At 42.1% G+C, this 57671-nt stretch carries 46 protein-coding genes (1 of these 46 running past the window's edge); 10 read left to right on the top strand and 36 right to left on the bottom strand.

The window, feature by feature from the left end; genetic code table 11:
- The 20 genes from C4S61_RS10525 to C4S61_RS10620 all read right to left on the bottom strand — a co-directional run.
- On the bottom strand, positions 1-175 hold a 175-nt coding region (locus C4S61_RS10525; protein ID WP_146064379.1), incomplete at its 3' end, for a DUF4372 domain-containing protein.
- Between the two features lie 71 nt (positions 176-246).
- Positions 247-492 (bottom strand): hypothetical protein, encoded by a 246-nt coding sequence (locus C4S61_RS10530; protein ID WP_103924766.1) that lies wholly within the window; start codon positions 490-492, stop codon positions 247-249.
- A 162-nt stretch (positions 493-654) separates the two neighbouring features.
- Complete coding sequence (locus C4S61_RS10535; protein WP_103924767.1) at positions 655-2499, bottom strand: hypothetical protein; 1845 nt, start codon at positions 2497-2499, stop codon at positions 655-657.
- Between the two features lie 667 nt (positions 2500-3166).
- Entirely contained in the window at positions 3167-3634 is a 468-nt protein-coding gene (locus tag C4S61_RS10540) for a hypothetical protein (protein WP_103924768.1), read from the bottom strand.
- A 333-nt stretch (positions 3635-3967) separates the two neighbouring features.
- Positions 3968-5398: a SusD/RagB family nutrient-binding outer membrane lipoprotein gene (locus tag C4S61_RS10545; protein ID WP_200820565.1), complete on the bottom strand. Its 1431-nt coding sequence runs from the start codon at positions 5396-5398 to the stop codon at positions 3968-3970.
- Positions 5399-5422: 24 nt separating this feature from the next.
- Positions 5423-8596, bottom strand: coding sequence for a SusC/RagA family TonB-linked outer membrane protein (locus C4S61_RS10550; protein WP_103924770.1), 3174 nt, complete (start codon positions 8594-8596; stop codon positions 5423-5425).
- 563 nt (positions 8597-9159) lie between these two features.
- Positions 9160-10203 carry a glycoside hydrolase family 113 gene (locus C4S61_RS10555; RefSeq protein ID WP_235009927.1) on the bottom strand — a complete coding sequence of 348 codons (1044 nt, stop codon included), beginning with the start codon at positions 10201-10203 and terminating at the stop codon, positions 9160-9162.
- 23 nt (positions 10204-10226) lie between these two features.
- Positions 10227-10979: a DUF6503 family protein gene (locus tag C4S61_RS10560; protein WP_103924771.1), complete on the bottom strand. Its 753-nt coding sequence runs from the start codon at positions 10977-10979 to the stop codon at positions 10227-10229.
- Positions 10980-11135: 156 nt separating this feature from the next.
- Entirely contained in the window at positions 11136-11864 is a 729-nt protein-coding gene (locus C4S61_RS10565) for a hypothetical protein (protein ID WP_103924772.1), read from the bottom strand.
- Complete coding sequence (locus tag C4S61_RS10570; protein WP_103924773.1) at positions 11861-13195, bottom strand: glycosyltransferase family 87 protein; 1335 nt, start codon at positions 13193-13195, stop codon at positions 11861-11863. The genes C4S61_RS10565 and C4S61_RS10570 overlap by 4 nt, the downstream gene beginning before the upstream one ends.
- Entirely contained in the window at positions 13192-14100 is a 909-nt protein-coding gene (locus C4S61_RS10575) for a hypothetical protein (protein ID WP_235009929.1), read from the bottom strand. Before C4S61_RS10575 ends, C4S61_RS10570 begins: the two co-directional genes overlap by 4 nt.
- An 83-nt stretch (positions 14101-14183) precedes the next feature.
- Positions 14184-14876, bottom strand: a complete 693-nt coding sequence (locus tag C4S61_RS10580) for a glycosyltransferase family 2 protein (RefSeq protein WP_103924774.1) — start codon at positions 14874-14876, stop codon at positions 14184-14186.
- Between the two features lie 9 nt (positions 14877-14885).
- The gene (locus tag C4S61_RS10585) at positions 14886-16355 is read right to left on the bottom strand and encodes a cellulose synthase family protein (protein ID WP_103924775.1); all 1470 of its coding nucleotides are present in this window, start codon (positions 16353-16355) and stop codon (positions 14886-14888) included.
- Complete coding sequence (locus C4S61_RS10590; protein WP_103924776.1) at positions 16356-17900, bottom strand: 4Fe-4S binding protein; 1545 nt, start codon at positions 17898-17900, stop codon at positions 16356-16358.
- Entirely contained in the window at positions 17897-19255 is a 1359-nt protein-coding gene (locus C4S61_RS10595; protein WP_103924777.1) for an NAD(P)/FAD-dependent oxidoreductase, read from the bottom strand. Before C4S61_RS10595 ends, C4S61_RS10590 begins: the two co-directional genes overlap by 4 nt.
- 42 nt (positions 19256-19297) lie before the next feature.
- Positions 19298-20062 (bottom strand): DUF547 domain-containing protein, encoded by a 765-nt coding sequence (locus C4S61_RS10600; protein WP_103924778.1) that lies wholly within the window; start codon positions 20060-20062, stop codon positions 19298-19300.
- A gap of 87 nt (positions 20063-20149) precedes the next feature.
- Complete coding sequence (locus C4S61_RS10605) at positions 20150-20668, bottom strand: rhodanese-like domain-containing protein (protein WP_103924779.1); 519 nt, start codon at positions 20666-20668, stop codon at positions 20150-20152.
- A gap of 35 nt (positions 20669-20703) precedes the next feature.
- Positions 20704-21417 (bottom strand): Crp/Fnr family transcriptional regulator, encoded by a 714-nt coding sequence (locus C4S61_RS10610; protein WP_103924780.1) that lies wholly within the window; start codon positions 21415-21417, stop codon positions 20704-20706.
- Between the two features lie 70 nt (positions 21418-21487).
- Positions 21488-21964 (bottom strand): type I restriction enzyme HsdR N-terminal domain-containing protein, encoded by a 477-nt coding sequence (locus tag C4S61_RS10615; protein WP_103924878.1) that lies wholly within the window; start codon positions 21962-21964, stop codon positions 21488-21490.
- Positions 21965-21994: 30 nt separating this feature from the next.
- A complete protein-coding gene (locus C4S61_RS10620; protein WP_103924781.1) occupies positions 21995-22678 on the bottom strand; it encodes a ComEA family DNA-binding protein in 684 nt (227 codons plus the stop codon).
- A gap of 188 nt (positions 22679-22866) precedes the next feature.
- Here C4S61_RS10620 and hemA point away from each other — a divergent pair, with 188 nt between their 5' ends.
- Positions 22867-24135 carry a glutamyl-tRNA reductase gene (gene hemA / locus C4S61_RS10625; protein ID WP_103924782.1) on the top strand — a complete coding sequence of 423 codons (1269 nt, stop codon included), beginning with the start codon at positions 22867-22869 and terminating at the stop codon, positions 24133-24135.
- Positions 24136-24226: 91 nt separating this feature from the next.
- Positions 24227-25795, top strand: coding sequence for a WG repeat-containing protein (locus C4S61_RS10630; protein WP_103924783.1), 1569 nt, complete (start codon positions 24227-24229; stop codon positions 25793-25795).
- Between the two features lie 24 nt (positions 25796-25819).
- Here the strand turns inward: C4S61_RS10630 and floA are convergent, their stop codons facing one another.
- From floA to proS, 3 genes are all read right to left on the bottom strand, one after another.
- Positions 25820-26830, bottom strand: a complete 1011-nt coding sequence (gene floA / locus C4S61_RS10635) for a flotillin-like protein FloA (RefSeq protein WP_103924784.1) — start codon at positions 26828-26830, stop codon at positions 25820-25822.
- Positions 26831-26836: 6 nt separating this feature from the next.
- Positions 26837-27295, bottom strand: coding sequence for an NfeD family protein (locus C4S61_RS10640; RefSeq protein ID WP_103924785.1), 459 nt, complete (start codon positions 27293-27295; stop codon positions 26837-26839).
- Between the two features lie 109 nt (positions 27296-27404).
- On the bottom strand, positions 27405-28886 hold the full coding sequence (gene proS / locus C4S61_RS10645) for a proline--tRNA ligase (RefSeq protein ID WP_103924786.1): 1482 nt from the start codon (positions 28884-28886) through the stop codon (positions 27405-27407).
- Between the two features lie 120 nt (positions 28887-29006).
- Between proS and C4S61_RS21815 the strand changes: the two genes are divergently transcribed.
- Positions 29007-30407 carry a DUF5320 domain-containing protein gene (locus C4S61_RS21815; protein ID WP_160111226.1) on the top strand — a complete coding sequence of 467 codons (1401 nt, stop codon included), beginning with the start codon at positions 29007-29009 and terminating at the stop codon, positions 30405-30407.
- A gap of 77 nt (positions 30408-30484) precedes the next feature.
- On the top strand, positions 30485-32014 hold the full coding sequence (locus C4S61_RS10665) for an OmpP1/FadL family transporter (RefSeq protein ID WP_103924789.1): 1530 nt from the start codon (positions 30485-30487) through the stop codon (positions 32012-32014).
- 107 nt (positions 32015-32121) lie between these two features.
- On the opposite strand, the gene C4S61_RS10670 is transcribed toward C4S61_RS10665, so the two are convergent.
- The 4 genes from C4S61_RS10670 to C4S61_RS10685 form a co-directional block, all read right to left on the bottom strand.
- Positions 32122-33225 (bottom strand): ATP-binding protein, encoded by a 1104-nt coding sequence (locus C4S61_RS10670; protein ID WP_317046050.1) that lies wholly within the window; start codon positions 33223-33225, stop codon positions 32122-32124.
- A gap of 185 nt (positions 33226-33410) precedes the next feature.
- On the bottom strand, positions 33411-33944 hold the full coding sequence (locus C4S61_RS10675) for a shikimate kinase (protein ID WP_103924791.1): 534 nt from the start codon (positions 33942-33944) through the stop codon (positions 33411-33413).
- Positions 33941-35038 (bottom strand): BT_3928 family protein, encoded by a 1098-nt coding sequence (locus tag C4S61_RS10680; protein ID WP_103924792.1) that lies wholly within the window; start codon positions 35036-35038, stop codon positions 33941-33943. Before C4S61_RS10680 ends, C4S61_RS10675 begins: the two co-directional genes overlap by 4 nt.
- A gap of 169 nt (positions 35039-35207) precedes the next feature.
- Complete coding sequence (locus C4S61_RS10685; protein WP_103924793.1) at positions 35208-35783, bottom strand: DUF1599 domain-containing protein; 576 nt, start codon at positions 35781-35783, stop codon at positions 35208-35210.
- 14 nt (positions 35784-35797) lie between these two features.
- Here C4S61_RS10685 and folP point away from each other — a divergent pair, with 14 nt between their 5' ends.
- Both folP and cdaA read left to right on the top strand, forming a co-directional pair.
- Entirely contained in the window at positions 35798-36682 is an 885-nt protein-coding gene (gene folP / locus C4S61_RS10690) for a dihydropteroate synthase (RefSeq protein ID WP_103924794.1), read from the top strand.
- Positions 36679-37554 (top strand): diadenylate cyclase CdaA, encoded by an 876-nt coding sequence (cdaA, locus tag C4S61_RS10695; protein WP_103924795.1) that lies wholly within the window; start codon positions 36679-36681, stop codon positions 37552-37554. Before folP ends, cdaA begins: the two co-directional genes overlap by 4 nt.
- 214 nt (positions 37555-37768) lie before the next feature.
- Here the strand turns inward: cdaA and kbl are convergent, their stop codons facing one another.
- Positions 37769-38965 (bottom strand): glycine C-acetyltransferase, encoded by a 1197-nt coding sequence (gene kbl / locus C4S61_RS10700; protein WP_103924796.1) that lies wholly within the window; start codon positions 38963-38965, stop codon positions 37769-37771.
- A 153-nt stretch (positions 38966-39118) separates the two neighbouring features.
- On the opposite strand from kbl, the gene C4S61_RS10705 reads away from it, so the two are divergent.
- Entirely contained in the window at positions 39119-40069 is a 951-nt protein-coding gene (locus C4S61_RS10705; RefSeq protein ID WP_103924797.1) for an NAD-dependent epimerase/dehydratase family protein, read from the top strand.
- A 139-nt stretch (positions 40070-40208) separates the two neighbouring features.
- Here C4S61_RS10705 and C4S61_RS10710 read toward each other — a convergent pair whose 3' ends face one another.
- Positions 40209-40541 carry a hypothetical protein gene (locus C4S61_RS10710; protein WP_103924798.1) on the bottom strand — a complete coding sequence of 111 codons (333 nt, stop codon included), beginning with the start codon at positions 40539-40541 and terminating at the stop codon, positions 40209-40211.
- 76 nt (positions 40542-40617) lie between these two features.
- On the bottom strand, positions 40618-41784 hold the full coding sequence (locus C4S61_RS10715) for a DUF4221 family protein (RefSeq protein ID WP_103924799.1): 1167 nt from the start codon (positions 41782-41784) through the stop codon (positions 40618-40620).
- A gap of 759 nt (positions 41785-42543) precedes the next feature.
- On the opposite strand from C4S61_RS10715, the gene C4S61_RS10720 reads away from it, so the two are divergent.
- From C4S61_RS10720 to C4S61_RS10730, 3 genes are read left to right on the top strand one after another with little or no spacing between them, the layout of a single operon-like run.
- On the top strand, positions 42544-45273 hold the full coding sequence (locus tag C4S61_RS10720) for a DUF1553 domain-containing protein (protein WP_103924800.1): 2730 nt from the start codon (positions 42544-42546) through the stop codon (positions 45271-45273).
- Positions 45273-46781 (top strand): DUF1501 domain-containing protein, encoded by a 1509-nt coding sequence (locus C4S61_RS10725; RefSeq protein ID WP_103924801.1) that lies wholly within the window; start codon positions 45273-45275, stop codon positions 46779-46781. The genes C4S61_RS10720 and C4S61_RS10725 overlap by 1 nt, the downstream gene beginning before the upstream one ends.
- Before the next feature lie 44 nt (positions 46782-46825).
- Positions 46826-48217 carry a c-type cytochrome domain-containing protein gene (locus tag C4S61_RS10730; RefSeq protein WP_103924802.1) on the top strand — a complete coding sequence of 464 codons (1392 nt, stop codon included), beginning with the start codon at positions 46826-46828 and terminating at the stop codon, positions 48215-48217.
- A gap of 149 nt (positions 48218-48366) precedes the next feature.
- Here the strand turns inward: C4S61_RS10730 and C4S61_RS10735 are convergent, their stop codons facing one another.
- The 6 genes from C4S61_RS10735 to C4S61_RS10760 form a co-directional block, all read right to left on the bottom strand.
- The gene (locus C4S61_RS10735) at positions 48367-48717 is read right to left on the bottom strand and encodes a Spx/MgsR family RNA polymerase-binding regulatory protein (RefSeq protein WP_103924803.1); all 351 of its coding nucleotides are present in this window, start codon (positions 48715-48717) and stop codon (positions 48367-48369) included.
- A 55-nt stretch (positions 48718-48772) separates the two neighbouring features.
- On the bottom strand, positions 48773-51535 hold the full coding sequence (locus C4S61_RS10740) for a M14 family metallopeptidase (RefSeq protein ID WP_103924804.1): 2763 nt from the start codon (positions 51533-51535) through the stop codon (positions 48773-48775).
- A 259-nt stretch (positions 51536-51794) separates the two neighbouring features.
- On the bottom strand, positions 51795-53087 hold the full coding sequence (hemL, locus tag C4S61_RS10745; RefSeq protein WP_103924805.1) for a glutamate-1-semialdehyde 2,1-aminomutase: 1293 nt from the start codon (positions 53085-53087) through the stop codon (positions 51795-51797).
- Between the two features lie 3 nt (positions 53088-53090).
- Positions 53091-54731: an ABC transporter substrate-binding protein gene (locus C4S61_RS10750; RefSeq protein ID WP_103924806.1), complete on the bottom strand. Its 1641-nt coding sequence runs from the start codon at positions 54729-54731 to the stop codon at positions 53091-53093.
- A gap of 191 nt (positions 54732-54922) precedes the next feature.
- On the bottom strand, positions 54923-56599 hold the full coding sequence (locus C4S61_RS10755) for an MBG domain-containing protein (protein WP_160111227.1): 1677 nt from the start codon (positions 56597-56599) through the stop codon (positions 54923-54925).
- Positions 56600-57098: 499 nt separating this feature from the next.
- Positions 57099-57671, bottom strand: partial view of a helix-turn-helix domain-containing protein gene (locus tag C4S61_RS10760; protein WP_103924808.1) — the 3' portion only. 3 nt of this gene lie beyond the right edge of the window; 573 of the gene's 576 nt are visible here — the last part of the coding sequence; its start codon lies off the right edge, out of view; its stop codon occupies positions 57099-57101.

Here is a 57671-nt window from a genome sequence, read left to right on the forward strand (position 1 = left end):
AAATATCCCTTACCGAGGTACTCTTGGCAAAATGGCAGAAAAGCATGGAGACCAAATGTGTCCAACTGTCGAATCCCTTACAGCCTTTATCTGTTTGTTTTTCTTTGACCAGCTTCTTGAAAATCGGGCGGTCAATCTTTTTAATAATCTGAGAAAACAGCGTAATATTACCCATGAGAGGTCTGAGGTTTTGGTGCAAACCAAAGTAACTATTTTGGTCAAAAAATAGGACCTCTCATTTTTTATTTAGGACGCTATTGCACGGAGATCATTTAATTCGATGGATTGGCCACCTGCAATTTCTTCCAATCCCACTTCAAAAGGAGATGAAAATTCTTCGGAGGGAACAACTTCAAGGGTTAGGCCCGACAAAACCTCCTCGGATAAATTGGAAACTTTTATTTTTCGAATTACTGGAATGTGGGCATGAAACAATAAATAACTCAGGCCTGGAAGAAAATCTAATTCAAGGGAAACCTTGGGGTTGTGCATTTTATTAAAAACAAAAATTTTAAGAAGGATACGGCTCTACTCAATTTAGGCCTTTAACCACCTAAATTTATATTATACGAATTTTCAAATGTCTTTATCTTCTAAATCCATTCCATCAACACATACAGGAATTCATTAAATAAACTTAGGATTTTGTCAACTTCACTTACTCAACGCCTTTACAATCCTTTCCTGATTGATCACTACGTCCCGGAATAGCACATGAGGGAATGTCATGTACTTGGAATTTTTGAATGCTTCATAAATGGAAAGCAAGGTGGATGCGGTCAGGAGGGAGAGATTCATATCCACGTCCATCTCGCAGTCGGTTACGAAGTCGTCGCTGAATTCCGGTGCTACGAGTAGGATCTTGACGATCCGGAGATTGTTTTTGAGTGCTATATTCTGATAGGATTTCAGTTGCCGTGATACGGTGCTGAACTTATTGTACCCGCTTTCCTTGCTGGTCTTGCACTCCACGATGATGACTTCATTGTTGCCCAGATTGATCAGGATATCCATCAGATCCTTTTGGGTATTCAATTCCTGACGGAATTTGTCATCTACATTAAATCCCAGTCCCTTGAAGATAATTTTGGTCAGTTCCTCGAATTTCACTCCCAGTTCGCTCTCCCGGATCTGAATCCCGTTTTCCTTGAGCTGGTTGTAATTTCGGTAGCCGACGTTCTCGTAGTTTTCCAGGTAGAGATTTTCCACATCCTTGTAATGCTCCAGGATATTGAGGATATCATCACCGCGGAGCTTGACGCCATGGTCTTTCTTGAATTTGTCGAGGTCAGGCTTCTCGATCAGGTCGAGGATGTCCCGAGGCTTGATGTTATAATCCAGCAGGAACTCTGCATCGAGCACAAATTCGTCCTGCAGCTCAAAGTGTTCTTTGATGGCCTTGTTTAGTGTAGGAATGGACTGATGGAGGTCAGTCAGGAGTTTGTCATACCCATCCACTGATATGCCCACTTTTTCATCTTTCTCCACTGCTTCGAAATACTGGATCAGGCTCTCGATTTTTTCGTTTAGGGTGCTTCCCCGCAGGTTGGGGATCTCCAATCCTTTTTCGCAGAGTTCATTCAGCGCTTTTTTCTTATCTGTCAGGGTGGTGCCTTCTTTGTAGATGTCATCCAGCAGTAGGTCGGTAAAGGATATTCCTGCATGGATGATGCTTTCGATTTTTTGGGAGTAGGGAAGTTTCCGGTCCAGGTTGTGGTTTTTGGAAATGGTATTGATGATGGGTTCACGAAGGAGCTTCAGCGTTCTTCTGTAAAACTTATCGGCCACTTCCTTTTTCCGGACTTTGCGAAGGAGGCGGACCATTTCATCGGCGACGAAAATGGTATTTTCCTTTTTGGAATAGAAAATGACCCCGATGTTTTTCAGGTGGGTGATGACTTCCTGTACATCCAGCTTTTTGACTCCTAGGATAGAGTAATTGATGAGTTTGATTTCTTCCTGAGAAAGGCCAAGTTCTCGGGAAAGTGTGATAATAATGCTGAGTTCGTCGGAGGTAATTTTGGCTTCCCGGTTATTGGCCACGTCGTTGAAAAATGCTGTGGAGAGACAGGCCTGATAGATTCTGTAGTCCCGCTTCCGCTCGGCACTTAGTTCGGACTTTTCATCTTTGAATTCGGCTGAGAGGGCTTTGATTTTAGCATTCAGAACTTTGATCTCAGCTTCATAGAGTCTGGAAAACCAATCCTGGCGCATGATGCAGTTGCCATCCCGGATGATGATGTCGATGAGGATGTCGAGTTGGGAGTTGACCTCTTGAAATTCACATTTGAGGTATTCTGTAAACTCATCGGCGGTCAGGTCAAAAATCTTGGAGATGTTTAGGTTGTCGACGGTTTTGAGCCCTTTATTATCCGGGGCGAGGATTTTCTCAATTTCCTTACTCTTGGCCTTACTCTTGGAGATGATGTTGTCGATGATTTTGATAAAGGAGTTTTTCTCAATGGAACTGAGTTTATCCAGGATTCTTTCGAGCTTCATAGAAGTGTGATCTTGGGTTTAAAAAAGTGCTTTCTAAGATCAGGAATCCGAGACACTTTTGGGTTAATATTGAATAAAGACTTTTTCCTCAGCCCATTTCTACCTCATCCCGGCTCCGGTCTCTACCTCACCCCCGGCTCCCGATTCTCGGGACAGGCTCTCTCCTTGAGGAGAGGGAGCTTACGCAGTGGTCAAATTGGGCCCATGGGTCCAATTCAATTATTAGAAGTTCTTGCTTGGGATAATAAGGAGTTTTTAGGAATAGGAAATCAGTTAATTTGTTCTTTGGAAATGATTTGACTAAGAAAGTGATTTTTAGATACAATAAAATACCCAGTACTGGGTATTTTTCAAAAACCTCACCCATCCCTCTCCTTAAGGAGAGGGAGCATGCGAAGTGGTCAAATCGAGCATTGGGATCCGATTGAACGGAGCTAGCGAATTGTATAACCTTTAGTTTTGCTCCATTTACGCTGACTGAACTGGGTATTTTTAGGTTGAAAGCGAAAAAATTGAGGGGGAAGGGAGGGTTTTCAGACGCTTCTCCAAACTAATTTTATTCTTTTTCAGAAGGTTTTTCCTTTTCGAATCGGATTGTTTTTAAACTATCGTCCTTCTCAATTTCCTCCTTGACCCTATCTGTACAAAAAATCCTTACTTGCACCTTTCATTTGAGGGTTGAAAACTTTTCACAAAGAGATTTGAATTCGGCATTGTTTGGAAGTCTGAAGTAAATGGCTTCAACATCATCGATGGTTTCTCCCAATGAGTCAATAGTGTCAAAAAGATCCTGAGTCGACTCAGGACAAATCTTGAATATTCCTGTTTTTTCAAGATCAGCTTTTCGCTTCTCGAGGCTTATATGCACACCACGGCTGATGTCCAAAATCGCATTGATTTCTTTTAATATTTGCTCATTGGGCTGATCTACAATCCAAGTGATGTTTTGAAGAGATTCTACGATTGAGTTTATACTTAGTGTCATTTCAGCAAATCGATTTGTCCTTTCGCTGATCTTATCTAGAAGTTCATTTATCAAATCCTCAAAGCTGATTGTTCGCTGAATCGTGTAAGAATCCTTAATGATGCCATCTTTGGCTTTATCAAGGTTCTTCTTAATTGTAGCCGCTGTCATATTTTTGGATCTATAAGGGAGTTTGTGTCAAAAAGTAGAGGAAATTAATTTCAATGCAATGATTTACAATCAAATTCTCTGGATTTTTTGATAAATGCTAGTCGATTTGTTTCCTTTTGTAATGCAATTCTTTCAATTATCTGTTAAAATGAAGCTGATTTTATCTTTAAAGTTTAAAGCAGTGGGTCTGATGATAGTTTTGATTTGCGCCTGAACTGCTTCCTAATAGGATTTACTAAAATTATAAATTGAATTGGAAGAAATTTTTCCAATCCCTCAATCAGTAAGAATTCATCTATTTTTAATAGTTTCGTAGGACTTCCTAACTTGCTTTCATTTCTCCCACCAGACTTTAGTGTTGATATCATCCCCTCCCATCCGGGCAACAGCTTCCTGGTAATTTACCGGATTGTTCAGCTGCGAATTTACCGGGTAACGAAACCGGACAGGGACCCGCTGGTCATTGAGCATCCCATCCTGCTTTGGCAAAACCGGAAAACCCGTTCTTCGGTACTCAAACCATTGCTGGTAATCATTGAAATACAATCCAATGTATTTTTGCAGTATAATCCGCTCCAAAGTTTCATCATAGGCTGCATTGGGGTTTTCAAAGTAGTCCTCAGGTATAACTACATCCCACTGTTCCATGGCCGCTCTCACTCCATTTTCATAGTGTGCTTGAGCGTCTGAATTGATTACACCCCGCTGTGCAAGTTCTGCCTGGATAAACTCCAATTCGGCATAAGTCAGGATTAAAGAGATCATCGGTGCCTGAACCAAGGCAATATTATGGTTGGACGGAATGAACTGAAACTGGGATTCTGTTCCGCCATAGCCTGAAGGAATTCCCCTATAACCCAGTGTAGTGGTGCCATCCAATGCTCTTGCCTGAGTCATAAACCGCATTCTTCTTGGATCTTCCAATTCATTTAGCCGATCAACAAAAAACTCGGAGATAGCCCGAAAAGTAGTAAAATCAATGGCTCTGCCCCAGGGTGAAATATTGGGCACCACGCCGGTAATGTTTAGAATGGCAGACTCATCTGTATTGGTGAAGATCGGATATTGCGCAGGATTGCCAAGCATTGCTGCCATTTTCTGAAAAGAACTTTCCTGCACACGGGATACCCGTAAAAGCAGCCTAAGGTGCAGGGAATTGGTAAACTTCTTCCATCTGCTTACCTGATTACCAAAAAGAATATCCTCTCCGAAGACCATTGGACGCGTTGGGTCATAGATGGAGTTTGCCCTTTCCAAATTTTCGAAAATCTGAGCATAAATCTGTTCTTGGGTGTCAAATTTAGCCTGAAAGATCCCCTGTTCGCCCTTGCTGGCCTCAGCAAATGGCACATCCCCAAATGAATCGGTCAACTGGCTCCCTACCCAAGCCTCAAGCGTGAGCGCAATTGCTTCATAGTTGGGATCTTGGGCATCGATAGCTGCCTGCTTCATTTCACGGATGTTGACCAGCCATCTGTAGTAGGTATTCCAGGTAGAATTTCCTGAATTTTCAGTCAAATCATATCGGTGTAAGCCCCCGTTTGCACTTGGAAAAGGCAAAGCGACCTGCATGATCTGAAAAGTAAATCCATCCGCACGGTCGGTATTGAAACTGCTAATACCGTAAAGAATCGGATTCAGCAGCGTACCTGGGCTGATTTTATCAATCCGGTTGGGATCAGTATTGATTTCTTCAAAATCTCCCGTGCAGGAATAGGCAATAGAAAAAACCAAAGCCATTTTTATATATCTGAATAGTTTCATGCTCATTTTCATTTTAATAAGTAATTAGAACTTGAGAGTAAGGTTAGCACCGAAAGTCCGTGGTGTTGGCAATTGACCCATTTCCACACCGGGGAGAAGCGTAGAGCCGTTGAGTGCAGCAGTTTCCGGATCAAAAACAGGGAACTTGCTCCACAGGGCTAAGTCTCTCCCATAAAATGCAATGGAGGCACCACGGATGGAAGTTCGGCTTAAAATCCTGGCCGGCACTGCATATTCCACTCTCATTTCCCGGAGTTTGACAAAGGAAGCATCAAAGGAATTGGACTCCACATTGGCACGTCGGTAATAGTCACCGTAATAAGTGGCAAGATTAACCTGCGTAGTATTGGGTGAATAGGTGCCATCCGTATTCTGCACCACACCCTCTCCTACGATGAATCCATCCTCTCTTCCCCTGAGGGTATGACGGAGTTTACCCTGCTCGGACATTTTGTGATGTGTCTGGGAATAGACAATTCCACCGTATTGCCCGTCAAAAAGCACGGAAAGTCGGATGCTTTTGTATGCAAATTCATTTCTTAATCCACCTTTCCAATCAGCGTAAGCATTTCCGATGTATTGAATTTCCTGAGGTCGAAGCGGAAGTCCATTTTTGTTGTAAACGATCTCCCCTTCCGGAGAGCGGACAAATCCAAACCCATAAATATCTCCGGTGGTACCCCCGACTCTGGCGATAATTGAAGCGTTACCTCCATTTCCAATGACCTGACTTCCGTCTACTTCATCGGGTAAAGAAAGTACCTTGTTTCGGTTCCTTGCCCAAGTGAGGGTTGAATTCCATTCGAAGGCTCCCTTGCTTATCGGAGTAGCATTAAAAACCACCTCCCACCCTTTGTTCTGAACCGTACCTGCATTGAGAATTGCACTGGAAAAGCCGGTAACAATATCCACAGGTACTTGAATGATTTGATTTTCGGTCTCTGAGATGTAATAATTCACATCCAAACTCAGTCTTCTGTCCAGAAAGATCAATTCCATTCCTGTCTCAAAGGAAGAAGTGATTTCCGGTTTAAAGTCCACATTGTAAAGTGTCGTAGGAACTGAAGCTGAACCCGGAAACTCACTTTGTCCATAATATTTTGAAGTTCGGTAAGGTTCTGTATCATTCCCCACCTGTGCACCGGATATCCTCAGCTTTGCAAAAGAGACCGGTTTTGGTAATTTGATCAAATCAGACAAAATAAAACTGGTACTCACCGATGGGTAAAAAAAGCTGTTGTTTTCAACTGGCAGCGTGCTGGACCAATCATTTCTACCAGTCAGGTCTACAAAAATCTTTTCATCCCAATCCATCGAGACCAGTCCATAGACTGAGTTGATCACCCGGTTGTTATCACTGGTGGTAACAGTGGGATTACTGACCCCGTTGGCAAGTTTAAATACACCCGGAATAACCAGACCAATTACTTCGGCACTGGTCAAACGGAAATTTCGTTGCATTTGATTGGCACCCACACTGGAGCTCAAGGAAAACTTACTCCCGATTTTGTCTCGGTAGGTAAACAAGAAATCCGAATTGATCTCGTAATTGGTAATGTCCTGTTCTTTGTAAAATCCGCGCTGATAATTCGCAGAGGAATAAGGTCTTCGCTGGGACCTTTCCTCCTGACTCATGGTAATTCCTGACCTCAGCAGTAGCTCAAACTTTTCATTGAAAGTGTAATTCGCGGAGATATTTCCCAGAAAAGCATTGTTGTTTACTGCATTAGTCATTTCATAAGCAATCAGGTAGGGATTGTCAATGAAAGAGCTAAAAGGATGCACCTGACTGATATTAGTCTGGCCTTGCTCCCAAATAGGTCGATACCAATTCAGATCCACATTCGGATTCTGAAAAATCATAAAGTAAGCGATAGACTGGTTATTATACCCAGTTGCTGGCAGGTTATCACTTCTTTTATTGGTATAACTCGCTTTGGCATTTAGCCTAAGCTTATCTGAAATTTGCTGTGAAAGTGACAGGGCCGCTACAAAGCGTTCAAATCCGGTGTTGGGCATAATCCACTCATTTTTGTTGTGTGTGAATGAAGCTCTCGCCGAACCTCCCTCATGGCTGCCTTCGATCGCCACATTGTTTACTACATTATAGCCAGTTCGCCAGAATCCTTTGATATTATCCAAGTAAGGTCTCCAAGGTTGACGTTCCAGAGACTGACCTTCTACAGTGGGATCGTATTGGAAATAAGACTGCCCGTCGAATTTTGGACCAAATGCAGAACTCGTTCCTCCGGTACCCGCACCATCCTCGGAAGCACCATAAGAATAATACAATTCTCCATCCGAATTAAAAGCTCTCCCTGTTCCCTGTCCATATTCATATTGATAATCCGGCCAACGAAGGACATCATTGAATCCGATGTTTGTATTTATAGTTACTCCAATTCCTTTGGTATTTCGGGAACCACCTTTAGTAGTAATGATCAGGGCTCCGTTGGCTGCCCGGCTTCCATAGAGTGCAGTTGCACTGGCACCTTTCAAGACGGTAATATTTTCGATGTCATCCGGATTGATGTCTGCGATACCGTTTCCAAAATCTACCGGAACATCATTGCCAGATCCCGCCGAATAGGCATTACCGACTCCAGAAGATGTCAAACCCGAATTCATAGGAACCCCATCTACTACAATCAGCGCAAAGTTTCCGTTTGGATTGAGTGAGTTATTTCCTCTAAGACTGACTTGGGAGGAATTCATCGGACCTGAGCCTGCACTCAGCACATTCAGTCCGGCTACTTTTCCCCGAAGTGCATCCGACCAGTTATTTGATCTGGCATCCAATAATTCTTGGGAATCAATGTTTTGAGTTGCATAACCCAGAGCTTTTTCATCTCTTTTAATCCCAAGGGCAGTGATTACTACCTCACTTAAAGCAAGTCCTTCACTTAGACTCACAGAAATAGTATTGGAATTCCCTACGGTGCGTTCAAGGGTTTCGAAACCCACAAAGGAAAAAACCAACGTATCTCCCGGAAAAGCGGAGATTAAGTACATCCCATCAACATCGGTAACCGTTCCCCGGCTAGTCCCCTTTACTAAGATTGTGGCTCCGGGCAAAGGATCGTTGTTGAGATCACTTACTTTTCCCGAGACCTGCGTCTCCTGGGCAAAGGAAAAGTTAAAGACCAAGGTCAGGAATACTGACAAGGTCCATTTCCAATTAATTTTTTGGGCAATCATCAGAAAGTAGAAGTTTGAAATATTTAATTTTTTTTTAAAACCTTCTCAAAATTAGTCCCCTACTGTTCCGCTTTCATTACTCAGATTTTACCAAAAAATTAATAAACACCTATTTTTGGAAACAAAAAATTAAAAAACACCGCAATAAATAACATTCATTAAAAATAATTCAAAAACTGAATTCACCTTTAATTCTAAAAAAATGAATTATAAATCAGTAAATAAGCCAATCGTCATTCAATCACCGAGAGTTTTCTTTCCAGAACTCCTGTTATCTAAAAACTAAGTGCAGAATAGAGGAATATTAATTAATGGTCAAAAACGCTAAAGCTGGTTTATTTTCCGGTCACCCCACAGAACCAAAGTATCAAAATTCATCCTGGCTAAAAACTTGCCCTGAAAAACCTGGTAGGCGATATGCCCATCCAAGTTAACCCAGATCCGATTGATTTTCATCTTTTGCAAATCGAGATTCAAACCATTTAATGGAAAAATCAAAATTCTTTACCGATGAGCATCTGACATCAATTTCTTCAACTTGAAGGATTTCAAACAAAAAAAATTCACCGGAGATCGCCCAAAAAATAAGCCTTCATCACCTCCTCGGCCTGTTTTCCCTGTGGGGTGAAATCAGGTTCGCGCTCATGGCGCTCAGGATACCATTTCCAAAAAAATACACCTGCCATCCAGGTTTTTTTCCAGGCAGTTTCAAAAAATGCTTCATAACACAGCGCCTGAACTTCCTCTGAAAACTGAATTTCCTTTCGCTCATTTGGCCAAACCCAAGGCTCGATCGCCGCATCCACGGTATTACAATAACCGATTTCGGTGAACAAAACCGGTTTTTTATACTTTCTGACTACTTTCTCCACCCGCGGAAGGTGACTTTCCCAAGACTCCTTCAGCTCCTCCAAAAGGGGATTGTGATCTTTGGCCAAAGGAAAATAGGCCTGAACTCCGATATAGTCCAATGCATCCCAAAACTTCACTTTTTCAAATTCTGTGAAATTGGCAGCATAAGTGAGCTTACCGGAATAGACTTTCCGCACTTCGGCGATGATCGCCCGCCATTCTTTTTCCCGTTGCGAAGTCTTCTCCAGTTCTGTGCCTATACACAGCATCGGCATGTTTAATTCCTCTGCCAGCCTTGCATAGTCCAAAATGAAAGCCGTATAATTTGCAAACCAAGTCGTCCAGTCCGCTTCAGTTTGCATTTCTATCTCGCCCACCCACCCTTCTCTTACCCACAGATGGGGCTTCAGCATGTTCATGATTCCACGGGAAGCGGAGGAGTCCAAGGTAGTTTGAATTCCGGCCGGAGTTTCTCCCCACCATCGCCTTTCATTACTCAGGTCCCAGCGGATTTCGGGGGAGTTTTTGGCGCTTTGCCAGCCAAATGGGGTTTGAGAAATTGCATTGGCACCTGTCGCTTGCAGTGCCTGTATTTCGCCCCCCCGAAGTGGTTGCCGACTTCCTACCCAACAGACGCCTTTCCACTTTTCGGTGGCGACGATTAAATTTTCGGCAGGAATGAAAAACCAAATGAAAAAGCTTAAACTGATGAGACCCACTGAGCTGAAAAGGTATTTACTGAATAGCGGCTTCATAGGGATCAGTGGATAAGTTTAGACTACTTTGAAAGCGACTCCACTTGAATGTTTTCAAGGACAATTTCCGATAGCAACTCCAAGTTATCGGAAATGTAGAGATCCTGCATCTTTTCGACGGGAGTATTTTTATCCTCAGGCTTGAGGTTCAGGTAGTTTTGAAATCGTATCCCCCCGACTTCTATCACCTCGCTGACTTCCCGCATTCTCACGCCCCCACCATCGGTATGATAGCTGTAGGCCATGTAGTCGAGGAAGTAATCGGCTACTCCGAACCAATACAAAAACTCATCCTCATAATGCTCTCCTCCCCCTTCCGGGACGAAGGTAACTTTGATCAGATGGTACTTCTCTCCCCTGATTTCGGTTTCTCCAAGGTAGGTTTTGACTGCTGCTGCATCATTCAGTCCATACGGCAAGAAGGCAAAATAGGCCACGGAATTGATGGATCGGGAAAATGCCCCAACCCGCTCCTCGGGAAGTGTGTCGATTTTGACACCGTTGACAGTACGGACAAACCCGGCATTGTTCAGCACATCCTTGACCGTGCCGGTGGAATCCGTGAATTCCCGGATGTACTCGTAGGCTGTTGGCGTTTTGAAGATCGTGTAGTGAATGTTTCGGAAGTCAAAGTCAATCTTGGATGATTCAAAGGCCTTACCACCATGGGCTTCGATGGAAGCATCGACAATTTTCTCGGCCTCAGTTCGCTGATCACAGGAAAAACACAGAATAGCAACTAATAGTAGGGATAGTATAGGGATTAACTTTTTCATCAATTTTGAAATAATTAGAAATACCATGGAAATAAACTCTCATTCGGAGAGTGAAATACAATAGAAATTTTTTGCGGAGCATATTTCTTCGGGCGCAGTGAGAATTATTTCAATTGTATTTCTTGTCTGTATGTACTGGAACGTTATTTATTATGGTTACTTGTGAATTTGATATTCCGAATATCTGTATTCTGCCCTCAAAAACAGTTTTTCTCCCTTTTCGTTCACTCGCCAGCTTTCACGTTTTCCGTGAAGTTTGAAGCCATTCACTTCCTCAAAACTCAAATTGTAAACCAAGCTACGATGATCTTTGAGCTGAACCTCATTCCCGATCATTCCAAAAGTCTCAGGATCAAAATAATACCACCAAATATCGGCCTCCTGACCATAATCCACCCGAATCACCTCAGCCAGATTTCCATTTTCCAAGGTTCTCTGTCCTTCATAGGTAAGCGTTGTTCCCTCATCGAGCAACTTCCATGGCTGAGCAACCGCATAGAATGCTGCATCAAAATCTTTCTTTTTGGCAGCTAAAAAGCTTTCATTTTTAATTTCATTCTCCCCCATGAAATAGCTCATTTTGGCCCCATCCCAAATCGAACGATGCGTGATACTGTCCTTGGTCCAGGTGATTTTCCCTTCGAAATAGGGCTGAAACCGAAACTCATGCCATTGATCCAATTCGCTTTCCACCGAACCATCCTCATTCAGCAAGCGTGCCCATTTCCGGAATTTCAGACTGCTCATATCATTCCAAGATTCTGCGCCACCATGCGCGACGATTGACTTGGCGATGAGTGCTTTGGCTTGCTTTTCAGGACTTGGGGTACAGGAAAAACCAAGGACAATTGAAGCGGTCAGAACTAGTGCGGTCAGTATTCTCATGATTGGATTAGGTGTTTTGATTTAGGAAGAAAATAATCCAAGAATATCACCGCAAAAACCAGCGCATATTCAATAAACAGGAAAAGCGGGTTTTCTTTGAAATCAGGATTCCCATAGGCCTGATAGGAAAAAATCGATGCAAATGTCCAAATCAGGAATGTGTTTTTATTGGTCAATAAGCTGAGACCCAATGCCGGAATCAGGTACCAAGGATGAACCACGGGCTGTAGGATCAAATAAATCAAGTAGATCAATACCCATAAATCAACGAGTTCCGGAAGAGTGCTTGCCTTCTTTTTCCAAGAAAAAAAGACGATGGCCACAAGAGTCCCAAGCGAAAGAATTTTGGTCAAAACCCCGATGATATTGTATCCCTGAACCCAAAATCCAACCTCCCGAAACAGGTAATAAACCGAAGCATTGAACTCGAATTTTCCCTGATAAAGCCGAAGACTTTGAAGGAAATTCAGATAGGATTGATCCAGCCAAAGCCATGCAAAACTCAGGATCAAGGCGAGTCCCCCTCCCGCCCAGAATGCAATGCGTCTACGGGTGTTTGTAAAAAAAAGAAAGGTCGGAGCAAGCATTAATGGCAGAAGTTTCATGCCAATGGCAAGTCCCCAAAATCCACCAGAAAGTGCCATTTTCTTTCTTTTTAAAGCAGCTATACAAAAAAGGAGAAAAAGTAAAACCAGTCCTTCAAAGTGGAAATTTCCGGTGATTTCCAATATCACCAAGGGATTAAACCAATAGAGAATTAAAAGATTTTCAGGCTTTTGGAATGTGTGCAAAAGCCTCAACAGCAAAAAAAATACACCAATCTCACCCAAAAGCAAAATCAACCTTAAACCCATAAAACCATTCCAGGCAATTCCCATCGAGGCTTTTGCTCCAAACCAAAATACAGCCTGATTCAGAGGCGGATAGACAGAATAGTAGTCTGGAGAATTGAGGTTTTGAAAAAGCAGTTTTAGCTCAGCATCAACCGCATTTTGGTTTCCCCTCTGCCATTCATTTGGAGTTTTGAGATAAGGATTTTCACCCATTTCCAGCAATTCACCATCCCAAAGAAACCGGTACACATCATCGGACCACTGGGGAGCAAATCCAAAAACGGCGAGCCGGAGTAAAATTCCGGCCCAAAAGATTTTCGTCGGATTAACTTTTTCCTCTGATAGAAAAAAAAGGAAAACCATTCCGGCGAAAAGCAAGGCAAAAATGCTCAACGTCCACCAAAACTCAGTTCTCGGAACTTGGGCTAAAACAAAAAACAGTACCGTCATCAGCAGAACTGTCAGGTATTTCAGCACTTGATTTCTCTTCGAATTCAAAGTCCTAAGTCCTTTCTCAAGGGTTCGAAAATCGACTCATTCTTATTCCAGTAATCCATCAGTTGCATGGAGGATCTTATTGCTGTCGTGATCTCCTGATCGCCATTTGCTTTGGTCCAGGTTTCGGTGAAACTCAGGATTTCGTATGGGAAAAACTCCTGGTAGCGAACGGCTAGTTTCCTGCCAATTTCATCGTAAACAACTTCAAGTTCAGCTTGATTTGAGCCAATTGATTTTTTGGAAATGGTAGCCTGCTCGACTTTCAAAGGAATGTGTGCAAATCGCTGGAAAATCAAACTTGGGATTATTCTCTGATTTCCCATCGGTACCAATTCGGGATTTAGTCGAAGCAGATTAAAGAGTTCATCCTCTGCCAAGGCATTGATTTTTGCCTCGGTATCACCCTCAGATTCAAAATAAGAAAAGAGCTGCGCATGGTAGTTCCCATTTTTGTAATTAAGCTGGGTGAAGGCTTGTCCGCACCATTCCGTGACTGACGCTGTGAGTTTCGGTGAGCGAACCTCATCATAAACAGGCGTAAAAACAGAAAGCATCGTGTTGTAGGGATAAACACCCGTCACAAACTCCCGAGTCATGTTCAACTTCATCACTTTTTGAGCATCTGAAGGTCGATCTTCGGGATTGTCAAGTTTCACTTGTTTGGATTTGGAAAAATCCTCCGTCACAAAGATCATGACTGCTTTACCGGGTCGCACTTCTCCGTAGCGGCTTTGCCTGAGTTCAAATACGTTAATTTCAGCCTTTCCCTGATACCAATAGTTGGAGAATTGCTCTTCATTTATTCCTTCGCGGGTAGAAGAATTGCAAGCTGAAAGGAATATAAAAATTGGGAGAATAGTTAGAAGAGATTGGAGATTACGGATTTTGTAAAATGAAAATTCCATGTGGCTGATTTTACTATTAAACTAATTGAAAATCACCTTAAGAGTGCTCCTCTGAACACTGAATACTGTGACTGCGAACTATTTTACCAATACTTAAATATCGTAAAAATAATCTTATACCCCGCTCCGATCACTCCCTTGACCGTGCCGCTGACCTTGGAAACTCCGATTCGTTTTCGATAAGTGACAGGCACTTCGGTGTAGCGTAAACCCGCTTTATGGGCTTTGATCTGCATCTCAATAGTCCAGCCAAAATTCTGGTCAATCATATTCAATTCGAGAAGTCTACGCCAAACGATGGCCCGAAATGGACCCAAATCCGAGAATTTAGCACCTTGGATGTAACGCATCATCGTTGTGGCCAACCAATTGCCAAAGACCTGTGGAAAAGTCATCGAACCACTTTCCCTATGCCCCAGAGCTCTTGATCCAATGACCATTTCGGCTTTTCCATCCAAAATCGGCTGAATCAAATCCAACAATTCCTCCGGATAATCACTATAGTCTCCGTCCAAAAACACCACGATGTCCGGCTGGAGTTCTTGATTTTTGATCCAGTCCATCGCTGTCAGGCAAGCCTTTCCATAGCCTTTTTGAGGTTCAAATACGACAATTGCTCCTGCAGACTTAGCGACTTCCCCCGTTTGATCCGTTGAGTTGTTATTTGCTACGACTACGTGTCGGACGATCTTAGGAATCGCTGCAATGACTTTTGGTATCGACTTTTCTTCATTGTAAGCAGGAATGATTACATCGATGACAGGTGATTTTTGCATGGATTGGATTTAACGACCCAGGCCGTAGGATTTGAATGAAGTGATGAAAACCAGACTGTAGCCAAAGGCCAACATCACGTGAAAGGGTAAGAACAAGTAATTATGCTCCCGAAAAGCCAAACCTACCATTGCCCAGAAAACCAAAGCTAATACACCCTCAAACCAGGTGGTGACAGGCATTCGGTGTAATAAGTATCGATTATCCGAAAGTTTTTCTTTACCTGATTCGAGATTGAATTTTGGTGTACGGATAAAGGGTGATTTCCTTCCTGAGAGGCCTTCCCAGACTGCTTGGGCATTATGCAGCGCCAAGCCCATCGAGACCGACAGAAAAAGGGGTAATTGCCATATCACGCCTAAAGCGGACTGAACAAAGGACTTTTTTCCATAGAAATAAGAAACCAGGTAAACCCCCGCTATGACCACAAATCCGATGAGAAAAATACCGGATAATTTGACCAGAAAGTCAGGAACTAATCCCAGTTCCCCAGCCCACCAGACACCTATGCTACTTAGGCTGGTCAATAGAACTGCAATGAATATCGTGGAATTAAATAAATGGGCGAAGGAATGAAGTTTAATTCGAAAAGATAAGTTTTCCTGGCTTACCGCTCCAGCATGCTTTACCGCACATTCTGCTCCTCCTTTGGTCCATCGGAACTGTTGGGACTTGATTGCCGACATGATCGGAGGGAGTTCGGCTGGAGATTCAATTTCGGGGCGATAGACAAACTTCCAGCCTTTTCGCTGGGCCCGGTAGCTCAAATCCAGATCTTCGGTCAAGGTGTCGTCATGCCAATTGCCCGCATCGAGGATACAGCTTTTACGCCAGATTCCACCCGTCCCATTGAAGTTGATAAAAGCTCCCTGGTGATTTCTGCCTACCTGCTCGATGAAGAAGTGTGCATCCAAGGCGAACGCCTGCAATTTTGTAAGTAAGGAAAAATCCCGATTGAGGTGTGTCCATCTGGTCTGGACCATTCCGACTTTCTCTGAAGAAAAATAGGGAATCGTCTGAAGCAAAAAGTCAGGGCTAGGTACAAAATCAGCATCGAAAATCGCTATAAATTCTCCAGAAGCCACCTTTAATCCTTCCCGCAAAGCTCCGGCCTTGAAGCCAGTTCGATCCCTCCGATGAATGTATTGAAAGTTGATTTCAGGATAGTTTTTTAGCTTTTCCCGAATCAAATCCACTGTCTGATCCGTGCTGTCATCCAAAAGCTGAATTTCAAGGAGCTCTCTGGGATAATTCAGCTTTGCGACAGCTTCTATAAGTCGCTCGACGACGTAAAGTTCATTATAGACCGGTAGCTGAACGGTGACGCTTGGCCAATCCTTCGGAATTTTTTTCGCGATTTTGCCCCAAGACCTTTGAGCTTTAAGAAAATGGAACAGCAAATGACCTTGTGCCAAACTGTAAATCAGGATAAATAGCATGCCTAGAAAATACAGCCCGCAGAGGAAATAAAGGAAAATCATTTAAACGTTGATCTTAATGGAATCATTGCCAATGATGATCGGCAAATCATGGATGCGGTTTTCCTCAGGCCCATTTTCCAACTTCAACACTCCTCTGGGACAGACCGCAGAACAAACTCCACATCCAACACAAGAGGAGCGGACAATGTTCTGTCCACGCTGTGCATACCAGCGGACATCGATTCCCATTTCACAATAGGTAGAGCAGTTGCCACAGGAAATACACTGACCGCCATTGGTGGTGATGCGAAATCGGGACTTGAATCGCTGAACCAAACCCAGGTAAGCAGCCAAAGGACATCCAAACCGACACCAAACCCGATTTCCCATGAATGGGTAGAATCCTGTGCCTACTACACCGGCGAAAGCTGAACCGATGGCAAAACCATAAAACGAATGTAGCTGGTTAGTCACATTTCCCAAAAAGCTAAAACCCGAAAAGTAATTGGCAATCGTGACCGCGGTCATTACTACAGCCAAGACTAAGACCCCATGAATGATCACCCGCTCGTATTTCCAAGCTTTGACTGATTTATCAGATAGCTGACGAAAAGGATCACCGACAGTTTCCGCCAAGCCTCCACAGCCACATACCCAAGAGCAGTACCATCTTTTACCAAAGAAATAAGTAAAAACCGGTACACCAACGATGATCAAAAGAATCCCCCAAATCAACATAAACATCCCTACTCCTCCACTGGAGAGGAAGGTGGAAATCTGATAATCATAGAAAAAGTCGTAATCCAGCGGCCAAATATTCTTGAAATCGTAATAGGGTTGATTGAGCAAAACGAGGATTTCCGGGATCAAAAAGGCAAAAGCGGTCTGAAAAAACATCACAGAGGCTGTCCGAAGCTGCTGGTATTTATTACCCCGATATTTTCGAAACATCCGGACACCCATGACTAAAATCGCCAACGTGTAAATCAATCCATATAAAAACCATTGACTGGCAGGATTGCCGGAAAGCAACTCCGAAATCGGACTGACCATCCAAACGAGTGTTACCAAATAGGCCGGAAACCAATATAATCCGATGTAAAAGACAATGAGAAAAGTGCCAGTCAGCATTCCCAAGATTCCTCTGTTTTTCAGCGAAGAGTGGAAAATTCCATTGTTTTTGATGCCGGCAGGCTCATTATGATGCTGACGGAAATTGTACAAAAATCCCCCAACAACAGCCAGGCCGATGGAAAGCATGAAAAATATCCAGGGATTTTCCCGAACGGGACTTTTCAGACCAGCCAAAGCAAGGGCAAAACTGTAATCATCCCAAATGACCTGATCCCAAAGCTGTTGGTCCTTCAAGCTCTCATTGTATGAATCGAAATTTTCTCCGAAAGCTGAAAGAAATGCAAAATTGGAGCTGTAATTCTGTCCGTACATTGGAGCAAGAATTTCAGTCATTTTCTGCTGATGGATTTCTTTGGTATTGGCTAAAACCAATTCCTCAGAAATGGAATATGTTCCGATAAATGGAATGATTATGAAAGCAGCCAAACCGATCAAAAACAATCCCAAACCGAATTTTTCAACGACTCTCATACCTTAGCTCCGAAAATTTTTTGGATGAACGATTTCTTGGACGGATGAAAATGGCCTCCAAATTCAGCCTTGAAAGCCTCCTGAATCTCAATATAATAAGGTGCAAAAAACTCAGGGTCAAAATTAGCATGCTCTAGCCGCGCCATCACTTTTCCTCCTGACCAACTCTCACGAATCGCCTGATCCAAAACTTCATGTCGAAGTCGAAAGCCAAAATTATTCACCCCGAGGATTTTTCCTTCCAAATCCATCAACATGCGGAAAGCTACTTTACCCCCTCGATGTTCCCAATAGAAATTTTTAAACTGATTTTCATCCCAATCTGCCGGAACAGTTCCATAGGTTTGGTATTCGATATCAAGAAATTTAGCCGAATTAAACCAAACTCCCGGTCGATAAGGCACGGGTTTATTGCAAAGACTGTAGGCTAAAGTCTCCCCATGCATTCGACCGGTGTACCAGACTTGCTCGATTGTTCGTCTGTCGGCAGCAGGAGCCTTTTCAAATTCAGCACAATCCCCGATTGCATAGACATCCGGCAGGTTTGTACTGAAATACTCGTCCACTATCACTCCGCGATTCACTTTTAGGTCTGTATTTCTCAGAAAATCAATATTGGGACTGACCCCTGCTGTCAAGCCTACAAACTGGCAGTTGATTTTTTCTCCTTTTGAGGTAATCACAGCAGCTACTCTTCCCTCGTCATCAGAAAGAATTTCCTTTAGTTCTGTCTCCAATCGGAGGTCGATGTGATGCTCCCGAATGTGCCTACCAACCAGTTCAGACTCTTCTTTCGGCAGAACTTTGTTCCAAAATCCACGCTCACGAACCAGAAAAGTGACCGGAATTTTCTTATAAGCCAGCATTTCGGCCATTTCTATCCCGATCAGCCCTCCGCCTACGATCACTGCATGCCGCACATTTTCCCGGGTATTACCCTCCATTAATTCCAAATCTTGCTTGGAGTACAGTCCCTGCACCCCTGGCAAATCCTGACCCGGCCAGCCAAATTTATTGTATTTGGAACCCGTAGCAATAACTAAGCTGTCATAGCCTAATTTTTCTCCAGAGGTGAAAACCAATGATTTTCTGGTAAAATCAACCTTTTCCACCCAAGCCTCCTTCAGTTCAATTCGGTTTTTCTCCCAAAAATGATTTTCATAAGGCTGCGTATGTTCAAACTTCATGTGGCCCATAAAGACATACATCAGTGCTGTACGCGAAAAAAAATACTTGGATTCTCCGGAGACCAGGGTGATCCTGACACCTTCATCCATTTTTCGCAGGTGTCTCGCACAGGTGACTCCGGAAATTCCGTTGCCTATAATGACTACATGGCGATGCGATTGACTCATTTGGGTGAAATAGATGGGGATAAGTTACCTAAAAGGATCGAACTATTCGTTCAGATTCCAGTCGTAATCCATGTGCGAAATTTTAGCGGATGGTTTCAGTTTCACTTTGGAATACAGATTCAGAAAATCGATCAAAGAACCCTTTTTGGTAAAATCCCCCTTGAACCAGGAAAATATGGATGAAATTTCGGCTTTGTCTGCGGTGATCTTATTTCGTGTGGGATCATTGATGAATGCTGTGGCCACTTTGGTGAGCTGGGAATCAATTTTTTCGGCAATAAATGCTTCATTGAGCAGTGGAGGACAGGATACCGAGGCGCAATTGATTGCAAAATGAATTCGAGGCTCGTCAAATTCTTTCCTGAGAATTGAATGTTCTATCTCATCCAGACTGGATTCCACACCGCCTATTTTGAAAAACTTGTAATGCCAAACGTCTTTGAGCATAGGGATCTTAAATTTTGGTCCTAAATCACGAATGCTATTGACAGGATAATTATCCACGATCAGTTTTACCGTAAATGCATTGTAGGCATTGATCCAATAGGCCAATTGTTGATTTTTGGACCATGTTTTTCTGTCAGGAGCATTTTCGGAGAGGAGCTTGGTGTATTGTTCCAATTTTGCTTTGTCCTTGATGAATCCCTTGTAATCCACCATTCCATTTGATTTCACATGCGCTCGAACCAACTGATCCCAAATCGCATGACTGGGAGGTGTGGTTCCGGCCAAGCCTAAGGTTGAGCTTTGACAGGAAAAGAGCAGTAGTGAAAGCGTGAAGAAGAAAATGATTTTAGAAAGCTTCATAATTATTTTTTTATTCAACTACGCAGTAATGTAAAATTAAGATTTCCTTAAAAATTGAATGGTCGGGGAAATGACAAGGTTTGATTCTCAATAAACCTTTTCGCCCTTCTGAAGCCAAATCCCCCAGGTTCTGGAAAAGGTATGGACTTTTGAAGTTGGAGTACCTTCAGATTCAATGGGTTTCAGTTCATTTGCCCAGTGGATAATTCCGCCATAGAGATTATAGACTTGGGTAAATCCAGCATCTTGAAGTTTCTTGCCGATTTCCTGAGATCTTGCCCCAACCGTACAATAGACCAAAACAGGTTTGTCTTTGTCAATTCCAGCAACTCTTTCCAACGTAAAAGTATCATACCCCACCCAAATGGCATCTTTCAGGTGACTTACCTGATATTCTTCTTTTTCCCGGGTATCTAAAATCTGATAGTGGGACAGCCTTGTAATCTGCTCAGGTTTGACCACAGGGAATTTCTTGTCATATAAGCCTTCCAACAGCGCTCTGTAAGCTAAAGACTGAGAAAATAGGGGATTATTGAATAAAAAAAGCCCAAAAATGACGATCAGGCCTCTACGTACTTGTTTGACAAAAATAGAATTAGCGTTCATGTGCATTAAACTCCTAAACACCAATTCAAGTTCTTTCAAGCATAAAAATCTGACAAGCGGGCCAATCCCCTTTTGTCTTTTATGATGATTTTTTTACCGTCTAGTTCTATTAGATTATCTTTTTTGAATTCCGAAAGTAGGCGAATGACGGATTCGGTGGCCGTACCTACGATGCCTGCTATCTCTTCCCTGCTGAGAATTAGGTCAATCTTTTGATTTACACCACCTTCAACGCCGTAGGAATTACCAAGTTGCAAAAGGACGAAAGCCAAACGCTCACGGATACTCTTTTGGGTAGCATCTGTCAGTTTTTCTTCCATTATACCAATTTCATGGCTAAGGGACTTGGTGATCCTTCTCAAAAACGGTGTGTTCTGAAGAAGAGAATTCATAAATGTTTCCTTTGGAATGAAGCAAATCTTGGCATCCTCCACGATCATGGAGGAATTGGAATAGTTTTCCTCGCCAAGTAGGGCTGCATAGCCTAAAAAATCACCCTGCTTGGCTAAATGAATGATCTGTTCTTTTCCGTTTGAGGCAGTCTTGTAAACTTTCACCACCCCAGAATTGATGCAGAAGATTCCCAAAGGCTTGGTGCCTTCATTGTATAAGATTTGGCCTTTTCTGTGGGATATCAGATCTTTATGTTCAGAAATGGCACAAATCTGAGATTCGGGAAGTTCGGAAAACATGGAATATTTTCTACTTGAACAGAGCTCGCAAGGGGTATTATGGGATAGGCTGGACATAATCTGTTTTGCTGGTCTAATTAACTTTCAATTTATAAAAAGACTGATCGATATCATATAAAAAAACTGCTTATTTTGGACATTCCGGTAAGCCGGACCGTTGGATGAATTTTTTATCAAGCTCAGCGAATTCTAAATAGACATGTACGAGGCCGTTGGATAGAACCAAATTAGGACACTGGAGTCGGGAGTTGTACGTCATGATTTGATCGAGTGTCTTTTCATCAATTTTAACCCCGGGAGCCTTGCACTCCACCAATAAAAAAGGGTTGCTTTGTCTGTCAAAAACTACCAAATCCGTCCTTTTGCTCAACTGATTGTACTTCAAGCCCTTTTCAAGGGAAAACAGTCCTTTTGGGTAATTCCGGTGGTAAATCAAAAAGTTAATCCAATGTTGCCTGACCCATTCCTCGGGCGTAAGAATGAGTTGTTTTTTCCGCAGAGAATCAAAAATCCAAAGCTTACCATCCACCTCCTGAAGTCTTGGCTCGTATGGTGGGAGATTTAAAGTAGGAAGCGTTACTTTTTGATTTAATTCCAAACTCATGCCCAAAGATGACCAAAAAATCACGCATGATCAGTCAAATTCGAGGTAAGGTTTGATTTTTTCGACCCATTCGGCCTTAAATATTTTAACCTTCAAAAGGTCCTCAGCAGAATTGAAAGCGCCATGTTGATGGCGAAATGCAACCAAAACTTTGGCTTCTCCATAGCTTATGTAAGGATGAGAGGCCAAGTCTTCAATCATGGCAGAATTGATTTTTATTTTCCGGAGGATTTTCGGATCAAATTCGAAAAATTCCCAAACCGCATCCGATGTTTCCTCTTTCATTCCAAAAACTTCCAACAATTGCCTCTTGCTATGAAAACCGCCTAAATTTTCCCGGTATTTTATTATTCTGCTTGCAGTAGCTTGACCGATTCCGGGCACAATTTGAAGTGTGATTGAGTCAGCTTCAGAAAAGGGAATCCGATTCAGGCTCTCGAGTTGCTTTTGATTTCTACTGGATTTGACTGTATCGGCAGGATTGAATGTTGGCAGTGGGGAACTCATCAATGCTACACCTGACACCTTTAAGCTATCCAATCTGCTCTGGTAAATTTCAAAGGTTAATTCAGCCTGTTGATTCTTAAAATACCGCACCATATCGGGCAAAATACCCAAAACCGCCAGAAATGGAATCAGCAAAACAAAGCCTCGGGATTCTTTATTTGTAAATCCCAAGTATGCTTTGGCCCAATAAAAATAGTTGCGTCCCATAGAAAAAGCTAACGGTGACAAATACAACTGATAAGTTAATATTAAAGAATTTAGATTCCAATTTGAGTACACTTGCAAAGTTAGCCTCATTCAATTATTTAGATAAATTCTAAATTAGATGTCATTTATACGAAATAAACTTTTGAGGGGACTTAGTCTGTTAAATTTGTGTTGCAAAACTTGTAAAGATGCATACCAAGTTTAGAGCTTTAAGTTTATCACACAAGACGGCCCCTGTTCAGATCAGAGAATTAATTTCTCTTGACGAAGAATCGATTCATCGTATCCTACTGAAGCTCAGAGAGTTTTTCAGCTTGGACGATGTACTCATTCTATCTACCTGTAACAGAACGGAGGTTTATTACAGTCATGACTTGGATCTCAGCACCGAGATCATCAAGCTGATCGGCTTGGAAAAAGGCCTGAGTGATGTGATCAATTACCTGGATTATTTCGAAGTATTTAACAAAGACCGACAGGCAATATCGCATTTGTTTCGGGTTTCCATTGGATTGGAAGCGCAGGTGGTTGGAGACATTCAAATATCCAATCAGGTGAAGAGAGCTTATCAAACTGCAGCTGATCTGGACATGGCAGGGCCATTTTTACATCGGTTGATGCACACGATTTTTTTCACCAATAAGCGTATTGTACAGGAAACAGCCTTCAGAGACGGTGCAGCATCGCTTTCATACGCCACTATCGAGCTTATTGACAGCCTGACATCCAATATCTATCAACCCAGAATCCTGCTCATCGGTGTCGGGGAGATCGGAGAGGATGTTGCAAAAAACATGGTTCATCTGCCGGAGGCAAAAGTGAAGATCACTAACCGAACCTTGTCCAAAGCAGCGGAGATTGCCGAACCCTTGGGATTTGAAGTGATTCCTTTCGAAAATTGTCAGGAGGCGATGAATGAGGCAGATGTGATCGTCTGTTCCATCACGAAAAATGAGCCATTCCTCACCAAAGAACTCGTCAGACAATTCGATATTCAAAGCTACAAGTTGCTGGTAGATCTTTCTGTGCCAAGGAGCATTGAAACTTCCGTAGAGGATGTGCCGGGTGTGGTTCTTTACAACGTGGATAATATTAGAAGTAAAGCAACAGCAGCTTTGGAAAAGCGACTCGCTTCCATTCCGTCAGTAGAAAATATCATCGAAGAGAGTATCGAGGAATTTTACAGCTGGAAAAAGGAAATGATGGTCTCCCCTACCATCAATAAACTTAAGCAGTCACTGGAGCAGATTCGCCAGGAAGAGTTGGCTCGGTTTCTAAAAAAAGCAGATCAAAAAGAATTTGACCTCATCGACAAAATCACCAAAAGCATGATGCAAAAGATTCTGAAAGTGCCAGTGGTGCAACTCAGAGCAGCATGCAAACGGGACGAGGCGGAAGATATGATCGAAATTATTTCGGATATTTTCGATCTGGAAAAAGTCAAAATCGAAAAATAATACATATTACATCGATTTGAAGTGACCAGAGGATCAAGTAGTATCCTTTGGTCATTTTATATTTATACCCATTAGGATTTAATCTCAAAAAATGGTCACCAGCCAACTACGCACCCTCCTCTCATTTGCATTCTTTTTAATAGCGCTTAATCTCCATTCTCAGACTTGGGAGGTGTATGATCTCCAGGGAAAGCTTAAATCCCTTGCGATCTACGACAGGATCGAAGTATTGAGTGAAACGGTGATCATCGGAAAAAACGAGCAAGGTCTCTCCATGCTTTCTCCAGATCTAACACCACTGGTAAGTCTCCAAGGTGAGGAAGTCTTTCAATACCTGACTCCTTGGATTCTGGTCAAAGGACCAAACGGAATCGGAGCATTTCATGAGTATGGACTTCAGGCATTCCCATTGGAATATGATGAAATAACCACCTATTATAATTTTCTCCTTGGCCGAAAAGGCAATGAATATTGGCTTTATGATAAAGGAAATGGTAAAACCACCTCCTTGGGCACATGGGATGATTGCAAATTCAGTAAATATGGTATCCTTATCGGTCAAAAAGAGGGAAACTATTTTCTACCAGGTTCAAAAGATCCGGAAAGACGATATCAGCTTATTGAAGAGAATGAAGGAGCTTACCTTTTGGCCAAAGAGTCGACAGGTTTTGGCATTTTGAATTTTGAAGGAGATTATGTCATGCAGCCGATTTTGTCTCAGCTGGAGCACACCAGGGGGAATTATTTTTATGGTTACGATGAAAACCAATACTTATTGATCAAAGGAGACCACATCAGGTCTGACGTTTCTTATAATTCCTACCACAAGATCACCAAAGAAGGGGACCTTCTCCTTGAATATATTCATGGCAAACTCAGACGGGTGATGGAGGAAGATGGTATTTTGCTTGACGCAGTAGGAATGGAGTCCGTGAATGTGGTGGGGAAAAATCACTACATAATCACTTTTCGGGACAAATCTATCGGTCTATTAGGCAAAAAAGGATGGGAAGTACAGCCAACTATCGGTCTTGACTGGGTCAAGCCCGGCACCGAAGGACTATTTCCAGCCGGAAAAAGCGACAAAACAGGTTATGTAAATGCCTCTGGCCAATGGATCATAGAGCCGCAATTTTCTGAAGTGGGTGGCTTCTCTGAAAATATTTCCTCCTTCAGAAATTCTTCCAGTTGGGGGCTAATAGGAGTGGACGGAATGATCATCAGCGAGGCTAAATGGGATGAGATCAAGGATTTTTCCGGGGGAATTGCAGTGGCAAAATCCAACAGCGGGTATTTCCTTCTGGACAAAAGTGGTCAAACTTTGAATCAGGAAGGATTCAGTCAGGTTTGCAGGTTAAAAGACGGCTATTTTTTGGTTGAAAAAGAAGGAAAAAAAGGGCTTTTGGACAAATCGGGAAATGAGATTTTACCTCTTGAATTTGAAAATATTCAAGTCGAAAAACCGGACTTTTTCATTGTAATCAAAGAGGGATTGGCCGGTGCATTAAATGAGAAAGGAGATGCGCTATTTCCTATCGCCTATCAGGAAATCGTGGCTGACTGGACAGGAAATCAAATTTTGGCAAAAGATCTATACAAGCCTGTGATTATCCAGGCAGAAGAAGTACCCCAAAGCGGTAAACGAAAAAAGGGAGCTTGATCGCTCCCTTTTATTTTTTTCTACTTATTTCTTTTCTGATTTTCCGGAGCCTGAATCCTTGGAATCTTTATCCGAACTGGCGATAGATTCCCTCATGGAGGTATCTGATTTGATATTCTCCATTCGATAATAGTCCATCACGCCCAACTTTCCTGTTCTAAAAGCTTCTGCTAAAGCTCTGGGAACTTCAGCCTCAGCCTCAATTACTTTGGCTCGCATTTCGACGTTTCTGGCTTTCATCTCTTGTTCCAGCGCCACAGCCATAGCCCTACGCTCTTCAGCTTTCGCTTCGGCCACTTTAAGATCTGCTGATGCTTGATCGATCTGCAATTTTGCTCCGATATTGGTACCCACGTCGATATCTGCTATGTCAATGGAAAGAATCTCAAAAGCAGTTCCCGCATCCAAACCACGCTGAAGGACCAGTTTTGAGATCCTATCCGGATTTTCTAAAACTATTTTGTGATTTGCTGAGGAGCCGATTGAAGTCACAATACCTTCACCTACTCTGGCCAGAATGGTCTCTTCTCCGGCACCACCGACAAGCTGAGCGATATTTGCTCGGACAGTCACCCTTGCCTTGGCTATCAATTGAATTCCATCTGCGGCTACTGCAGCGACATTTGGCGTGTTGATCACTTTTGGATTGACGGAGATCTGAACAGCTTCAAATACATCTCGTCCTGCAAGGTCAATTGCCGTAGCCTGTTTGAAAGTTAAACTAATATTTGCTTTATCAGCTGAAATTAAGGCTCTGATTACAGTCGGAACATTTCCACCTGCCAAGAAATGGGTTTCGAGGTCATTTGTTGTCAAGTGCAACCCAGCTTTGGTAGCTGTGATCAGCGAGTTTACAATGATACTTGGTGGCACTTTTCGGATTCTCATACCGATGAGTTCTCCGATCCCAACCTTTACGTTAGAAAACTGTGCAGTAATCCAAAGGTTGACCGGCACAAAATATAGGAAGATGAATAATAGTACGATCCCTGCGAATGCAGCGACCAATAAGAACAACGAACTTGATGGATCCATAAAGAATTATTTAACTAGAATTTTATTGTTTTCAATTTTGACGATACTTATTGTTTTCCCCACTTCAATAAAGCCGTCTTCCGATTTGACTTCATAGCTGTTTTCGCCGAATGATGCTTTGCCGATAGGTTTGATATCCGAAATTGCAACTCCTGTCATCCCCACACTTAAACCGACAGTTCTTCCATCAAAAGCCCCACCTTGAAGGGATGATTTAAGAGAAAATCGGTTCCAAACTCCCGAAGTGAATCCATACCAAACCGCAATTAGGTTTAAAATAGAAGCAATTCCTGTGATCCAAAATGCGAGTTCAACATCAAATGCACTAAAGGCATAGATCACACCTGCAATACTTACCACAATTCCGATGATTCCTACCAAGGTGGTACCGGGGATAAAAAGCACTTCGATCAGAAGCAGAATCAACCCTATTATCAGGAGACTTGCTAAAATCAAAATAGTCATGGGTCTTTTGGGTAAATGATAGAATTAGGCCTAAAATACGAGATTACAGGGGTAAATCAACAGATACCGATAAAAGAAAAACCCGGATTTGTTTTTCCGGGCTTTGATTTTAGTAGGCTTTCGCGAAATAGACTCTTCCTGAGGACGGTTTACCGGTCAGAACACAAGTTCCGTTTTCTTCTTTTCGATCCAAAGGAATGCATCGGATGGTGGCTTTGGTAAGTTCCTTTATTTTCTCTTCAGTTTCGGAAGTACCATCCCAATGAGCGGAAATGAATCCACCCTTATTCTCGAGCACCTCCTGGAATTCTTCCCATGTATTGACTTCGGTGGTGACCGAAGCCCTGAAGTCCATAGCCTTTTTGAATATTCCTTCCTGTATATCGTCCAAGAGTGCTATGATTTTCTCAGCGATAGGCTGTGAGTCAAGCGCGAAAGTCTCTTTCGTTAGATTATCTCTTCTGGCAATTTCTACTGTCCCATTTTCCAAATCTCTTGGACCAATGCCAATTCGTACAGGAACGCCCTTAAGTTCATACTCTGCAAATTTCCATCCTGGCTTATGCGTATCCCGATTGTCATATTTTACAGAAATCCCTGCCTTTCTAAGGTCAGCGACGATCTCATTCACTTTGACCGAAATTGCTTCCAACTCCGCCTCACCTCGATATATCGGCACAATCACTACTTGGATCGGCGCCAATTTTGGAGGGAGAACAAGTCCATTATCATCGGAATGTGCCATAATCAGCGCTCCCATCAGGCGGGTACTGACACCCCAGGATGTCCCCCAGACGTAATCCAGCCCACCTTCTTTGATGGCAAATTTCACATCAAACGCTTTGGCAAAATTCTGTCCCAGGAAATGCGAGGTTCCCGCCTGAAGTGCTTTACCATCCTGCATCATTGCCTCAATGCAGAAAGTCTCATCTGCACCTGCAAACCGTTCGTTTTCAGTTTTCTTACCCTTCACAACCGGTACCGCCATGTATTCTTCGGCAAATTGCGCATAGACATTCATCATTCGAACTGTCTCATCCATAGCTTCCTTTGATGTGGCATGAGCAGTATGCCCTTCCTGCCACAAAAATTCAGTAGTCCTTAAGAACAGCCGGGTTCGCATCTCCCATCTGACCACATTTGCCCACTGATTCACCAGCAAGGGAAGATCCCGATAGGACTGAATCCAGTTTTTGTATGTACTCCAAATGACGGTTTCAGAAGTTGGGCGGACTATTAACTCTTCTTCCAACTTTGCGTCCGGATCGACAATTATTCCTGATCCATCTTCGGCATTTTTAAGCCGGTAGTGTGTCACAACTGCGCATTCTTTAGCAAAACCTTCCACATGACTAGCCTCTTTACTGAGAAAGGATTTGGGGATGAAAAGTGGAAAATACGCATTGGTATGCCCTGTTTCCTTGAACATTTTATCCAATTGTGCCTGCATCTTTTCCCAGATAGAATACCCGTATGGCTTGATCACCATGCACCCGCGCACAGGCGAATTTTCGGCTAAATCTGCTTTTTTTACTAATTCGTTATACCACAGTGAATAATCTTCGCTGCGTTTTGGAAGTCCTTTGCTCATCAGTTGGATAAAATGTTAAAATGTCTTTATTTTTGCTTAAATAGAGCTGGCAAATATAATCCAAAAAGTATAACCTCAGGGTTGTCAGTTCGTATAACAAAGCAACAATCAACTTCAACTATGAAGAAATTATCAATAATTACCGCTTCTTTTCTTGTGGGTACCCTTGTGATTTCATCTTGCAGCACCAATAAAATGGCAGCAAGCTCAGGAAATGACAACCTGTATTTCATGGCCTCGGATGTAAGGTTGGCTACGCAGTATGCGGTAGACAACAACAACCCGAAGTCCTTTCAAAATATCACACAAGAACCAGCTCTGATCGAGGAGAATTTTAGTTCCAGAAATGTCAATCCGGAGTATATTTCAAGATATCAAACTTTGGATAACAACTCCAATGGAGAGGAAGAAGTGGTTTACTTCGAAGAAGACACCACACAACAAGCCACAGGAAATATCAATGCCTACGACAATTATTCAGTTGCTCAAAACGGTAATGGATCCAATAACCCAAACATCAATTTCAACTTTGGGATGGGTTATGGTTTTGGCGGAATGATGATGAGTCCATGGGGCTTTTATGATCCATTCTGGGGTCCGGCTTGGGGCTTCCGCCCTGGACTTTCTATTGGTTTGGGTTTCGGCTTTGGAAACCGTTGGGGCAACCCGTTTTGGGGTTCAGGTTTTGGCTGGGGAGATCCATTTTTTGGTACAGGCTTTGGTTGGGGTAGTCCTTACATGGGAATGGGCTACGGAAATCCATTCTGGGGACCCGGTTTCGGCTGGGGTAGTCCTATTTATGCAGGACGTCCGATCTTTGTATTGCCTGGCGGCGAATTTGGAGATAGAAGAACCGTCTATGGAGCAAGACCTACCAGAGGTTCTTCGTTGGCCAATACAGGAATCAATTCTTCCCAAGCTGGTGTGATGCCAAGTACCGCAAGAGCTCAAGCAAGAGGTAATGCTGCGGCGGTGAATAATTCTTCTGCAAGAAGATTGGTTTCCTCTGAAAATTCGAGAGTAGCCAGTCGAGATTTCAGCAATTCTCAAAATGATTATTACAACTCTTCCAGAAGTCGTGTTGCAACTACACGAAATATAAGTTCGCCTGTTACAGATAGAGGTACTGTCACTACCCAAACCAGAAGTGCAATACCTTCTGCCAGAACTACTAATGCATATAGCCCAACTAACACGATGAGAAGTTCTTCTCCATCCAGAAGTGTAGCTCCAAGCTATAACAATGGAAGAATATCCAATCCGGCATACAATAGAGGAACCAGTCCTTCATATAACAGGAATTCAAGCCCTACATACAATCGTTCGAACTCACCTTCATACAATAGAAGTATGACTCCTTCGAATAATCGGACTTTTACACCTAGTAGAACGACTAATTCCCCTTCATTTAGTGCTCCAAGTAGATCGAGTGGAGGGGGTGGTTTTAGTGCTCCGAGCAGAAGCACAGGAGGATCTTCGGGCGGTAGTGTCGGCGGATCCAGAGGAGGAAGGGGAAATTAATTTCCCCTTTTTTTTGTAGAAATTCAGCACAAAAAGCCAAAGCATTCGTTTATTCTTTATAACCAAACGATTAATTAATGAGGTTTCTGACAGTCTTTTTCACCCTCACTTGGTTCACAATTGGGGGAGCCTTCGCCCAAAGTGGATATTTTGAAGATGCATATCGATTCAGTAGAGCAAATCCTTCAGGCTCTGCCAGAATTATGGGCATAGGGGGAACTCAATATTCCTTGGGTGGAGATGTCTCCAATATAGCTGGCAACCCAGCCGGTCTGGGTTTCTTCCGCTCATCTGAGGCAAGTATCAGCCTTGGATATTCTGACTGGAAAGTTGATACCCGGTATTTAAATCAAGCTCAAACGTATAATACGAGTAACTTTAATCTGCCTAACATGAGTTATGTTATGGCAAATCCAAAAGGAAATCTCGAGACGAAAGCCTTCAAAGGAGGTGCTTTCGGTTTTAGCTTCCAACGAATTGCCAATTTCAATACGGAGTTCGGGTATAATTCCAATCAACCTGGAAATTCCTCGATAATTGATTTCTATGTCCAAGACGCATATAATCTATATTATAATTTTGGCTTCAATTTAGACGATATAGCTGGATCTGGATTAACAGGGTTGGGCTATAATACTTTTCAATTTAATCCTGCATATGATGATAACTTCAACATAATTGATGGTGAATTTGAACCTATAATTGGTAATCAAATCGCTCCTTTTCAGAATGAAAACATAATTCAGGAAGGGAATTCAAATCAAATAACTATAGCATACGGAGCTAATTTCAATCACAAATTTTTTGTAGGAGGTTCAATGGGAATTAGATCAATAAGTTTCAGTTCTTTTAAAACCTATGGGGAACTCTTCAATGAAGGACCGTTGCGTTCTTCAAATTTGACTGAAAGCCTTTTCATAAATGGTGCTGGAGTAAATATAAATCTAGGAGTTATCTACAAACCCATAGACTATTTGAATTTAGGTTTTAACTTCCAGTCTCCTACATTGTATTCATTGAATGAGGAATATGAAGCTGGTGTAGTGGCTGATTTCGGAGGATTTTATTTTGAACCAGAGGATTTGACACTCGGAAGAGAAGAAGCTGTGACAAATTTTATCATCAGCAACTACGGGCTAAACACACCCCTCAAAATTGGAGGTGGAGCTACTTTTTTTATTGGGAAAAATGGCTTTATCTCCGCTGATATAGATTGGGTGGATTACAGCGCCGGAAGGATCAATTCCAAAGACTTTGACGAGAGTCCGGACAACCAAGCCATTCGAAACACCTATACCAGTACGCTCAATTATAGATTGGGAGGAGAAGCCCGATTTGACCTATTCAGAATCAGGGCTGGATATGCTTTCTTTGGAGATCCTTTTGCCAATCCGGCAGGTTTTGATCAGAGCACTCAGCAACTTAGTGGGGGAATTGGTGTAAAACTCAATTCAATAAATTTGGATTTTGCACTTGTCAATCAAAAATACAGCGGGCAATATCGAAGCTATCAAGTTTTGGACGAAAACAATAATAACTTTGGCCCAGTGACTCAATTGGAAAATAGTATCATCTCTGGCGTGTTGACGATAGGATATAATTTCTAATAAATTCTCAAAAGCATGGAAAAGCTCGACGAATTATATCTTCGTTGAGCTTTTTTCTTTTCTCAGATTTTTTCGCCTTTTAACCAGTTGAATTGGCCTCCCTTATATTATTTGACATACCCCTCTTCCGGATCATTTCGAAAATAAACCTTGAATGTAGATCCTTTGTCCACTTCGCTTTCCAATTCAATATCCCCACCTGCATTAGTGACTGTTTTCTTTACCAAATACAAGCCAATTCCAGTTCCTTCGACATGATTATGAGCTCTTCGGAAAGCCCCAAAAATATTTTTTTGCTGATCCTCAGAGATCCCTATCCCATTGTCTTGAATGGACAAAAGCGTATAATCTCCAAGTTTTTCTGTAGTGATCCATATTTCCGGAGTCCGGTCAGAAGAACTATATTTAATAGCGTTACTTAAAATATTAAAGAGAATACTCCTTAAATTCTTTTTCGAAAATTCAATTACAGGCTCTCTGAGATCATAGTTAATTTGAGCTTTTGAACTCAAAAGCTTTTCTTTCATAGACAATTCTACTTCCTCGAAAAGTTCCTCTACATTTACCTTCTCTTTCAAATCAATGTCACCTTCAATCTTGGCAAGATCCGATAGTTCATTGATAATTGTATTAAGGTTGGTCGTAGACTTATCAATCAACATGATTAATTCCTTGGTATCCTCATAAAAAGGAATGTCAGAATAACTTTTAAGAGTTTCTTTTAGCATGGAGATAATGATAAACAGATTAGCCAATGGCCCCCTCAAATCATGAGAAACTGCATAAATAAACGTATCATGATCTGCATTTATCCGTGATAATTTGTTCTGTACCTTCTTTAATTCGGTAATATCATTGAATGTAATGATCACTCCATCATTTTGATTGTCATGTTGCTTCACATAAGGTATTGCCATCATCTGATACCATCTTCCGTCTAGCGTTTGCACCTCTTTTTCGATGGTACAAGTAGAAAGGATGATTTTTCTTATATCATCCATCAAAGTAGAGAACCGAATATTGGTCGAGATATCACTCAATTTTCTGCCTATATCACTTTCTTTCAGGTTAATCTGTAAAATATTGAGAAGAAGATTAAAAGACAGGTAGTTAAGTGACTTTTTAATCCAAAAATTAGGGCCAAAACTCCCAACTATAGAATGCGGGTAAACGAAATTTCGAGCTGAATTTGAATAGGTTTTTCCAAGAATAAAGAAGTAACCTGCTTATAATCCCTTGAAATTTATTGACTCAAGAGAAGCATTCAAAATTGAATAAAATTCTATCTATTGGGTATCTCTGGGTTAAATTCCAATTTAGTTCCCAAAAAAATCGAAAATCCTGGTAGTTTATAAGTAGAAATAGAAGCGAATAATCTTGATAAATAAAAGCTTTACTATAAATTTTTAAGCTGATGAATCAACTCTTGTATTAAAAGCTGTGCGGAAAAATCATCGCCGCTTAATTTTATTTTTGCCTGATTGTAAAAATATTCACGCTGATCGAGCAGGCTTTTGAGCTTCAACGTGATTTCTTCTTGATCCAGATTCAGAAACATAGGCCGATTTTGAACTTTGGATACCTTTAGCCTTTCAGAAATCGTGTCCAACGGGACATCAAGATATACAGACACCGATTTTTCATTGATCAATGCCATGTTGTCATGGAAGCAGGGTGCCCCCCCTCCAGTCGCCAGAACAAATGACCTATTCCTGTCGAGTAATTCTGAGAGCATTTCGGACTCCAACTCTCTAAACTTCCCTTCGCCATGAATTGAGAAAATTTCTGGTATTTTTAAGTGAGATTTTTCTTCAATTTGAAAATCCAAGTCCAGATAAGGAATCTCAAGTTGATGTGCCAATTGGCGTCCAAAGGTACTTTTTCCGCAGCCAGGCAATCCGACAAGTACAACTTTCAGCAATTTGCTCATAGGAAAAAGTCCAAAACGTCTGTTGCGTCCGGAGTATTATTATGATGATATTTTTCCATTACCACTCCATCTTTCAGGATCATGATTCCGGGGTTTGCACGCATGATAGTTTTCACGACCGTGGCATCTGCCTGCAGGCCCATCACACTCCAGTTTTGCTTGGATAAAAAGGCATCAATCTCTTCCTGAGTTGCAGCAGCCATAAACACCACATCCACAGGTGCCCCTTCCATGGCTTTTACCAAATTATTCAATTTGTCCAAATTGGCCTCGCTCATTTTTGACATGTTGCTGCTCAGGATGATTACTTTATTCCCTGCGAAAAGAAACTCAGACTGGTCCCCCTCATCATTCCAGGCTGCAAAATCTGAGATTTTGGGAAGTGCTTCCGGATTTTGCAAAACCATCTCCACGAATTCATAGCCTTCCTCGGCCGGATACTGATCGAAGGTGAATGTTTCCTCCCCTTTTTTCATGACATATTTATATTGAAGCGGTGCGGAAGGTTGCATATTCGTGGGAATACTGACCCCATTTTTATAAGCTCTGAAGTCGATAAAAGGCAAATTCTGAATAGCCCAATAGGCAATTCCAAGGGAAAGGATTAAGGTAACAATTGCTGTCACACTCGCCCATTTTGGAGTCTCTTCGGATAACTCATTTCGGTAAAAGAAAAGGAAAGAAATCATGATCAGCAGAATCACGTCCTTATAAAAGGATTCCCACGGAGTCAATTTAATCGCATCCCCAAAGCACCCACAGTCCGTCACCTTGTTGAAATACGCCGAAAAGAAGGTAAGAAAGGTGAAGAAAAGAATCATTAACCCAATGGCAATCACCGTTTGCTTCAACTTCACTCCAATAATCAGCATCACTCCCAAAACCACCTCTGCGACCACCAAAACCACTCCGATATACAGTGCAAATGGTTTGAAGTAATAGAAGAACCCTGCTATATCATTCGAAAAGACATCAAAATACTCCTCCAACTTTATCGCCGTTCCGACAGGATCATTGACCTTAATGAGGCCGGAGAAGATAAAAAGCCCTCCTACCAACAGGCGAAGAACCCAAAGTATTGCTTGCTTATTCATCTGTTTATAATTTTTTTTCAATGGTCAGATAGCCTGTCCCGATTTTTCTTCGGGAGAATCTCGCATGCATTATAATCATCCCAGTGTGTGACGATCTTGGTCATGCTCGATTTCATATGATTAAATGTTTTCCTTCTAAAGACTTCATAGTCTTCCGTCTCGATGATAGTTATCCCGCTGAGGGACGATCTTTGTACTCAATTTCATGATATCCCAGTTTGATCAGGCAGAAAACCGAATAGTTTATCATGTCCTGATAGTTTGCTTCGATTCCTTCCGAAACGATGGTTTTCCCTTGATTATCTTCGATTTGTTTGACCCTGAAGAGCTTCATGAGAATAATGTCCGTCATCGAACTGACACGCATATCCCGCCATGCTTCCCCGTAATCATGATTCTTGTTTTCCAACAAAGCCCTCGTTGCATCAGACCAATAGTCATATTTCGGCTCGAGTTCTGAATAAGGAATTTCCATTCGCTGATCATCCTTCATGCTGATTTGAATCAAAGCGATCAGACAGTAATTCACAATCCCCACAAATTCATCCACAATGGGATCATCCACTTTTTGACTGCCTTTTTCCTGAATAGAACGAATGCGTTGTGCCTTGATAAAAATCTGATCTGTAATCGAGGAAAGCCTCAAAATCCGCCAAGCTGTCCCATAATCGAGGGTTTTCTTTCGAAACAATTCTTTACATCGGGCGATTACTTGCTTATATTCGTTGGTAGTTTTAGTCTCCAAAACAAATTAGTTAAATGCTTACCGGATCAAATCCGTCTTCTTTGACCGAAGATAAATTATTTCCCCAAAAATATACACTTCAAATCAAGGGACGGCTCATTACCTTAGATAAACCCAAAATAATTGGGATTTTAAATTTGACACCTGACTCATTTTACCAAGCGAGCCGGGTGGAAAATGATTCTGCCAACATTCTTTCGAAGGCAAGAAAGATGCTTTCCGAAGGTGCTGATTTTTTGGACTTAGGGGGGTATAGTACCCGACCCGGAGCAGTTGCTATTTCTATCCAAGAGGAAGTAGACCGGGTCATTCCCGCAGTGCAAATCATTCGAAAAGAGTTCCCCGACGCGTTGATTTCCGTCGATACTTTTCGGTCAAAAGTCGCAAAGGAAGCAGTCTTGGCGGGTGCTGATGTGATCAATGACGTTTCGGCTGGGAATCTGGACGAGGGCATGCTGCCGCTGATTGCAAGTCTTAATGTTCCATACATTGCAATGCACATGAAGGGAAATCCCCAAAACATGCAAAGCCTCTCAAATTATTCCGATATTTTAAGTGAAATTCAGTACTATTTTGCGGAAAAAGTGGATCTTTTTAAAAAACTTGGCATCAAAGATGTAATTATTGATCCTGGGTTTGGATTTGCAAAGACGACGGAACAGAACTTTTATCTGTTGAAGAATCTGAAGAGTTTTGAAGTTTTTGGGTTGCCGCTTTTGGTAGGGCTTTCGAGAAAATCAATGATTTACAAAACGCTACAAATCAACACCCTAGAGGCTCTCAACGGAACTACAGCCCTGAATATGTTTGCTTTGTTGCAGGGAGCGAACCTACTCAGAGTACACGACGTTAAGGAAGCCAAAGAGACTGTAAAACTATACGAACAACTATACCCTTGAGCTTACTTTTCAAAATTGGTTTTTTGGACATCTCCATCGTCAATATGATCGATATTGCGTTGGTAGCTGCGCTATTGTACCAAGTCTACAAGCTTTTGAAAGGCAGTGTTGCCATCAAAATTTTCATCGGTTTTCTCTCACTCTATCTCCTCTATTTGCTTGTAAGAGCACTACGAATGGAGCTTCTTTCGGCCATTCTGGGGCAATTCATGGGCGTGGGTGTGATAGCCGCTTTGATCATATTTGCTCCTGAAATCCGTAAATTTTTGCTCATAGTTGGTCGAACTTCCATTTTTTCGGATGACAATGTCTTGAAAGACTTCTTATTCTTTTGGAGGAAAAAAGAGAATTCCGCTTTTAATATCAGTCCGATCATTGATGCCTCAAAAGTCCTTGCAGGAAGTAATATTGGAGCTTTAATGGTCATTTCGAGCAATACGGAGCTGAAATTCTACGCAGAAAGCGGGGACATCCTGGATGCCGAACTCTCCAAGCGACTGTTGATTTCGATTTTCAATAAATACAGCCCATTACACGATGGGGCTGTAATCATTCACAAGGGAAGAATAAAAGCCGCACGCTGCATTTTACCGGTGACGGAGCGTGAAGTTCCTGCACAGTTTGGCCTTCGTCACCGCGCAGCTATCGGCATGTCAGAGGCGACCGATTCATTGGTTCTTGTCGTATCGGAGGAGACAGGACAGATGTCCATGATGAAAAACGGAAAAGTACTCCACAACCTCTCGTTTCAGGAAATCAGAGAGATTATCAACGATTATCTCAACAATGAGGACTTGGACGATCGATTTGAAAATCTCTCAGAATATGACCTTACAACTAAGAGAAATCTAGCCGTGTCTGGAAAATCCTAATTTCAAGTTAATTGAAACAAAAAAGCCTGGTAGAACTCCTCTGTCAGGCTTTTTGATTTTTTAAGAAATAAGTTTACTTAGGATAGCGGCTTTCTTATCAGCTGGCTCTGGTAGCTCTGGGAATGCCTGAAAATCAATCGATTTTGACTTCTTCGGTCTTATGACCAATTGACCAAAGAAATTAGGCGAATTTTTCTAATTGCGGATAAGGATATCACTTTATAACCTCAAGCTCCTTCCCGACTTCAATAAAAGCAGCAATCGCCTGATCCAAATGATGCTGCTCGTGACCGGCTGATAGTTGGACTCGGATTCGAGCTTGGCCTTTTGGTACGACAGGATAATAGAATCCAATGACGTAGATTCCTTTTTCTAAAAGCTTTTCAGCCATTTTCTGCGAAAGCACTGCATCATACAGCATTACAGGAACGATGGGGTGTGTTCCTGGCTTGATATCAAAACCTGCCGCATTCATCTTTTCTCTAAAGTAGACCGTATTTAACTCCAACTTATCACGAAGCTCAGTGGTCTCCGACAGCAAATCCAAAACAGCAATAGATGCTCCTGTGATCGAAGGCGCCAAGGTATTGGAAAACAAATACGGTCTGGATCGCTGACGAAGTAGCTCGATAATCTCTTTTCTACCGGAGGTGAACCCACCAGATGCTCCACCCAAGGCCTTTCCAAGGGTTCCGGTGATGATGTCGATTTTACCCATTACTCCGCAATGCTCGTGCACGCCACGACCGGTCTTGCCCATGAATCCTGTCGAATGACATTCATCGGACATCACCAGCACCTCGTATTTTTCTGCCAAGGCCACGATTTTGTCCAGCTGTGCAATTGTCCCGTCCATAGAGAAAACGCCATCGGTCACGATGATCTTTTGCTTGGCACCTGCGGCAATGGCATCCTGAAGCTGCTTTTCCAGATCAGCCATGTTGTTGTGCTCATAGCGGTAGCGCATGGCTTTGCAAAGACGAACACCATCGATGATCGAAGCATGATTGAGCGAATCGGAAATAATCGCATCCTCAACACCAAAAATCGGTTCGAAAACTCCTCCATTGGCATCGAAAGCCGCAGCATAAAGAATGGTATCTTCCGTGCCCAAAAACTCCGAAATCTTCCGCTCCAATTCTTTGTGAATGTCCTGAGTACCGCAGATAAACCGGACAGATGACATTCCATATCCATGGGAGTCAATCGCAGCTTTAGCAGCCTCTACCACTCGTGGATGGGAGGAAAGTCCGAGGTAGTTATTTGCGCAGAAGTTCAGTACTTTTTGTCCTCCGGTGATAGTAATTTCGGCAGATTGAGGAGAAGTGATGATGCGTTCATTTTTGAAAAGTCCTGCTTCTTGTATGGATTTTAACTCTTGCTCTAATTTGGGTTTAAGCGTATGGTACATGGTATAGGAATTAAAATAAATTTTCGTTTAATATGATTTCCGCTGGTCAAAAATCTGCGACGGAGCGGTGATTTTTACTACTTTTGCGCAGCAAACCCAAATATAAACAAAAACCCTTAAGGCCACTTTGAGCCTATTTTTAAAGAGCTACTTATGGAAAAAATCCTAATCATCGGAGCTGCCGGACAGCTAGGTTCAGAACTCACCCGATCTCTGGCAGATCAGTCTGGCGAAGAGCAGGTTATCGCCACAGACCTGAGAGATTCAGCCCGATTGGAGTTTGATTACTGTCGATTTGAAGTCTTAGATGCAATGAACAAGGAAGCACTTCAAAATTTGATCAAAGAAGAAAATATCACACAGATCTATCATCTAGCAGCGATACTCTCAGCTACCGGGGAGAAAAATCCGAGATATGCATGGCAACTAAACATGGAAAGTCTCCTATTCGTACTGGAACTTGCCAAAGAAATGAAGCTGGACAAAATCTACTGGCCATCCTCCATCGCGGTTTTCGGACCCAATACCCCAAAAATCAATACCCCGCAATACTGTGTCAAAGAACCCAACACAGTATATGGCATCAGCAAGCAAGCCGGTGAACGGTGGTGTGAATACTACTTTCAAAAATACAATGTCGATGTGCGAAGCCTTCGCTATCCCGGACTTATCGGGTATAAATCTTTGCCCGGTGGCGGCACGACAGACTATGCAGTAGACATTTATCATAAAGCTTTAGCTGGGAAAAAGTTCTCGTGTTTCCTTCGTGAAGACAGCTACCTGCCGATGATGTATATGCCTGATGCGATCAAAGCGACACTCGATCTGATGAATGCACCTCGGGAATCGGTGAAAATCCGTTCAAGCTATAACCTTTCCGGTATGAGTTTTTCTCCGAAGGAGATTTACGAAAGCATCAAAAAGCATATTCCCGGATTTGAGATTGAGTACGCCCCCGATTTCCGTCAGGCAATTGCCGACTCTTGGCCTGACAGCATCGATGACAGCCGGGCCAAAGAAGACTGGGGCTGGAAACCGGATTATGACTTGGAAGCAATGACGAAGGACATTCTCGAAAATTTGCCGAGTTATTTCAAATTTTAAAGGAAGTGGTTTATACATAACTCGGAAATTTTAATCTAACCCAAAAGATGGAACCGCAACTTCGTCAACTTCATCTAAACTATAAATTTTCGATTTATCCGAATTACTCTCACATGAAGTCGATAAAACCAAAGACAAACTAAAGAAACTCAAGATAATCAATGATTTCATTTTCCAATCCCCCCTCTACTTTTATCTTAAATTCACAGCTCTTAAAATAAACATACATCCAAATATAACTTGGGTCTTCTTCAATCAATTGATAATAATAATTTAAACTATCGAATTGGACACTACTAAATTCATTTAACTCATTACTATAAATAATTTTAGAATCTCTAATTGACCCATTTGGAACAATCACTAGTTTAACTTTATCTTTTTTATGGAATTCTCTAATAATTGCCCTAGAAGACACTAAGCATTCACTACATGCAATTGAGGGAAAAAACAACTTCACTGAATCCGGCATGGATTCATTAGATTTAAGGGCTTTAAAATCCGTAAATTGATTCTTTGAATATTTACAATTTCTATTATAACAAGAACTAAATAGAAGGAAAGGAAATATTATGCAAAATAAGCTTGTTTTCACTTTCATTATTCAATAAATATACACCAGATTTATATATAAAAATTCCATATCTGGAAAATTCCTTGGGAAGTTGATACTCTCCTATCTTCTGAAGTTCTTTACTTAAAACCATTAAACTCTGCTCATTGGGAGAACCTGATTCTCTGTTAATTATCTTATCGATAGAATCATCTGAATATCTCTTATTCGCAATTAAATAATACCTCTCACGATATTGATCCTTTGAAATTGAAAAGTAATAATCATTTCCAAGTTGAAATTTGGTCCGAACTTTTCTATCCAAAGATATTTCAGGAAGTGGATTAACTTGTGAAACTATATCACTCTTAACATAAACTTGAGATTTAAAAAATCCAGATTCAGAATCAACAGAATAAATGGAATCCTCAAATGGAAAGCTTGCAACTAAATTATTTCCTTCCAAAGAACTTATAATACTTGGTAAAATATGTTCTGGCCCTCCCCAAAAACCACCAGATTTATACTTCATAGGATAACCTAGCAAAAGATCAAAATCACCTGAAATCAAATCCAATTTCATTAAAAGATTTTCTCTTGAATAACTGGAAAAATAGGGGTCTGAATCAGGATAACAAGGAATATACAAAAATCTGTCACTAATTATAGCTCGGCTTTTATTGTCCATCCAGGGAATTACAGAGTTTTCATCAGCTTCAATACCTTCAGAATCTTTAAGCCGAAATTTTCTTTTAACATGTCCTGAAGAATCTACTAAACTCATCTGATAGGAATATCGGTCAAAAACAAAAATAGAATCAAGATTGTGAAAGAAAAAGTCACTCATTTCACCTACTCCGTTTGGACCTTCCGATTTAAAATCAAGGGTAAATGATTTTGCGGAATCAACTAAATTATAAAAAAAAATTAAATTGGGGTCATTGGGAAAAGGATTGCAATAAACCAAAAATTCATCATTTGAAATAGAGACCTCTTGAGAGAGCATGAAAAAATTCGAGGATAAATCGTTTAATGATATTTCGATATCATTTTCTGGGTGAAATAGAAGATCTTGAAACTCCTTTTCGAAGTTCGATTTTTTTGAATCATCACAAGAGTACAAAAATATTGCACTCAACACTAGACAAATAATTCTTGACATAAAATCAAAATAATAAATTGGTAAAAAATCCGGGCCATATCCTAAAATATACGACCCGAACTTGCATAATTATTGGATAATTACGGTAGGAAGACACCCTCCATTAGATCCTCCACATTTTGATGAAACTAATTTCCCGTTGATATATGTATCAACCCAAATTCGATATGCAAAGGAGCCGGTGGTACTGATTCCCAAAAGAACTAGGGAAAGGGTTAGTGAAATTAATCTCTTTTTCATGATTTGTTTTGGTTAAAGTGTTGAAAATAATTAACTGTGTATTCAATTTTAACAAATCAGTTTTATACTTCCAAATCACTCACCTTCAATAACTTGCATTCTTGGAATTGTACCATTTGAAAAACGGATTTTTTCGAAATAATATTTTGATTCCTTGGTTTTTACCCCCCCCACCGAATTCTTAGTTTATTTGGCATCCTTTCAAACTAACAAAATATATCATCGAATATCAACTATTTTCAATTTTTTTTAAAAATCATTGAAGAATACAACTATTTATACAGATTAATTCTGCATTATTTCACATCGTAAGCAATCTATCGTAATACAAAAGACGAAATAGCTCAGATTTCCTTAACCAGCGGAGTCAATACTTACCATTACCCCTCTTAAAAGGAGGGACATCGCCAAAGCCTCTTTCCTAAAATGAATGATTTCCTTTTTTTAATTGCCTTCAATCCGTTTTGGTTTCCATTCTATTTTGAAAATGGCTATTTTCCAGTCTAGTCTTTTGCAAAAATGAATCGGAATCAGCTCGTCTTACTTCTTAGCCTTCTAGTTGGGATTTCCCTCATTGGGTTTTTCCTTTTTGGACCTGAAAAAGAAGTCGATTACAGCACCCAGATCAAACCCATTCTCAATAAACACTGTATCACCTGCCACGGTGGAGTAAAGAAAAACGGGGGATTCAGTATCCTTTTTGAAAAAGAGGCTTTCGCGATCAATGAATCTGGCCTGCCTGCAATCGTCCCTGGCAGTCCAAATTCCAGCGAACTGATCAAGCGACTCACTCATTCAGATCCGGAATTGAGAATGCCTTACCAAAAAGCCGCACTTTCGGATGAAGAAATCGATTTGCTGAAAACCTGGATCCGACAGGGTGCTAAATGGGGAAAGCATTGGGCATACAAGCCGGTCAAGAAACCTGAAATCCCTACCCAGACCCAAATTGCTGGTATGGGAAGTGGAGATTCTGAAGTCAAGCTTTCGCCCATCGATTATTTTATTCGGGAAAAACTGGAAGAAAAAGGTTTGAAACCTTCGGCTCAGGAGCAGCCACTTCGCTTGCTTCGGAGAGTAGCTTTGGATTTGACGGGTTTGCCTCCATCTGAGACTTTGGTTTCTGATTTTTCTTCCGGAAAAATCACCTATGAGCAAGCAGTTGATCAGCTTCTAAAAGCTGAAACCTATGGCGAAAAGTGGGCAACCTGGTGGCTTGATCTAGCCAGATATGCCGACACCAAAGGCTATGAACGGGACGTCTCCCGCACCATGTGGCCTTATCGGGATTGGGTGATTCTGGCGTTTAATGCAGACAAGCCTTTCGATGAATTCACCATCGAACAACTTGCCGGAGACCTGCTGCCCAATCCGACTCAGGATCAATTGACAGCGACAGCTTTCCACCGGAATACCATGAATAACGACGAGGGAGGAACCGAAGACGAGGAATTCCGTGTCGCGGCTATTCTGGATCGAGTTAATACGACTTATGAGGTTTGGCAGAGTACGACCATGGCCTGCGTGCAATGTCACAGTCATACCTATGATCCGATTCGACATGAGGAATTCTATCAGTCCGCAGCTTTTTTCAACAATACCCGGGATGAGGACACGCACGATGAAGAACCTCGACTGCGATTTTATGAAGAAGAGCAGCTCGGTCAAGTCAAAAATGTAATCACCTGGACAAAAGAATACGAAGGTGAAAAGGCTGCGAAAGCCCGCGCTGACTTCCTGAAATTCTATGAACCGAAATATGCAGCTCACCTAGCTACTGACTTTAACAGATCTGAATTAATCGACACCAAATGGCTGGGACTGTGGTCTGGTGGTTCGGCTGTTTACAAAAACATCGACACCCAAGGTTCGGACCAGTTGCTGTTGGATTATTGGACTGGTTTGGATGGCACGCAAATGACGATCCGAAAAGACGGTCCTGAGGGAGAGGTCCTCGCTTCGTTTGTCATAAATAAAACTCAAGGAGAAACAGTCAAGCAGATTCCGTTTAAGCCCATTTCGGGAAAAATCAACCTCTACATCGAAGCCAAAAATCCTTCAGCAGGTCCACAGCAAAACACCTCAACCATTGTTTGGTTTGCTTTTTTGCCAAGTCTGAAAGGGAAAGATAAACCGGGATTCAAAGAAGCAGAGTCAGATTGGGAGGAGCTGTTGAAATTCCGGGGAACCCGACTTCCGATTCTAATCGAAAATCCAACTTACATGGCTCGTAAAACCCATGTTTTCGAGCGGGGAAATTGGATGGTCTTGGGTCAGGAAGTCAATCCAAAAACACCTGCCGAATTTGGAGGATGGAGGGAGGAATGGCCTAAAAACCGACTCGGATTTGCTTATTGGCTGACTTCTGCAGAAAATCCACTGACAGCACGAACACTCGTGAATCGAATTTGGGATCAGCTTTTTGGAAGAGGAATCGTCCGAACGCTGGAAGACATGGGAAGTCAATCCGACCCACCAAGCCATCCTGAATTGCTGGATTATTTGGCTTGGAAAACCATGAATGACTACGCCTGGAGCATAAAAGCTTTGATTCGGGAGATTGTCACTACTGCCACTTACAAGCAATCATCCATTCTTTCTCCCGAGGTTTTTGAAAAAGACCCAGAAAATCAATGGTACTCCCGAGGACCAAGATTTCGACTTTCCGCCGAACAGGTTCGGGATCAGGCATTGGCTGTGAGCGGATTGCTCAGCGAGAAAATGTACGGTCCGAGTGTCAAGCCTCATCAGCCGGAAGGGATTTGGCAGACGGTATATAATGGAGAATCCTGGACAGAAAGCGAGGGTGAAGACAAGTACAGACGCGGAATCTATACGTTCTTAAAGCGTACCAGTCCCTACCCGTCTTTCATTACTTTCGACGCAGCAAGTCGGGAAGTGTGTCTAAGTAAGCGATTGGTGACCAACACGCCACTTCAGGCTTTAGTCACGCTCAATGATCCGGTTTACCTTGAAGCAGCTAAGAACCTTGGAAAAAATGCTTGGGCGAAAGGTGCTGGAAATCCAGAGAAAGCGATTTCCTCAACCTATCAACAAGTAATCTTTAGCCCGATTTCCGAAGGGAAAAAGAAAACCTTGATGGATTTGTTCGCTTCCGCGAAAGTTGAGTTCACAACGAATCCAGCTGCTTTGGCCGATTTCTTTCCCGGAGCAAAACCTGAAGAAGCTGCAATGGCAGTAGTAGCCAATGCCATGATGAATTTTGATGAATTTTTAACCAAACCCTGATGAAGCATCTAGAAAAACTCTTGGCAGAACTTGCAGTTCAAAAGCTGCAAAATCAAACACGCCGGCATTTCCTGATGGATTGTGTGAGCAAAGTTGGGGTTTTGGCCATGGCGCCCTTGCTTTTTGGTTGCGAACCTGAGCATCTGATCAAAAAATCTACTGGACTGAATCTGAGTGAGCGGGATTTGAATCCTTTGGCACCTTTGCCTCCACCTTTCGTCGGAAAAGCCAAATCCATCATCTACTTGCACATGGCAGGCGCACCGTCTCAATTGGAGCTTTTTGACTACAAACCTGAACTTGCCAGATACCACGATAAAGATTGCCCGGAGAGCTTGCTGGAAGGACGCAAGTTTGCCTTTATTCGTGGCGTTCCGAAAATGCTTGGCCCACAAGCTCAATTCGCGCAGCATGGTCAATCCGGAGCTTGGGTTTCAGATTACCTCCCTCACTTTGCCAAAGTCACGGATGAAGTGGCCTTTTTAAAAGCAGTTCATACCGATCAATTCAACCATGGACCTGCGCAATTATTCATGCAGACGGGTTCGCCTAGACTAGGTAGACCAAGTCTGGGAAGTTGGGTGACTTATGGACTCGGAACTGAAAATCAAAACCTACCTGGATTTGTTGTCTTGACTTCAGGAGGAAAAACCCCCGATGCTGGCAAAAGCGTCTGGGGTTCAGGATTTTTGCCTTCCGTTTATCAAGGAGTACAATGCCGTTCCAAAGGCGATCCGGTACTTTATCTGGAAGATCCGACAGGAATGTCACGGGACCTAAAGAAAAACGTCATTTCAGCGATCAATCAGGTCAATCAGGAGGATTTTGAGACTTTTGGCGATCCAGAAATTCTTGCCCGAATCAACCAGTACGAAATGGCTTATCGCATGCAGATCGAAGTGCCCGAAGTGATGAACATCAACGATGAACCGGAACATATTCATGAACTCTACGGTACCAAACCCGGCGAGGAATCCTTTGCTAACAATTGTCTGCTGGCAAGAAAACTGGTAGAAAAAGGCGTGCGGGTCGTCCAACTTTATGATTGGGGTTGGGATACCCACGGCACCGATCACGATGGCTCGATCGATAAGGGTTTAAGAAACAAATGCCGAGAAATTGATCGACCCATGTCTGCCTTACTCTTGGATTTGAAGCAAAGAGGACTGCTTGAAGAAACCTTGGTTGTTTGGGGAGGTGAATTTGGCAGGACACCGATGCAGGAAAATCGGGAAGGAAAAGTACAAAGCTTTATGGGCCGCGATCACCACGTGGATGCCTTCACGATGTGGATGGCAGGCGGCGGCGTGAAGAAAGGTGCTAGTTATGGAATCACGGATGATTTCGGGTTTTCGGGAGTCGATGAGCGGGTGTCAGTTCATGACCTTCATGCCACGATTCTTCAGTTGATGGGTTTTAATCATGAGAAGTTTACCTATGATTTCCAGGGTAGACCATTCCGACTGACCGATGTCCACGGGGAATTGATTCATGCAGTACTGGCCTAAATCACCTTCAATGAAACCCAAAATCCTTCACAAGTTTTTGCGCTATGCTTGAATTCCTTGGGCCACTTTTAGGCCGAATGCATCCACTTTTGGTTCACTTGCCGATTGGAATTCTTGTCTTTGGAATAGTTCTCTGCTTTTTCCCTCAGAGAGAAAAGAACTCGTTCCTACCCGCTATTCGGCTTGCTTTTTTGCTTGGCGGAATTGCCGCTTTTGGAGCAGGAATCAGCGGATTTCTCCAATATCAATTTGAAGGTTTTGCATGGGAGGATATTCAAATTCACCTTTTTGGTGGAGTTTTCACAGCATTGGGAAGTTTTGGTCTGTTTTTTCATTTCAGAAAAAAGGAAACGATTCAGTCTAAAAGCAAAGTTTTTGCCCTTGGTTTGGGTTTGATTTTGGCGGTTACGGGGCATTTGGGAGGTAGTCTCACCCATGGAGAAAATTATTTTACTGAGGTACTTCCAAAGGAATTTCAATCCTTTTTGGGAATTGAAATCGAACCCGAAAAAGGCCCGCAACTCGCTGAAGAAAGTTGGGAAGAGGCAGTTTTCTACTCCGAAGTCATTCAACCCATTCTCAACCAAAACTGCAAAAGCTGTCACAATCCAAAGAATAAGAAAGGTGAACTCGACTTGACAACAATCAAAGGATTGATGACAGGGGGAGAAGATGGAGTAATTTTGACTGCTGGAGATGCGCAGCACAGTGAGCTTTTCGCAAGACTCATCTTGCCGAAAGGCGATAAAAAGCATATGCCTCCTTCAGAAAAACGACAGCCGAGCAAAGCCGAAATTGCCCTGATTGAAAGTTGGATCAAAGCAGGTGGAAAAGCGGATCAAACCCTTGCAGAAGCAGGAATTTCAAGAAATCTTGTAGAACCCTTTATCCAGAAAACCGAAATTCCATTTTATCCAATTATCCAACTACCAGTCTTTCCGACAGATTCTTTGGCTCAACTGAAACGACTGGGATTCTTTGCAGAACTGATAGAAAGTGGTTCAGGATTGCTGAAAGTGACCTGCATCAATCTCCCGGAGTTTCAGGATTCCGATTGGGAAAAACTGGCTCCAGTTAAGAATAGGATCGCTTATTTGGATCTTAGCGGAACTAAAGTTAGTGATGCCATTTTGGACAGCTTAAAAGGCTTTTCAACTCTTACTGTTCTGAAACTGAATGAAACTGTGATTTCTGGTAATTCTTTGGAGAAACTTTCCCAATTACCTAACCTGAAATTGCTTTACTTGAACAAAACCGGAGTGAATCTCGCGCAAATCCAACAGTTAGCCTCAAATCAATCGCTGGAAAAAGTATTCATTTTTGACACACCTGCTTCAGCTGAATTTCTGAATTCAGGTAAGCTGAGTTTGCCTTTTCTCCTAGAGACAGGAAACTATCAACTACCTAAATTGCCCACTGATACGATTGTGTATTAACATTCAAGAATCATTAGACTTTTTTAAACCATTAAGGAAATTGAGTTAATTAAGTTTTTAGAAGTTAATCCTCTGGAAAGTTGAATTCTAATCGATAAAATCTAAATTCCCTTAATTCTCTAAATGGTAAAGAAATTATTCATTTCAGGTTAAAGCCTCTCTTCTATTTTTTCCTGATCAAACCCCAAAGTCAAACTCCCATCCGGATAAACTATTACAGGCCGTTTGATCATGCTTGAGTTTTCGATCAAAATCGGGATTGCGGTCTCGGTCTTTTCCAACGCGACCTTTTGGGAATCATCCATTTTTCGATAGGTAGTCCCTTGCTTATTGACCAAGGTTTCCAAAGGAGTTTTAGCCAAAAAACCCTTCAAAAGCTCCTGTGTAGGTTTTTGCTTTTTGTAATCGATGAATTCATAAGGAACACCTTTTGACTCCAAGAAGTCAAAGGCCTTTTTCATGGTATTGCAGTTTTTAATTCCGTAGACTTTTAGGGACATCTAGTGATGAGTTTAATTTTTAAATAATCTTCTGACAATAATATCATTCATTCATTTAATCACCCAGATCATTCCAATTGATCAGGGTATTCCAAACCAATGGTGCATCATGATGATTCAGGTAGCGGTGAAGCGGATCAAAAGTAAAAGCGATAATCCTTCCCTTGCCAACCGGCACATTGAAAATACTACCCTGACCGATGATGGTTTGCTCATTTCTCACCATTCCTGAGCGCACGTAAGCAGGTTCTTTGCCAGCTTCTGCTTTCTCTTCTTGCTTTGATTCGGCCTTGGCCATTCCCATAATTTCTCCGGTGTAGGGCTCTTCGTCTTTCAGGGGTTTGGTTCCGTACTGAAGAAGCATCATACCCCTTTTTGCCAAATCGACCTGATAAAGTGGTCCGTTTCCTCTGAAAATGGAAAAGGTCTCAGGAAATCCATACAAGACAGGATGATTTGACTTTTTAGCTTTTACCGTTACCACAGAACCCGGATGGAAAAGTCCTGAAGCAGTATAGGGTTCCAAATCCCGTGTGATTCCTGTCTCAGCCACCATCACTGTGGAATTGTCCAAAGCAATCACCACACCACCGGCATCGACAAAGTTCTTGAGATTTTCTATCCCAAGAAACCCTGGTCCACCCGTGATGTCAGGGCTGGAGTCGGGGAAGCCATGTGAAGGGAATTGATCGGTCTTGGTATAGGGCATTGGGCCAAATCTGGAGTCAATGCCATGAATAAAATCAGAAGCAGTTCCTCTAGATCGGGGAACCAAAATCACATCAAACTTTGAGTTGAGATTACCGGCCTTCAGATCGTCTTTGTCAATAGAAGTATAAGGAATACCCCGCTGCTCAAAGGTGTAGCGAGACCAACCTTCGTCCTGCGTATTGAACCAAGTATGGTAAATGGCCACTCGGGGAAGCTGAACAGCATGTGTTTTATCAGATTCAGGCGCTGAAGAACTTCGAATCAGGTCAAGTCCAAACTTTTTCCCTAACTCTCCAGCTTGCGATGAAGAAATTCCTTTGATCATCATTGACCCTACATTCAAGGTGTCCTGATCAATGACAAACTCAGATTTGATCACTCGGATTTCAGCATTTTTCGACTGCTCCCTGATCCAGTACAAGGCTGGTAAAACCGTATTTTGAGCTTGATAGTGGATGAAATAAGAATTGCCTGAACCGGAAATTTCTCCCTCATAGTTCACGTCTGAATCCACTTTTTTCAGTGAAGAAATCTCGTATTCAACACTGTCTTTTGGCTGGACTTCAACCCCATACAAATAGCCCAGAGTCCAGGCGATGTCATCGTAAGGAGGGAATTTGGCTTCTTTTGGATACTTCTGCTCAGTCAGCAAAGTCACCGCAAGATTGCGGTAAGGTTGATCCAAAAGGACTACATATTCCCCTGACTCAGCCTCATGAACTTCTATCGCCTGAGCTCGAAGTTGATTGACGAGGTAAGCAGCCATTACCGGATCTTTCTGATCAGCTGGAATCACAAAAGCTTTTGGACTGTCTTCCTTACCTTTTCGGATGGAATTGACCCCTTTTTGGTAAAAATTTCTAAGGAGTTGCTCAGCATTTTGCGCAGCATAAGTCAAGGAAGCTAGGACACCAGCCTGCATGTAGTTCACATTATTTCGGGCAGACCAATAGACCCGCTCAGTAGGTGGATCAGGACGATACCATTCCCGGGTCGTTGCCGGATCTCCAGCATACTTTTGATTGGAAAGATCGCGCATGTAGGTATTTGCTCCGGCGTTGCCAAAAGTCTCATAAAATCGCCCGTTGGAATTGTGGTTGTTTGCCACCCAAATCCCATATCCTGGCCACCAGCCGTCATAAAAAGCCCAGGTAAATGCACCCGGCATTCCTTGTGCAGCCAAAGTCGTGATGTCATGATTGGCCATGACTTGCCATTCACCGATGGTGACCGGATCAATCTGCTCGTTGTATGGGCCGGTTCCAGTGGAAATGTAGAGCAAAGGAACTGACTCATGAAGGTCCAACATCACAGTAGGATGCCACTCGTAGAAGATGGAAAAAATTCCTTTTGTGATGGCTTGGGAGACTTGAAGTCCGTCACGGTTATTGTCGTGGAAAACATATTTACCCCAATACGGTGCCGAACGCGGATAGCCATCATCCCATTCGGTTCTGGTTTTGCTGTATCGGTAATACCAATCTACCAGTTTGTCCCTTCCATCGGGCTCCGAAACCGGATTGATAAGAACGATCACATTATCCCTGATTTGCTTGATCGTTTTCTCCTCACTAGTTACGAGTCGATATGCCAATTCCATGAGCATCTCGGGCGAACCCATTTCAGTGGAATGCATTCCGCCATTTAGATAATAGACTGGTTTGGCGGATTCGAGAATCGTTTCAGCTTCTGACGGTGTTGTAATCCGCGGATCTGCCAGGCGATTGAGGTGATTTTTGTAAATATCAAGTTTTTCCATGCTGTCATCGTTACCGATGATCACGACATAGATTGGTCTTCCCTCTTCGGTAGTTTCTACCTGTTTGATCTGGAGATGGGGAGATTTTTCTGCTAACAGTTGATAATACTCATAGATTTTGCTGGTGTTGTGCATCACACCGGGCGACCCGATGATTTCACCAAAATGCTTTAGCGGGGAAGGAATGGTGGGATGATCCACCACATTCATCACTGAGGCTGGCAAAAACCTCGAATCCGTCGTGTATTCTTTGATTTTGTTGTTGTATTCCGCATCGATTTCTTGCGCAAAAACCGGCGAACTCATTAGACAATAGGAAATAGTTCCTATTAAAAGTACTTTTTTCATAATCGGGAAAGGTAGGTGGGTATTCAAATGCAGAAGTTAGCAGAATTAAACGAAAAGTGGGCTTCTGTTGATGTAAAAGCGCGAATTCTAAGATTGAACTTATAAACAATAAAGGCTGACCATTTTAACTGTCAGCCTTCACCCATTAGAATAACGGAGGAATCTATTTTTTACTATCAGGTTGGATTGTAATACGCCCTAAATTCACCCCTTATCGGTACTAAGGTTCCGGAATTTGAACCTATTCTTAAAAATAACTTCAGGATAAAATTTCTTTTATACTTTCCTCATGTGCCTGAAGGATTTTCCCAACGAGATCATCTGTCAAAGCCGTGGAAAGGAACAAGCTCTCGTACTGAGATGGGGCCAAATAGATCCCCCGATGAAGCATGGCCTGAAAGTATTTCCCAAATAATAGCGTATCCGATTTCTTGGCAGATTCAAAATCTGTCACCGCATCCTCAGTGAAAAACAGGGAATACATACTTCCCAGTTGATTAATGGTGAAGTCATGCCCAAACCGGTGATTGATCGAAGCCATTCCTGAGGCAATTTGCATCCCGATCTCATTCAGGCGAGTGTACACTTCAGGGTGTGAATTCAAATAATTCAACATCGTCAAACCTGCAGCCATGGCAATGGGATTACCCGAAAGGGTACCTGCCTGATATACCGGGCCGGCAGGAGACACAAACTCCATGATTTCCTTTTTCCCACCATACGCTCCCACCGGCATACCTCCACCGATAATTTTACCAAGCGTAGTCATGTCTGGAGTTACACCGAATAATTCCTGAGCACCGCCTTTTGCCAAGCGAAATCCTGTCATCACTTCATCAAAAATCAGAATAATCCCCTCACGGGTACAGATTTCCCGAAGTCCTGCCAAATATCCCGGAAGAGGCAAAGTCAAACCCATATTCCCCGGCACTGGCTCTAAAATCAACGCAGCGATTTCACCTCTATTGGCTTCAACCAATCTTTCGATCGCTTCCAAATCATTGTAAGGAGCCAAAAGGGTATCTTTGGCTGTTCCTTCAGTCACTCCCGGTGAATCGGGATGCCCCATAGTAATCGCTCCCGAACCGGCAGCGATGAGAAAAGAATCTCCGTGACCGTGGTAATGCCCTTCCATTTTGATGAATTTGTCACGTCCGGTGTAGCCCCGGGCTACCCGAATGGCGGACATAGTAGCCTCGGTACCGGAGTTCACCATACGGACTTTTTCCACCGAAGGAACCATGCTCACAATCAATTCCGCGATCTCCACTTCTCTGGCTGTTGGTGCGCCAAATGAGGTTCCGTTGTCCATCGCAGCAATCACCGCTTCCCGGATCATTGGATGATTATGCCCCAGGATCATTGGTCCCCAACTATTGATCAGCTCGATGTAGGCATTGTCGTCTTCATCATAAATGAAAGCCCCATCAGCTCTTTTGATGAAAATCGGGTCTCCTCCTACTGCTCGAAAAGCGCGAACAGGGGAATTCACTCCACCTGGAATGAAGTTTTTGGCATGGGCAAAAAGCCGCTTGCTTTCAGAAATCTGCATGGTTTATTTTAAGGGAATCAGCTCACCGGCTTCCATTTTGAATACCGGTGTGTAGCTGTTATTGTTTGAATTTTGAAAATTAAATCCCCAGGTCAATTTTCCTTGCTGAAAAGAATTTTGATCCAAACTTCTTCTAAAATTGTAATCAAACGTGGATTTTGAATTTGAACCCAGCCAATACACCAATTCCAATCCTAAGATGGAATTCATCCCAGGATAGGCGTAATACTTCTTATAAAATTGATCCCGGAACTGGCTCATCGCTTCGGTATCAAACTTGGGGGTGTTATTGGAAATGAAATAGAAGTTTGGAAACTCCAGCATTTCATAATTTGCAAAGTTGAAGGCCAACCAGGAATCCATCACCAAAAGCGGGACTGAAGTAGAAATACTTTCCATCAAAGAGAACACGGACTGGGCCACCGCAGGATCATCGGAAAGTAAAACGACCTGATCTACAGACGGATTATTTCCTCGGCTTACTCCAAGTCCCTGGAGAAAAGTAGCCGCATTTCTTGAATCCACCTTTTGAATTTTGACCAGTTGGAATCCTGATTTCTCCAGTTCAGCCTGAAGCAAAAGGCCTAATTTCTCATCTCTTGAGCTGCTACTATAGCCTACTGCAATCCGATTTCCCCACTTTTGTGATTTGAGGTTTGAGATAATACCTGAAGCCAGTGAGGCAACCGATGGTCTGAATAAATAGCTGTACTTGAATTGTTCAAACCGCTCCCCGAGGTTAGAAAGGGGATGGATAAAGGGGATTTGTTCTTTTTCTGCAAAAGCACTGACGATATCAGTTTCTTCCGGATAGATTGGCCCGATGATCACATCAGCTTTGGCAATGACAGGATCATTCAGAAGGTTAGTAAGGTGATTAAGATCCCGTTTGGAATCAAAAGTGGACAAATTGACTTTGTAACCTTCACTTTTTAGCTGTGCAATACCGATCTCTATTCCCTGGAAAAGCTCAAACATAAAGTCCGTGTAGCTAATACCCGATACAGAAGCTGAACTGCTCCCTGTGAATGGCAAAATCAAAACAAGGTCCAATACTTCATCTCTTACCACATTCTTTTTTGGAGTGGATGATCTGACTTGATTCAAAGCCTCAATTTCACTTGCCGACATGATGGTTTGCTTTTGCAAAACAGCCGCCATGGCGGCAGCGTAGCCTTCATTCGCTTTGAATTCGCTCAGATTTGCAACCAAAAAGCTTGCTGTAGCCTTGCTGAGATATTCAAAAGTAAGATTATAGGACTTCTGCAGGATTTCTTCCTTTTTGATCGCTTTGATTACTTTTAGTGCCTCCAGGTTCTGATTGTTTCGGAAGTACGCTGTAGCCAAAAGGTATTTTGCTTCGTCAGATTTATTCCAGTTTTTACCATATACAGGCTGCAATGCGCTGATAGCTTGGGCAGGCTGATTGGCTCCGAGGGCTGCTTCCGCTAGGTGAAATGCTGCATAGTTGGCCAGATTTCCATATTTGTCAGCATCTGTCACCTGTTTAAATCCATTCATCGCTTCCCAATAGTCTTTTGCGAGGAGGGCTGACTTGGCTTTTTGGTATTCCGATGGAAGACCCTGAGCATTTGAAAATTGTACGGTAAAAAGTATGGATAAAAACAGAAACAGATTTCGCATAATTCCGGACTTAACGGGATGATTGAAGCTGGGCAAATTTAACCCATTATTTCCAAACCCAAAGTCTGGGCCACAATGGGAATTAAAAGTGAAAACCCGAAAAAATGCTCCGGGTTTTAAGAATTTTTTAAAAACCTATACTTTCAATTTCCTATAAAATTCTCCGAAAAGTGCCATTGAATCAAATTCAGTTAACGAATTAAGCTTAAAAAGCCTTTCCGAATTTCGCTAGATTCAGAAGAAGTGATCAACCAAAAATAAGTATCGGCGGGTAGGTTTTTCCCCTGATAGGTTCCGTCCCATTGCTCTTGCGAATTTTTAGCCTCAAATAACAGCTCCCCATACTTATTGAAGACTTGGACTTGAATTTCTTCGGAAAGTGAACCGGAGGGTATTCCCCAAGTATCGTTATACCCGTCATTATTGGGAGTGAAAACGTTATAAATCCGCATTTTACCAATCAGATTAATTTCCGTCTTCAATCCAAACTCTTTTTCAAGTCTATTTCCTGCACGATCCTCCACCTGGACTAGAATCGAATAATTGGTCCTCGTCTCTTTCTCACGCGTATTTTTCCAATAAAGAGTAAATCCATCCAGTTGAAATTCTGAATTATCGAGTCTTCCCTCAACCAGCGAAACAACGTGAACATCATCAAAGTCATCCAATACAGTAAATTGACCGATTTCGATATCAAGGGCAGAAGAAACCGGATCAAACGTCCTTCGATTGAGTAGCACATCCACGGGACTTGGCTTTGGGAGGATTGTTAGTTTTTGGGTTGGCTTTAAGTTCTCCGGGTTTGAAATACCTTCTTCCAAATCAATGATTCCGGAAAAAAAGTACGTGCCCGATTTATACACGTCTAGCTCATTTTGAACCCAAGTAACCTTAAATTCAAGAATCTGTCCATTAAGTGTCAATGCTTTGATAAAGGCTGGTAATTGAGGGGTCTCAGACCAGGGAGTGGAAATTTCTTCAGGATCAAAAACTGCAGTAAGTTCAACTGGTAAAATTTCAAATACTGCCCCCCTGAACGTAAGTTTATAATTCTCAGAAACCCTTAAATCTCCGACTTCGATCGCATATTTTCCCACTTTTTCGCCTTCCAGTCTTTCCGGTTGACCGGTTAATATATGATCTACAATTTCCGGATTTACTCCAGTGACCAAAAATGCCAATTCAGGATCTTCCACCCCATAATATTTTTCTGCGGACTGCGCTTCAACAAAAATTTCCCGCTCAATGATTTCAAAATCGGAGCCCGAAAATTCGATTTGATAATTGTCACCCACAGCCAAATCTCCCAGATTGATGGCGTATTTCCCAGCATTTTCCCCCAGATCTCTCGTAAGGCTGCCAGAAATGATAGTAACTGACTCGTCATAGGCAAACCCAGAGGCTTCAAAGGTTATAATGGGATCCTCTTCACCAAATATTTTCCCCTGACCGTGCGTTACTGTCAATTCCAGAGTTCGGGGTTTAATTTTTAAATTTTGGGTTAAAGGAACTGAATTTGGGCTGCTTTGATAATCATCCAGGATAGCATAAACACGAGTTTCTCCTGCTTTTAAAATCATGGCCACATTTCCAGTAATTCTCAAGATAGTCGTATCCTCTGCCGAATATTTAATGAGCATTCCATTCAGGTCGAATTCCTGCCCCAATTCAAAGTCCGGATCACCGTACGTTTTTTCCAAATCCGATGGGAAATTTAGTCCGCTTGGAACTTTGGCTGCTTCCAAACCGGGTAAGCTCCCTTTTCTACGTTGTTGAACAGGCTGATTTTTTGTCCCGACAAAAGAAGATTGAGCGCTCAATCCGAAACTTGAAAACAATAAAGAAAGAACTATAAGTGGAATTCGCACAGAATTATATCCTAGGCCAATCGAATAAAAATAAGAAACCAGTGAAGTTGGGATTAAAAAAAATCGACGGGATCTCCTATCTACTAAATATAAAAAGCACTCATTCCAAGCCGTTACTTTAATACATTCGTTTCTCATACTATTGATGGTGAATTTGAATTAAAAACATCCCTCCCCTAGCCTCAACAAACTATCAATACAAATAAGAATTATATAAATAAAACAATCAACTTAAGCATGTTCCAAAAACAACTTTTGAAACAACAAGGTTGATCAAGGTGTTTTTTTATGATTTAAAAAACATTTTTATGAGTGAAACAATTTAATTTTTTTCAAAATCAATTAATGAAAAAATATCAATTGAATTTAAACCAAATCACAATCAGCCAAAGATTATGTCATGAGAATTATAGACAATAAATTATTATAAACAGAAAAAGCCATGTGTTATTTAAAACACACGACTTACTAAAAATAACCAAACCAATCTATTCTATTTTTATGCTGCTGCCGTGAGAAAATTTTTCCAATACTCACTTGGGCAGACTCCTATTTCTTTTTTAAACACATTAAAAAAGGTCGTGCGAGAACTAAAGCCAGCTTCAAAACCTAGTGCTTCTAAGGTGAAATGATCCAAAAAACCCTCCTCTATCTTTTCTTTTGCATATTCCACACGGTACATATTGGTCAACTTCTTAAAGCTATGCCCGTAGAGTTCTCCAAAAATTTGTGTCACTTCCCTAGGCTGTACGCCTAGTTTTTTTGCAAATTCCGCTACTGTCAATCCTTGTTGAAGGTAAATTCTGTCAAGGACAAGAATTTTATGTAGCTTCTGGATTAGTTCAAATTCATTAAAATGCGCCAGCAAATCAACAGTCCTCAACTTAGACTCATCTTTACCATGATGAGTTTGGATACTTTTTATCCTGTTAATCTGACCCGTAAATTCATGTCCGGTCAAGTTCACAAAGGCATGCTGCTCCTTTTGCACGTTTAAGATCATAACTGAAAAAACAATCCAGCCGACAGCAATTACCCCAACTGGTAGAAGCGTATTTTCGATGAATATTTC

The organism is Algoriphagus boritolerans DSM 17298 = JCM 18970, assembly GCF_900108085.1.
GTDB lineage: Bacteria > Bacteroidota > Bacteroidia > Cytophagales > Cyclobacteriaceae > Algoriphagus > Algoriphagus boritolerans.

Coding starts and splice junctions, on each gene's coding strand:
- hemL (WP_103924805.1), bottom strand. CDS start 53,087: ATGCAGATTTCTGAAAGCAAGCGGCTTTTTGCCCATGCCAAAAACTTC.
- C4S61_RS10725 (WP_103924801.1), top strand. CDS start 45,273: ATGAAGCATCTAGAAAAACTCTTGGCAGAACTTGCAGTTCAAAAGCTG.
- C4S61_RS10575 (WP_235009929.1), bottom strand. CDS start 14,100: ATGGAATTTTCATTTTACAAAATCCGTAATCTCCAATCTCTTCTAACT.
- C4S61_RS10740 (WP_103924804.1), bottom strand. CDS start 51,535: ATGAAAAAAGTACTTTTAATAGGAACTATTTCCTATTGTCTAATGAGT.
- C4S61_RS10540 (WP_103924768.1), bottom strand. CDS start 3,634: ATGACAGCGGCTACAATTAAGAAGAACCTTGATAAAGCCAAAGATGGC.
- C4S61_RS10640 (WP_103924785.1), bottom strand. CDS start 27,295: ATGACTATTTTGATTTTAGCAAGTCTCCTGATAATAGGGTTGATTCTG.
- C4S61_RS10545 (WP_200820565.1), bottom strand. CDS start 5,398: ATGAAACTATTCAGATATATAAAAATGGCTTTGGTTTTTTCTATTGCC.
- C4S61_RS10585 (WP_103924775.1), bottom strand. CDS start 16,355: ATGATTTTCCTTTATTTCCTCTGCGGGCTGTATTTTCTAGGCATGCTA.
- C4S61_RS10675 (WP_103924791.1), bottom strand. CDS start 33,944: ATGAGCAAATTGCTGAAAGTTGTACTTGTCGGATTGCCTGGCTGCGGA.
- C4S61_RS10560 (WP_103924771.1), bottom strand. CDS start 10,979: ATGAAAAAGTTAATCCCTATACTATCCCTACTATTAGTTGCTATTCTG.
- C4S61_RS10665 (WP_103924789.1), top strand. CDS start 30,485: ATGAGGTTTCTGACAGTCTTTTTCACCCTCACTTGGTTCACAATTGGG.
- kbl (WP_103924796.1), bottom strand. CDS start 38,965: ATGTACCATACGCTTAAACCCAAATTAGAGCAAGAGTTAAAATCCATA.
- C4S61_RS10620 (WP_103924781.1), bottom strand. CDS start 22,678: ATGGGACGCAACTATTTTTATTGGGCCAAAGCATACTTGGGATTTACA.
- C4S61_RS10530 (WP_103924766.1), bottom strand. CDS start 492: ATGCACAACCCCAAGGTTTCCCTTGAATTAGATTTTCTTCCAGGCCTG.
- C4S61_RS10580 (WP_103924774.1), bottom strand. CDS start 14,876: ATGCAAAAATCACCTGTCATCGATGTAATCATTCCTGCTTACAATGAA.
- C4S61_RS10605 (WP_103924779.1), bottom strand. CDS start 20,668: ATGAACGCTAATTCTATTTTTGTCAAACAAGTACGTAGAGGCCTGATC.
- C4S61_RS10590 (WP_103924776.1), bottom strand. CDS start 17,900: ATGAGAGTCGTTGAAAAATTCGGTTTGGGATTGTTTTTGATCGGTTTG.
- hemA (WP_103924782.1), top strand. CDS start 22,867: ATGCATACCAAGTTTAGAGCTTTAAGTTTATCACACAAGACGGCCCCT.
- C4S61_RS10720 (WP_103924800.1), top strand. CDS start 42,544: ATGAATCGGAATCAGCTCGTCTTACTTCTTAGCCTTCTAGTTGGGATT.
- C4S61_RS10550 (WP_103924770.1), bottom strand. CDS start 8,596: ATGATTGCCCAAAAAATTAATTGGAAATGGACCTTGTCAGTATTCCTG.
- C4S61_RS10705 (WP_103924797.1), top strand. CDS start 39,119: ATGGAAAAAATCCTAATCATCGGAGCTGCCGGACAGCTAGGTTCAGAA.
- proS (WP_103924786.1), bottom strand. CDS start 28,886: ATGAGCAAAGGACTTCCAAAACGCAGCGAAGATTATTCACTGTGGTAT.
- C4S61_RS10610 (WP_103924780.1), bottom strand. CDS start 21,417: ATGTCCAGCCTATCCCATAATACCCCTTGCGAGCTCTGTTCAAGTAGA.
- C4S61_RS10710 (WP_103924798.1), bottom strand. CDS start 40,541: ATGCCGGATTCAGTGAAGTTGTTTTTTCCCTCAATTGCATGTAGTGAA.
- C4S61_RS10595 (WP_103924777.1), bottom strand. CDS start 19,255: ATGAGTCAATCGCATCGCCATGTAGTCATTATAGGCAACGGAATTTCC.
- C4S61_RS10735 (WP_103924803.1), bottom strand. CDS start 48,717: ATGTCCCTAAAAGTCTACGGAATTAAAAACTGCAATACCATGAAAAAG.
- C4S61_RS10565 (WP_103924772.1), bottom strand. CDS start 11,864: ATGAGAATACTGACCGCACTAGTTCTGACCGCTTCAATTGTCCTTGGT.
- floA (WP_103924784.1), bottom strand. CDS start 26,830: ATGGATCCATCAAGTTCGTTGTTCTTATTGGTCGCTGCATTCGCAGGG.
- C4S61_RS10535 (WP_103924767.1), bottom strand. CDS start 2,499: ATGAAGCTCGAAAGAATCCTGGATAAACTCAGTTCCATTGAGAAAAAC.
- C4S61_RS10630 (WP_103924783.1), top strand. CDS start 24,227: ATGGTCACCAGCCAACTACGCACCCTCCTCTCATTTGCATTCTTTTTA.
- C4S61_RS10615 (WP_103924878.1), bottom strand. CDS start 21,964: ATGAGTTTGGAATTAAATCAAAAAGTAACGCTTCCTACTTTAAATCTC.
- folP (WP_103924794.1), top strand. CDS start 35,798: ATGCTTACCGGATCAAATCCGTCTTCTTTGACCGAAGATAAATTATTT.
- C4S61_RS21815 (WP_160111226.1), top strand. CDS start 29,007: ATGAAGAAATTATCAATAATTACCGCTTCTTTTCTTGTGGGTACCCTT.
- C4S61_RS10730 (WP_103924802.1), top strand. CDS start 46,826: ATGCTTGAATTCCTTGGGCCACTTTTAGGCCGAATGCATCCACTTTTG.
- C4S61_RS10750 (WP_103924806.1), bottom strand. CDS start 54,731: ATGCGAAATCTGTTTCTGTTTTTATCCATACTTTTTACCGTACAATTT.
- C4S61_RS10715 (WP_103924799.1), bottom strand. CDS start 41,784: ATGTCAAGAATTATTTGTCTAGTGTTGAGTGCAATATTTTTGTACTCT.
- C4S61_RS10680 (WP_103924792.1), bottom strand. CDS start 35,038: ATGAATAAGCAAGCAATACTTTGGGTTCTTCGCCTGTTGGTAGGAGGG.
- C4S61_RS10555 (WP_235009927.1), bottom strand. CDS start 10,203: ATGAAGCCGCTATTCAGTAAATACCTTTTCAGCTCAGTGGGTCTCATC.
- C4S61_RS10600 (WP_103924778.1), bottom strand. CDS start 20,062: ATGAAGCTTTCTAAAATCATTTTCTTCTTCACGCTTTCACTACTGCTC.